The 56,496-nt window shown below is 64.5% G+C and carries 54 protein-coding genes (1 of these 54 only partly in view); 32 read left to right on the top strand and 22 right to left on the bottom strand.

Annotated elements, in window-relative coordinates; genetic code table 11:
* Window position 1: 1 nt before the first annotated feature.
* From ACPRTJ_RS04820 to edd, 4 genes are all read right to left on the bottom strand, one after another.
* Window positions 2-1,444: an ATP-binding protein gene (locus tag ACPRTJ_RS04820; protein WP_196933097.1), complete on the bottom strand. Its 1,443-nt coding sequence runs from the start codon at window positions 1,442-1,444 to the stop codon at window positions 2-4.
* A gap of 19 nt (window positions 1,445-1,463) precedes the next feature.
* On the bottom strand, window positions 1,464-2,219 hold the full coding sequence (locus ACPRTJ_RS04825; protein ID WP_054915080.1) for a response regulator: 756 nt from the start codon (window positions 2,217-2,219) through the stop codon (window positions 1,464-1,466).
* 88 nt (window positions 2,220-2,307) lie between these two features.
* Window positions 2,308-3,273, bottom strand: coding sequence for a glucokinase (locus ACPRTJ_RS04830; RefSeq protein WP_088514582.1), 966 nt, complete (start codon window positions 3,271-3,273; stop codon window positions 2,308-2,310).
* On the bottom strand, window positions 3,270-5,096 hold the full coding sequence (gene edd / locus ACPRTJ_RS04835; protein WP_043860384.1) for a phosphogluconate dehydratase: 1,827 nt from the start codon (window positions 5,094-5,096) through the stop codon (window positions 3,270-3,272). Before edd ends, ACPRTJ_RS04830 begins: the two co-directional genes overlap by 4 nt.
* Before the next feature lie 252 nt (window positions 5,097-5,348).
* Here edd and gap point away from each other — a divergent pair, with 252 nt between their 5' ends.
* From gap to ACPRTJ_RS04870, 7 genes are all read left to right on the top strand, one after another.
* Window positions 5,349-6,350 (top strand): type I glyceraldehyde-3-phosphate dehydrogenase, encoded by a 1,002-nt coding sequence (gene gap, locus ACPRTJ_RS04840; RefSeq protein WP_100633041.1) that lies wholly within the window; start codon window positions 5,349-5,351, stop codon window positions 6,348-6,350.
* A gap of 156 nt (window positions 6,351-6,506) precedes the next feature.
* Window positions 6,507-7,025: an RNA polymerase sigma factor gene (locus tag ACPRTJ_RS04845; protein WP_043860382.1), complete on the top strand. Its 519-nt coding sequence runs from the start codon at window positions 6,507-6,509 to the stop codon at window positions 7,023-7,025.
* 67 nt (window positions 7,026-7,092) lie between these two features.
* On the top strand, window positions 7,093-8,052 hold the full coding sequence (locus ACPRTJ_RS04850) for a FecR family protein (RefSeq protein WP_054915084.1): 960 nt from the start codon (window positions 7,093-7,095) through the stop codon (window positions 8,050-8,052).
* Window positions 8,053-8,171: 119 nt separating this feature from the next.
* Window positions 8,172-10,775 (top strand): TonB-dependent receptor, encoded by a 2,604-nt coding sequence (locus ACPRTJ_RS04855; RefSeq protein WP_100633039.1) that lies wholly within the window; start codon window positions 8,172-8,174, stop codon window positions 10,773-10,775.
* A gap of 141 nt (window positions 10,776-10,916) precedes the next feature.
* Complete coding sequence (locus ACPRTJ_RS04860; protein ID WP_043860379.1) at window positions 10,917-11,525, top strand: biliverdin-producing heme oxygenase; 609 nt, start codon at window positions 10,917-10,919, stop codon at window positions 11,523-11,525.
* A gap of 62 nt (window positions 11,526-11,587) precedes the next feature.
* Window positions 11,588-12,001, top strand: a complete 414-nt coding sequence (locus ACPRTJ_RS04865; protein WP_043860378.1) for a YbaN family protein — start codon at window positions 11,588-11,590, stop codon at window positions 11,999-12,001.
* 35 nt (window positions 12,002-12,036) lie between these two features.
* On the top strand, window positions 12,037-13,395 hold the full coding sequence (locus ACPRTJ_RS04870; RefSeq protein WP_043860377.1) for a CoA transferase: 1,359 nt from the start codon (window positions 12,037-12,039) through the stop codon (window positions 13,393-13,395).
* 94 nt (window positions 13,396-13,489) lie between these two features.
* On the opposite strand, the gene arcD (ACPRTJ_RS04875) is transcribed toward ACPRTJ_RS04870, so the two are convergent.
* Window positions 13,490-14,917: an arginine-ornithine antiporter gene (arcD, locus tag ACPRTJ_RS04875; RefSeq protein WP_054915087.1), complete on the bottom strand. Its 1,428-nt coding sequence runs from the start codon at window positions 14,915-14,917 to the stop codon at window positions 13,490-13,492.
* A 441-nt stretch (window positions 14,918-15,358) separates the two neighbouring features.
* Here arcD (ACPRTJ_RS04875) and arcD (ACPRTJ_RS04880) point away from each other — a divergent pair, with 441 nt between their 5' ends.
* The 12 genes from arcD (ACPRTJ_RS04880) to ACPRTJ_RS04935 all read left to right on the top strand — a co-directional run bounded on the left by arcD (ACPRTJ_RS04880) (window position 15,359) and on the right by ACPRTJ_RS04935 (window position 29,494).
* The gene (arcD, locus tag ACPRTJ_RS04880; RefSeq protein WP_054915088.1) at window positions 15,359-16,786 is read left to right on the top strand and encodes an arginine-ornithine antiporter; all 1,428 of its coding nucleotides are present in this window, start codon (window positions 15,359-15,361) and stop codon (window positions 16,784-16,786) included.
* A gap of 33 nt (window positions 16,787-16,819) precedes the next feature.
* Window positions 16,820-18,076: an arginine deiminase gene (arcA, locus tag ACPRTJ_RS04885; protein WP_043862423.1), complete on the top strand. Its 1,257-nt coding sequence runs from the start codon at window positions 16,820-16,822 to the stop codon at window positions 18,074-18,076.
* A gap of 82 nt (window positions 18,077-18,158) precedes the next feature.
* Window positions 18,159-19,169, top strand: a complete 1,011-nt coding sequence (locus ACPRTJ_RS04890; protein WP_043862424.1) for an ornithine carbamoyltransferase — start codon at window positions 18,159-18,161, stop codon at window positions 19,167-19,169.
* 52 nt (window positions 19,170-19,221) lie between these two features.
* The gene (arcC, locus tag ACPRTJ_RS04895; RefSeq protein WP_043862425.1) at window positions 19,222-20,151 is read left to right on the top strand and encodes a carbamate kinase; all 930 of its coding nucleotides are present in this window, start codon (window positions 19,222-19,224) and stop codon (window positions 20,149-20,151) included.
* Window positions 20,152-20,205: 54 nt separating this feature from the next.
* Complete coding sequence (locus tag ACPRTJ_RS04900) at window positions 20,206-20,565, top strand: DUF5064 family protein (RefSeq protein ID WP_043862426.1); 360 nt, start codon at window positions 20,206-20,208, stop codon at window positions 20,563-20,565.
* A 137-nt stretch (window positions 20,566-20,702) separates the two neighbouring features.
* Complete coding sequence (locus tag ACPRTJ_RS04905) at window positions 20,703-22,220, top strand: sigma-54-dependent transcriptional regulator (RefSeq protein ID WP_100633036.1); 1,518 nt, start codon at window positions 20,703-20,705, stop codon at window positions 22,218-22,220.
* Between the two features lie 254 nt (window positions 22,221-22,474).
* The gene (gene gcvH, locus ACPRTJ_RS04910; protein ID WP_043862428.1) at window positions 22,475-22,858 is read left to right on the top strand and encodes a glycine cleavage system protein GcvH; all 384 of its coding nucleotides are present in this window, start codon (window positions 22,475-22,477) and stop codon (window positions 22,856-22,858) included.
* Window positions 22,859-22,868: 10 nt separating this feature from the next.
* Window positions 22,869-25,724, top strand: a complete 2,856-nt coding sequence (gene gcvP, locus ACPRTJ_RS04915) for an aminomethyl-transferring glycine dehydrogenase (protein ID WP_426428260.1) — start codon at window positions 22,869-22,871, stop codon at window positions 25,722-25,724.
* 100 nt (window positions 25,725-25,824) lie between these two features.
* A complete protein-coding gene (locus tag ACPRTJ_RS04920) occupies window positions 25,825-27,201 on the top strand; it encodes an L-serine ammonia-lyase (RefSeq protein ID WP_196933084.1) in 1,377 nt (458 codons plus the stop codon).
* 29 nt (window positions 27,202-27,230) lie between these two features.
* Complete coding sequence (gene gcvT / locus ACPRTJ_RS04925) at window positions 27,231-28,355, top strand: glycine cleavage system aminomethyltransferase GcvT (protein ID WP_058541434.1); 1,125 nt, start codon at window positions 27,231-27,233, stop codon at window positions 28,353-28,355.
* A 340-nt stretch (window positions 28,356-28,695) separates the two neighbouring features.
* Window positions 28,696-28,908, top strand: a complete 213-nt coding sequence (locus tag ACPRTJ_RS04930) for a cold-shock protein (protein WP_003175786.1) — start codon at window positions 28,696-28,698, stop codon at window positions 28,906-28,908.
* Window positions 28,909-29,005: 97 nt separating this feature from the next.
* Window positions 29,006-29,494, top strand: coding sequence for an RDD family protein (locus tag ACPRTJ_RS04935; RefSeq protein ID WP_043862432.1), 489 nt, complete (start codon window positions 29,006-29,008; stop codon window positions 29,492-29,494).
* Between the two features lie 83 nt (window positions 29,495-29,577).
* On the opposite strand, the gene lptG is transcribed toward ACPRTJ_RS04935, so the two are convergent.
* Both lptG and lptF read right to left on the bottom strand, forming a co-directional pair.
* Window positions 29,578-30,639 (bottom strand): LPS export ABC transporter permease LptG, encoded by a 1,062-nt coding sequence (lptG, locus tag ACPRTJ_RS04940; RefSeq protein WP_043862433.1) that lies wholly within the window; start codon window positions 30,637-30,639, stop codon window positions 29,578-29,580.
* Window positions 30,632-31,747, bottom strand: a complete 1,116-nt coding sequence (gene lptF / locus ACPRTJ_RS04945; protein WP_043862434.1) for an LPS export ABC transporter permease LptF — start codon at window positions 31,745-31,747, stop codon at window positions 30,632-30,634. Before lptF ends, lptG begins: the two co-directional genes overlap by 8 nt.
* A 287-nt stretch (window positions 31,748-32,034) precedes the next feature.
* Between lptF and ACPRTJ_RS04950 the strand changes: the two genes are divergently transcribed.
* From ACPRTJ_RS04950 to rlmF, 5 genes are all read left to right on the top strand, one after another.
* Window positions 32,035-33,528, top strand: coding sequence for a leucyl aminopeptidase (locus ACPRTJ_RS04950; protein ID WP_054916377.1), 1,494 nt, complete (start codon window positions 32,035-32,037; stop codon window positions 33,526-33,528).
* A gap of 51 nt (window positions 33,529-33,579) precedes the next feature.
* Window positions 33,580-34,008: a DNA polymerase III subunit chi gene (locus ACPRTJ_RS04955; RefSeq protein WP_043862523.1), complete on the top strand. Its 429-nt coding sequence runs from the start codon at window positions 33,580-33,582 to the stop codon at window positions 34,006-34,008.
* A gap of 2 nt (window positions 34,009-34,010) precedes the next feature.
* Window positions 34,011-34,376, top strand: a complete 366-nt coding sequence (locus ACPRTJ_RS04960) for a hypothetical protein (protein ID WP_043862436.1) — start codon at window positions 34,011-34,013, stop codon at window positions 34,374-34,376.
* Window positions 34,377-34,545: 169 nt separating this feature from the next.
* Window positions 34,546-37,392 (top strand): valine--tRNA ligase, encoded by a 2,847-nt coding sequence (locus ACPRTJ_RS04965; RefSeq protein WP_426428265.1) that lies wholly within the window; start codon window positions 34,546-34,548, stop codon window positions 37,390-37,392.
* A gap of 113 nt (window positions 37,393-37,505) precedes the next feature.
* Window positions 37,506-38,468, top strand: coding sequence for a 23S rRNA (adenine(1618)-N(6))-methyltransferase RlmF (rlmF, locus tag ACPRTJ_RS04970; protein ID WP_043862438.1), 963 nt, complete (start codon window positions 37,506-37,508; stop codon window positions 38,466-38,468).
* A 72-nt stretch (window positions 38,469-38,540) separates the two neighbouring features.
* On the opposite strand, the gene ACPRTJ_RS04975 is transcribed toward rlmF, so the two are convergent.
* On the bottom strand, window positions 38,541-38,822 hold the full coding sequence (locus tag ACPRTJ_RS04975; protein ID WP_009398256.1) for an HU family DNA-binding protein: 282 nt from the start codon (window positions 38,820-38,822) through the stop codon (window positions 38,541-38,543).
* Between the two features lie 408 nt (window positions 38,823-39,230).
* Between ACPRTJ_RS04975 and yejK the strand changes: the two genes are divergently transcribed.
* On the top strand, window positions 39,231-40,238 hold the full coding sequence (yejK, locus tag ACPRTJ_RS04980; RefSeq protein WP_043862439.1) for a nucleoid-associated protein YejK: 1,008 nt from the start codon (window positions 39,231-39,233) through the stop codon (window positions 40,236-40,238).
* Here the strand turns inward: yejK and ACPRTJ_RS04985 are convergent.
* The 14 genes from ACPRTJ_RS04985 to ACPRTJ_RS05050 all read right to left on the bottom strand — a co-directional run bounded on the left by ACPRTJ_RS04985 (window position 40,219) and on the right by ACPRTJ_RS05050 (window position 51,145).
* A complete protein-coding gene (locus ACPRTJ_RS04985) occupies window positions 40,219-40,512 on the bottom strand; it encodes a GIY-YIG nuclease family protein (RefSeq protein WP_229589547.1) in 294 nt (97 codons plus the stop codon). The genes yejK and ACPRTJ_RS04985 overlap by 20 nt on opposite strands.
* Before the next feature lie 40 nt (window positions 40,513-40,552).
* Window positions 40,553-41,023: a nuclear transport factor 2 family protein gene (locus ACPRTJ_RS04990; RefSeq protein WP_043862441.1), complete on the bottom strand. Its 471-nt coding sequence runs from the start codon at window positions 41,021-41,023 to the stop codon at window positions 40,553-40,555.
* A 152-nt stretch (window positions 41,024-41,175) separates the two neighbouring features.
* Window positions 41,176-42,453, bottom strand: coding sequence for a CynX/NimT family MFS transporter (locus ACPRTJ_RS04995; RefSeq protein ID WP_100633030.1), 1,278 nt, complete (start codon window positions 42,451-42,453; stop codon window positions 41,176-41,178).
* Window positions 42,443-43,090, bottom strand: a complete 648-nt coding sequence (locus ACPRTJ_RS05000) for a FadR/GntR family transcriptional regulator (RefSeq protein WP_426428267.1) — start codon at window positions 43,088-43,090, stop codon at window positions 42,443-42,445. The genes ACPRTJ_RS04995 and ACPRTJ_RS05000 overlap by 11 nt, the downstream gene beginning before the upstream one ends.
* Window positions 43,091-43,219: 129 nt before the next feature.
* Window positions 43,220-44,266, bottom strand: coding sequence for a histidinol-phosphate transaminase (gene hisC, locus ACPRTJ_RS05005; protein ID WP_426428268.1), 1,047 nt, complete (start codon window positions 44,264-44,266; stop codon window positions 43,220-43,222).
* 2 nt (window positions 44,267-44,268) lie between these two features.
* A complete protein-coding gene (gene hisD, locus ACPRTJ_RS05010; protein ID WP_088515332.1) occupies window positions 44,269-45,609 on the bottom strand; it encodes a histidinol dehydrogenase in 1,341 nt (446 codons plus the stop codon).
* Between the two features lie 126 nt (window positions 45,610-45,735).
* The gene (gene hisG, locus ACPRTJ_RS05015) at window positions 45,736-46,371 is read right to left on the bottom strand and encodes an ATP phosphoribosyltransferase (protein ID WP_043862446.1); all 636 of its coding nucleotides are present in this window, start codon (window positions 46,369-46,371) and stop codon (window positions 45,736-45,738) included.
* Between the two features lie 97 nt (window positions 46,372-46,468).
* A complete protein-coding gene (gene murA / locus ACPRTJ_RS05020) occupies window positions 46,469-47,734 on the bottom strand; it encodes a UDP-N-acetylglucosamine 1-carboxyvinyltransferase (protein ID WP_043862447.1) in 1,266 nt (421 codons plus the stop codon).
* 23 nt (window positions 47,735-47,757) lie between these two features.
* Window positions 47,758-47,997, bottom strand: coding sequence for a BolA family protein (locus ACPRTJ_RS05025; protein ID WP_010223373.1), 240 nt, complete (start codon window positions 47,995-47,997; stop codon window positions 47,758-47,760).
* 115 nt (window positions 47,998-48,112) lie between these two features.
* A complete protein-coding gene (locus tag ACPRTJ_RS05030; protein ID WP_054916378.1) occupies window positions 48,113-48,415 on the bottom strand; it encodes an STAS domain-containing protein in 303 nt (100 codons plus the stop codon).
* On the bottom strand, window positions 48,412-49,062 hold the full coding sequence (locus ACPRTJ_RS05035; protein ID WP_043862449.1) for an MlaC/ttg2D family ABC transporter substrate-binding protein: 651 nt from the start codon (window positions 49,060-49,062) through the stop codon (window positions 48,412-48,414). Before ACPRTJ_RS05035 ends, ACPRTJ_RS05030 begins: the two co-directional genes overlap by 4 nt.
* 9 nt (window positions 49,063-49,071) lie before the next feature.
* The gene (gene mlaD, locus ACPRTJ_RS05040; protein WP_043862450.1) at window positions 49,072-49,539 is read right to left on the bottom strand and encodes an outer membrane lipid asymmetry maintenance protein MlaD; all 468 of its coding nucleotides are present in this window, start codon (window positions 49,537-49,539) and stop codon (window positions 49,072-49,074) included.
* Entirely contained in the window at window positions 49,539-50,336 is a 798-nt protein-coding gene (gene mlaE, locus ACPRTJ_RS05045; RefSeq protein ID WP_043862451.1) for a lipid asymmetry maintenance ABC transporter permease subunit MlaE, read from the bottom strand. The genes mlaD and mlaE overlap by 1 nt, the downstream gene beginning before the upstream one ends.
* Window positions 50,336-51,145 carry an ATP-binding cassette domain-containing protein gene (locus tag ACPRTJ_RS05050; protein WP_043862452.1) on the bottom strand — a complete coding sequence of 270 codons (810 nt, stop codon included), beginning with the start codon at window positions 51,143-51,145 and terminating at the stop codon, window positions 50,336-50,338. Before ACPRTJ_RS05050 ends, mlaE begins: the two co-directional genes overlap by 1 nt.
* 256 nt (window positions 51,146-51,401) lie before the next feature.
* Here ACPRTJ_RS05050 and ACPRTJ_RS05055 point away from each other — a divergent pair, with 256 nt between their 5' ends.
* The 7 genes from ACPRTJ_RS05055 to hpf form a co-directional block, all read left to right on the top strand.
* Window positions 51,402-52,376, top strand: coding sequence for a KpsF/GutQ family sugar-phosphate isomerase (locus ACPRTJ_RS05055; RefSeq protein WP_043862453.1), 975 nt, complete (start codon window positions 51,402-51,404; stop codon window positions 52,374-52,376).
* The gene (locus ACPRTJ_RS05060) at window positions 52,377-52,901 is read left to right on the top strand and encodes a KdsC family phosphatase (protein ID WP_043862454.1); all 525 of its coding nucleotides are present in this window, start codon (window positions 52,377-52,379) and stop codon (window positions 52,899-52,901) included.
* 8 nt (window positions 52,902-52,909) lie between these two features.
* Window positions 52,910-53,482, top strand: a complete 573-nt coding sequence (gene lptC / locus ACPRTJ_RS05065; protein ID WP_043862455.1) for an LPS export ABC transporter periplasmic protein LptC — start codon at window positions 52,910-52,912, stop codon at window positions 53,480-53,482.
* Window positions 53,469-53,993 (top strand): lipopolysaccharide transport periplasmic protein LptA, encoded by a 525-nt coding sequence (gene lptA / locus ACPRTJ_RS05070; protein WP_054916380.1) that lies wholly within the window; start codon window positions 53,469-53,471, stop codon window positions 53,991-53,993. Before lptC ends, lptA begins: the two co-directional genes overlap by 14 nt.
* On the top strand, window positions 53,994-54,719 hold the full coding sequence (gene lptB, locus ACPRTJ_RS05075) for an LPS export ABC transporter ATP-binding protein (protein WP_043862457.1): 726 nt from the start codon (window positions 53,994-53,996) through the stop codon (window positions 54,717-54,719).
* A gap of 188 nt (window positions 54,720-54,907) precedes the next feature.
* Window positions 54,908-56,401 carry an RNA polymerase factor sigma-54 gene (locus ACPRTJ_RS05080; RefSeq protein ID WP_426428274.1) on the top strand — a complete coding sequence of 498 codons (1,494 nt, stop codon included), beginning with the start codon at window positions 54,908-54,910 and terminating at the stop codon, window positions 56,399-56,401.
* Window positions 56,402-56,483: 82 nt separating this feature from the next.
* Window positions 56,484-56,496, top strand: the start of a protein-coding gene (gene hpf, locus ACPRTJ_RS05085; RefSeq protein WP_043862459.1) for a ribosome hibernation-promoting factor, HPF/YfiA family. It continues 296 nt past the right edge of the window; the window shows 13 of its 309 coding nt (coding positions 1-13); its start codon is at window positions 56,484-56,486; its stop codon lies off the right edge, out of view.

Below are 56,496 nucleotides of genomic sequence, written 5' to 3' on the forward strand. Positions count from 1 at the left end.
GTCACCGACCTGTGACATTCACCCGCTGGCCCGCACTGCGCGGCAGGCTCAGGGTGACCCGCAGGCCGCCTTCGCGCAGGTTGCGCAGGCTCACCTCGCCGCCGTGGCTGTGGGCGATATTGCGCGCGATGCCCAGCCCCAGCCCGTAGCCCTGCTGCTGGCCGGCCAGGCGCACATGTGGCTCGAACACCTGTTCCTGACGCTGCTCCGGCACGCCGGGGCCCTCGTCGTCCACCTGCAGCACGAAGCCGGTGGCACTGTCGATGATGCGCAGGTGCGCACGCTCGCCGTACTTGAGCGCGTTGTCGATCAGGTTGCCGATGCAGCGCTTGAGCGCCAGCGGCTTGCCCGGATACGCCGCCAGCGCCCTGCCCTGCACGGTGACGCGCGCACTGGCCAGGTAGGGCTCCACCAGGCAGTCGAGCACCTGGTTGAGGTCGATGGGTTCGATGTTCTCGTGGATGTCGGTGTCCTTCACGCACTGCAGGGCGCCCTTGACCAGCAGCTCCAGCTCGTCCAGGTCACGGCCGAACTTGTGTTGCAGCTGTTCATCCTCCAGCAGCTCGACGCGCAGGCGCAGGCGCGTGATCGGCGTGCGCAGGTCGTGGGAGATCGCGCTGAACAGTTGGCTGCGCTCGGTCAGGTAGCGGCTGATGCGTTCGCGCATGGCATTGAAGGCGCGCCCCACCTCCACCACTTCGCTGCCGCCGCCCTCTACCTCCGGCGGCGCGTCGGCGCCCAGCGACAGCTCCCGCGCCGCGCGTGCCAGGCGCTTGAGCGGACGGGTCTGCCAATGCACCAGCAGGCCGATGAACAGCAGCAGAAAGAAACTGGTCAGTGCGATGAACCCCACCTGCTGGCGCGGCAGGCCCTCGGCCTCGAGGCTGGTGTAGGGCTCGGGCAGCAGCGAGGCGATGTACAGCCATTCGCCCTCGCCCAGGCGGATCTGGGTCACCAGCACCGGCGGGTTGACCGGCTCCAGGGTCAGCGAGTAGTGCGCCCAGGAGCGCGGCAGTTCATCGAGCTTGAGCCCGCTGTTGAACAGACGCAGTTGCTCGGGGCCGACGAACTCCACCGAGATTTCCATCTGCTCGCCCAGGCGCTCGTGCAGTACCTGCTCGAACGCCTCGATCACCGCCTGCTTGCGCGGGGTCACCGGCAGCACCTGCATGTCCAGCGGCCGGTCATTGAGCGACACCACGAAGCGCGTGCCCCCCATGCTGCGCAGCTGGTCCAGCACCAGCGGCCGGTAGGCCAGCGGCAGCGAACGAAAGTAACTGACGCTGGCGGTCATCGAATGCGCCAGGCTGCGCGCGCTGGCCAGCAGCCCTTCGAGCTGGCTGGCGCGCAACTGCGACACCCAGATCACGCTGGACAACCCCTGGGCCGCCGTCACCACCAGCAGGGTCAGCAGCAGCATGCGCCCCAGCAGCGAGCGTGGCAGCGGCAGGCGCCAGCGCCGCTCAGTGCGCGGGCGCAACACTGGCCGCCAGCAGGTAGCCGCTGCCGCGCACGGTGCGGATCAGTCGCGGAGGTTTTTCGGTATCGCGCAGGCGCTGGCGCAGGCGGCTGACCGCCATGTCGACGATACGGTCCAGCGGCATCGGCTCGCGACCACGGGTGGCATTGCCGATGGTGTCGCGGTCGAGGATCTGTTGCGGGTGGTCGAGGAACAGCTTGAGCAGGGCGAAATCGGCGCCAGACAGGATCACCTCTTCGCCGTCGCGGTGGAACAGGCGGTGGCTGACCGTATCCAGGCGCCACTCGTCGAAGGTCAGCACGTCACCGCCGGGGCGTTCATGCATGAAGCCGGCGCGGCGCAGCAGGGCCTTGATGCGGGCTTGCAGCTCGCGGGGGCTGAAGGGTTTGCCCAGGTAATCGTCGGCGCCCAGTTCCAGGCCGATGACGCGATCGGTTTCGTCGGAACTGGCGGTGAGCATGATGATCGGCACCCGCGCCTGACGCGGATGCTGTCGCACCCAGCGGCACAGGCTGAAACCGTCTTCGTCGGGCAGCATCACATCGAGGATCACCAGGTCGGCGCCGTGTGTGTCCAGAGCCTGGCGAAAACCCTGGCCATCGGCCTGGGCCTGCACCTGGAAGCCGCATTTGCTCAGGTAGGCCTGCAGCAGTTCACGGATGTCCTGGTCGTCATCGACCAGCAGAATCGACTTGGTCACGGTTGTTGTCCTTGTCAGTGCATTCCTTGGCGGCCCCATCGCGGGTCAAGCCCGCTCCCACAGGTACGGCATCGAACCTGGTGGGAGCGGGCTTGACCCGCGACAGGGACCGGCCAGTCACTCCAACTCAGGCGTGCTGGGCCAGTGCCTGCTGCAACGCCACTCCCGCCCCTTCCAACCCGGAATACTCCGCCGTCACCAGCCACACCGGCACCCCTTCAAGGTAGGCGCTCATGCAGCCCTTGTCGGCAAAACTCGCGGCAAAGCCGCTGCGCAGGAACAACTCGGCAAAGCGCGGAATCACCCCGCCCACGATGAACACCCCGCCACGCCCGCCCAGGGTCAGCACATTGTTGCCGGCCACCCGCCCCAGAAAACGGCAGAACTGCTCGATCACCTCCAGCGCCACCGGGTCGTCGTGCAACGCCGCGTCGGTGATCTGGGCCGGCGTGCCCAGCGTGGGGGCATGCCCGTCCAGTGCACAGATGGCGTGGTACAGGCGCAGCAGCCCGCCGCCACTGAGCACGGTTTCGGCGCTGACGTGGCCGGTGTCCAACGCGATCGCCTGGCGAATCGCCGCCTCGCGCGCACTGCCCACCGGCAGGTCGACATGCCCGCCCTCACCCGGCAGCGCCAGCCAGCGCTGCTCGCCAAGGCCAAGCAAGGTCCCGACACCCAGCCCGGTACCCGGCCCGATCACCACCGCCGGACGGGTGGTGTCCGGGGTGCCGGCGCACACATTGCGCACTTCATCCGGCTGCAGGCGGGTCATGCCCAGCGCCATGGCGGTGAAGTCGTTGATCAGCAGCAGGTGCTCGACCTGCAGGTTGGCGCAAAATGCCTTGCGGCTCAGGCGCCAATGGCTGTTGGTAAAACGAAATTCATCGCCGCTGACCGGCCCGGCCACCGCCAGGCACACCGCCGCCACCTCGCCCTTGGCCAGGCCCTGCGCGGCCAGGTACACGCCGATGGCCTGCTCGGGGCTGGTGTAGTCAGCCGTGGGGAACACCTGCACCGCGTGCAGCGCGTTGTCGCGCCACAACGCGAAGCGGGCATTGGTGCCGCCTATGTCACCGACCAGTGCGACCTTCATTTGAAGTTCTCCAGGGCCGAGGTGAAGGCGCTGGCGCCCTGCTCGGCCGAGCTCAGCGCCACGCGCAGGAAGCCGAACAGCTCGCGCCCGCAGCCCAGGTCATTGCCCAGCGGCGCTGCCGGCAGCTCGCGAGCGGCCAGTTCGGCCGGCTCGACGCGCACCTGCAAGGTGCCGGCCACGCCGTCCACGCGCACGATGTCGCCATCGCGCACCCGCGCCAGCGGGCCGCCATCGAACGCTTCCGGGCACACATGAATGGCCGCCGGAATCTTGCCCGAAGCTCCCGACATGCGCCCGTCGGTCACCAACGCGACCTTGAAGCCGCGGTCCTGCAGCACACCCAGGAACGGGGTCATCTTGTGCAGTTCGGGCATGCCGTTGCAGCGCGGGCCCTGGAAGCGCACCACGGCGACGAAATCGCGCTCCAGCTCGCCGGCCTTGAACGCATCGGCCAGTTCCTGCTGATCGTGGAACACCCGCGCCGGGGCTTCGACCACCTGGTGCTCGGCCGCCACCGCAGACACCTTCATCACCCCACGGCCAAGGTTGCCTTGCATCACCCGCAGGCCGCCCTCGGCGGAGAACGGGTTGGCCACCGGACGCAGGATGCTTTCGTCAAGGCTGGCCTCGGGGCCTTCGCGCCATACCAGCCTGCCGTTGTCCAGGAACGGCTCCTGGGTATAACGGCGCAGGCCGGGGCCGGCCACGGTGTTCACGTCCTCGTGCAGCAACCCGGCATCGAGCAGCTCGCGGATCAGGAAGGCCATGCCGCCCGCCGCCTGGAAGTGGTTGATGTCGGCCTTGCCGTTGGGGTACACGTGCGACAGCGTTGGCACCACCTCGGACAGGTCGGCCATGTCCTGCCAGGTCAGCTGGATGCCGGCCGCCTGGGCAATCGCCGGCATGTGCAGGGTATGGTTGGTGGAGCCGCCGGTGGCGTGCAGCGCGACGATGGAGTTGACCAGCGACTTCTCGTCGACGATCTCGCCCAGCGGCATGAAGTTGCCACTGGCCCTGGTCAGGCGCGTGACCTGCTGCGCGGCCTCTACGGTGAGCGCATCGCGCAGCGGCGTGTACGGGTTGACGAACGAGGCACCGGGCAGGTGCAGGCCCATCACTTCCATCAGCAACTGGTTGGTATTGGCCGTGCCGTAGAAGGTGCAGGTGCCGGGGCTGTGGTAGGACTTCATTTCCGACTCCAGCAGCTCTTCGCGACTGGCCTTGCCCTCGGCGTAGCGCTGGCGCACGTCGGCCTTTTCCTTGTTGGAGATACCCGAGGGCATCGGCCCGCCCGGCACGAACAGCTGGGGCAGATGGCCAAAGCGCAGCGCCCCCATCAACAGGCCCGGCACGATCTTGTCGCAGATACCCAGCAGCAGCGCCGCGTCGAACATGTTGTGCGACAGCGCAATCGCGGTAGACATGGCGATCACTTCACGGCTGGCGATGCCCAGCTCCATGCCCGGTTCACCCTGGGTGACGCCGTCGCACATGGCCGGCACCCCGCCGGCAAACTGGCCCACCGAGCCGATTTCGCGCAGCGCCTGCTTGATCTGCTGGGGGAAGTGCTCGTAGGGCTGGTGCGCCGAGAGCATGTCGTTGTAGGCCGAGACGATGGCGACGTTGGCCGCGTTCATCATGCGCAGGCTGTGCTTGTCGTCGCTGCCGCAGCCGGCCACGCCATGGGCGAAGTTGGCGCATTGCAGCTTGGCGCGCATCGGGCCGTCGCTGGCCGCCCCGCGAATCAACTGAAGGTAGCGCTCGCGGGTAGGACGGCTACGGGCGATCAGCCGTTCGGTGACCTCAAGAATGCGCGGATGCATGTACTGGACTCCAGGCTAAGGGGCAGCAACCTCTGCGGCGGTTTCCCTTACAAACGATTGCGACCTAGGCTCAAGGCAGGGGCGCGAATGTCGATGGGTAACGGCTTGGCCGGTCACTCGTTGTAGATTGAACAAAATACTGCCAGCAAAAAGGCTTGTTTTCTATTTTTTTACGAATAATCTTGTAATTCCAACAACAAAATCAGATTCAGGCTCTTTCCGGGGCTCAGACAGTCTGCCAGAGGTAGCTCCATGACATTACGTATCGCAATCAATGGTTTTGGCCGCATCGGCCGCAACATTCTTCGCGCACTGTATACCCAAGGCTACCGTCAGGACCTGCAGGTCGTCGCCATCAACGACCTGGGCGACAGCTCGATCAATGCGCACCTGCTCAAGTACGACAGCGTGCACGGGGCATTCGATGCACAGGTTCACAGCGATGGCGAGAGCATCACGGTCAACGGCGACCGAATTGCCGTCAGCGCGATTCGCAACCCTGCCGAGCTGCCGTGGCAGGCGCTGGGTGTGGACGTGGTGTTCGAATGCACGGGCCTGTTCACCGAGCGCACCCGGGCCGCGGCCCATCTTACTGCCGGGGCACGCAAAGTCATCATCTCGGCCCCCGGCAAGGGCGTGGACGCAACGGTGGTGTACGGGGTCAACCACGACATCCTGCGCCCCTCGCACCAGATCATCTCCAGTGCTTCGTGCACCACCAACTGCCTGGCGCCGGTGGCGCAGGTACTGCACCGCGAACTGGGCATCGAACAGGGCCTGATGACCACCATCCATGCCTACACCAACGACCAGAGCCTGACCGACGTGTACCACAGCGACCCGTACCGGGCGCGGGCGGCCACCCAGTCGATGATCCCGAGCAAGACCGGCGCAGCCGAGGCCGTGGGCCTGGTGTTGCCGGAACTGGCCGGCAAGCTGACCGGCATGGCGGTGCGGGTGCCGGTGATCAACGTGTCGCTGGTGGATCTGACCCTGAACGTGACACGCGAGGCCAGCGTGGAAGAGGTCAATGCGCTGATTAAAGAGGCCAGCCAGCACTCGAAGATCCTCGGTTACAACACCCTGCCGCTGGTGTCGTGCGACTTCAACCACAACCCGCTTTCGTCGATCTTCGACGCCAATCACACCAAGGTTGCCGGCAAGATGCTCAAGGTGATGGCCTGGTACGACAACGAATGGGGCTTTTCCAACCGCATGCTGGACAACTGCCTGGCGCTATGGGAGGCGCAATAGTCTCAACCCGCAAGCTTCAGGCGGCAGGCAAGCAGGGGGCAAGCCTGCTTTTCCTCCTGCCGCCTGGCGCTAAAAGCTTGCCGCTGCTTTTCCCCCTTGACCAACAGCATTGATGATAAGCATTATCATTCGCTGAAATCCCGGTCAGGTATCGCTGTGAGTCAGTCCCACTTCAACGCCGTCTTCCTCGCCCAGCGGGTCACCCTGCTACGCACCCTGCAGCGCATGGTCGACAACCCCAGCACCGCCGAAGACCTGCTTCAGGAAACCTACCTGCGCGTCACCCGCGCCCTGGGCGAACGCCCCATCGAGCACCTCGAACCCTTCGTGTTCCAGACCGCCCGCAACCTCGCCCTGGACCACCTGCGCGCCCGCCGCGTGCAAGCCCGCACCCTGCTCGACGATGTGCCCGAGGCGGTGCTGCACAACGTGGCCGCCAGCCACGGCAGCGCCGAGGACGCCACCCACGCGGAGCAGTTGCTGCGCCGCCTGAGCACCTCGCTGGGCGAGCTAAGCGCCCGCCAGCAGCGCATCTTCATCCTCAGCCGATTGCACGGCGCCAGCTATCTGGAAATCGCCGAACAACTGAAGGTGTCCGCCAGCACGGTTCAGAAGGAACTGAAACTGATCATGGCCATCTGTGTAGGCGTAGCCGATCGTCTCAATCGCGATTGAGCCTGCTTGCCTCACATGCCGATACACTTGATCATTACCTGATACACAAGCATGCCAAGGACCCTCCGTGACCGACAGTGCCCCTGACCGCCCTGCGCCGCCAGACCCGGCTGCCTGCGACAGCGCCATGGACCAGGCGCTGGACTGGCTGATACGCCTGCAATGCGCCACGCCCGAAGACACCCGGGCCTTCGAGGCCTGGCTCGAGGCCGACCCGGCCAATGCCCCGGCCTACGTGCAGGCCGAAGCCCTGTGGCACGGCGACAGCGTGCGCGCCGCCGCGCTGCAGCTGCAGCAACGTCAGCGCCCCTCACGCCTGGCCCGCCTGCGCCCGCACTGGAAGCCGCTGGCCACCGCCGCGGTGCTGCTGGTGGGTGTGTTCACGGTCGGCAACCTGCCCATGCGCCTGCAGGCCGATCACCTGACCGTGGTCGGCGAGCGCCAGCGCCTGGAACTGCAGGACGGCTCCAAGGTACTGCTCAATACCAATTCGGCGTTCTCCAGCAACATCAACGACCGCCAGCGCATCGCCCGGCTGTACCAGGGCGAAGCCTACTTCCAGGTCCCCGGCGGGCAGCAGCCCTTCGAGCTGCGCGCCGGGCCGTTGCGCGCCAGCGTGCGCGACACCGATTTCGCCGTGCGCTACCTCGACGGCCAGGCACAGGTGCGGGTGCAGCGCGGCGACGTCGACCTGCTGGGCAACAGCGACCAGCGCATCCGCCTGTCGGCCGGCGACAGCATCAGCCTCGGCCCCAACGGTTTCAGCCAGCGCGAGCGCCTGGACGGGCAAAAGGACCTGGCCTGGATCGAGGGCCGGCTGGTGTTCGAGAACTGCCCCCTGAGCCAGGTGCTGGCCGAGTTGGGGCGCTACTACCCGGGCTGGATCATCAACACCAGCGAGCGCCTGCAGAACGTCGCCGTCACCGGCAACTACCGCCTCGACCAACCCCTCGAAGCGGTGCGCTCGCTGGCCCACATCACCTCCGCACGCCTGCAGGAGTACCCGGCGCTGGTGATTCTGAACTGAATCGGAATCTTTTTTTACGCGATGCCCCGTGGTCACACGTCTCGTTATAGCCAATGCAACTGATTCTTATTTTTGAATCGGCCGCACCTATAACATTCGCGCGACAGGGAGCGCTTTCGATGTCCAGAGGTTTCACTCGCCGGTCTACCGTCTCCACCCGCACAGCGGGCCTGCAACGTTGCACGCTGTCGCTGCTGACCCTGGCCATGCTGGCCGGCGGCGTCTGCAGCCTGCCGGCGCTGGCCGCCGAGCCCGCCCAGGCAGCCAACCCGCGCATGGGTGACTACCGCTTCGCCATTGCCCAGCAGCCGCTGGTGTCGGCGCTCAACGCGTTTACCGCCGTCACCGGCTGGCAGGTGGGGTTGTCCGCCGAGCTGGCCGAAGGTGTCGCCTCGCCAGGCGTGCGCGGCTCGATGCCGCCCGAGCAGGCCCTGCGCCAGATGCTCGCCGGCACCCAGCTGAACTACCGCAAGCTCAGTGCCGGCAATGTGGTGATCGAGCGCGCCGCCTCCAACGCCATCACCCTGCAGCAGGTGACCGTCAGCGCCACCCGTACCGCGCAGGACGTGAACCAGGTGCCAAGCACGGTGAGCGTGCAGACCCGCGAGCAGCTGGACCGCAGCAACGTCAACACCATCAAGGACCTGGTGCGCTACGAGCCAGGTGTCTCGGTCAGCGGCGTCGGCCAGCGCAGCGGCCTCAACGGCTACAACATCCGCGGCATCGATGGCGAGCGCGTACTGACCCAGATCGATGGCGTGTCGATCCCCGACAGCTACTTCTACGGCCCCTACGCCCAGACCCAGCGCAACTACGTCGACCCCGAGATCGTCAAGCGCGTGGAGATCCTGCGCGGCCCGGCCTCGGTGCTGTACGGCAGCAACGCCATCGGCGGCGCGGTCAGCTACTTCACCCTCGACCCGGACGACATCATCAAGCCGGGCAAGGACGTGGGTGCACGCCTCAAGGCCGGCTACAGCTCGGCCGACGAGAGCTGGCTGACCTCGGCCACCGTGGCCGGGCGCGAGGGCGATTTCGACGGCCTGCTGCACCTGAGCCAGCGCAACGGCCACGAGACCGAGTCCTACGGCAGCCACAGCGGCGATGGCCTGGCGCGCACCGAGGCCAACCCGCAGGATGCGCGCACCACAAACGTGCTGGCCAAGCTGGGCTGGAACTACGCCGACGACGCGCGGCTGGGCCTGACCTACGAGCGCTACAAGGATGATCGCGATACCAACCAACTGAGCGCAGTGGGTGGGCCGTTCATTCCCGGCTTTGGTGCCTCCAACTCCTACCGCGTACGTACCGGCAACGACACCGTCACCCGCGAGCGATTTGCCATCAACCACGAATTTGCCCTGGGCAGCCTACTGGCCGACAACATGAAGTGGAGCCTGAACTACCAGATCGGCAAGACCGACCAGCGCACCGAAGAGGTGTATGCGGCCAGAGGGCGCGAGGTGTTCCGTGATCGCCAGACCCTCTACCAGGACCGTCAGTGGGTACTCGACGCCCAGCTCGACAAAGCCTTCAGCCTTGGCGATACCGAACACCTGCTGACCTACGGCACCACGCTCAAGCAGCAGAAGGTCACCGGTTCGCGCAGCGGCACGGCAACCTGTCTGAATGTGGGCGGTACCTGCCGCGCCGTTGGCGATGCCAGCCCTGTGGACGCCCAGGTCAAGGTCAGCGACTTCCCGGACCCGACCATCAACACATACAGCCTGTTCGCCCAGGACGAGATCCGCTGGAACGACTGGACTTTCCTGCCGGGTGCACGCTATGACTACACCCGCCTCAAGCCCGACATGACCGACGAGTACCTCGGTGCACTGGGCAGCGCCAACAGCGTCAATGACGCCGAGAAGAAATGGCACCGCGTCTCGCCCAAGCTGGGTGTGACCTACGCCTTCAACGACAACTACACCTGGTACGGGCAATACGCTGAAGGCTTCCGCACGCCGACGGCCAAGTCGCTGTATGGTCGCTTCGTGAACCTGGCAGGCGGGTATACCGTGGAGCCGAACCCGAACCTGGAGCCGGAAAAGAGCAAAAGCTACGAAACCGGCCTGCGCGGCAACTTCGATGCGGGGCACTTCGATGTGGCGGTGTTCTATAACAAGTACCGCGACTTCATCAACGAAGACGCCGTGCAGTCGTCCGACCTGGGCAACACCTTCGCCGCCAACAACATCAAGCACGCGACCATCAAGGGCGTCGAGTTCAAGGGCCGCCTGAGCCTGGCGCCTTTTGGCGCGCCAGAGGGCCTGTATGCTCAGACCTCCCTGGCCTATGCCAATGGCCGCAACGACGACACCGGCCAACCGCTCAACAGCGTCAACCCGCTGACCGGGGTGTTCGGCCTGGGCTACGAACAACGCGACTACGGCACCCTGCTCAGTTGGACCGTGGTCAAGCGCAAGAACCGCGTCGATGACACCAACTTCTTCGCCCCCGACGGCAGCAGCGGCCGCTTCCGCACCCCGGGCTACGGCACGCTGGATCTGAGCGGGTTCTACAAGGTTACAGACGACATCACCATCAATGCCGGGGTGTACAACCTTGCCGACAAGAAGTACTGGCAATGGGATGACGTGCGCAGCTACGCCACCGTGGGCAAGGATGGCCTGGGTGAAGCGGCGGTTACCCAGCCGGCCAATCTGGACCGCCTGACCGCACCGGGGCGCAACTTCGCCATCAACCTGGTGTGGGATATCTAGACGCTACGCCGGCAAGGCCGGCTCCCACAGGGAGCTGGCCTGCCGGCGAATGGCCCGCAACCTTTTTTACTATTTCCACGCCCCTCATTCGTCTAGTTACTAACGTCTAGTCACCCGCTCACCATTTCCCAAGGATGCCCCATGACCGCAACCGCCGAACGCCCTGCCCTGCGCTCGCAGCGCCTCAACCAGCTCACCCATGCGCCGCACAGCGAGCTCGATGCGCTGGTCAAGTCCCATGCCCCCTTCGACACCCGCGAAAGCTTCGCCCGTTTCGTGGTCGCCCAGTACCTGTTCCAGTCCGAACTCCAGGCGCTGTACAACGACCCGCAACTGATCGCCATCGTGCCCGACCTGGCCGAGCGCTGCCGCGCCGAACAGGCCCGCCTCGACCTCGCCGACCTCGACACCGCAGTACCGGCCGCCTTCCCCGGCGCCGTGCACAACCCGAGCCTGGGCGCCGCCATGGGCTGGATATTCGTCTCCGAAGGCTCCAAACTCGGCGCCGCGTTCCTGATCAAGCGCGCCGTCGGCCTGGGCCTGTCGGACAGCTTCGGTGCCCGTCACCTGGGCGAGCCGGCCGGTGGTCGCGCCGAGGGCTGGAAGCAGTTCACCCGCATCCTCGATGGCCTGGAGCTCAGCGCCGAAGAAGAAGCGGCCGCTGAACAAGGCGCCGTGGCTGCGTTCGAACGTTTTACCGAGTTGCTCAAACACGCCTACGCCACCGCGCCCAAGGCCGAGCTGGCCTGATGCGTGCCGGGCCGGCCAGCCGCGCTGGCAGCCGGCCCTCACCTGTGCAGTCAATGGACCCCATGACCCGCCCATCCACCTCCAAGCTGTCCCGCGTGCTGTTCGGCCTGCTTGCCTATGTAAGCCTGGGCATCGGCCTGGTGGCCATCGTGATCCCCGGCCTGCCGACCACCGAGTTCATCCTGCTCGCGGCCTGGGCTGCCACGCGCAGCTCGCCGCGCCTGAGCGCCTGGTTGGAAAACCACCGGTTGTTCGGGCCGATCCTGCACAACTGGCGCAACGGCAAGGTGATTCAGCGCCGGGCCAAGGTCAGCGCCACGCTCAGCATGCTGCTGTGCGCCGGCCTGATGCTGGTGTTCATCGGCCTGCGCTGGCCGGTAGGGCTCGCCATCGGCGGCATGGCCCTGGGCAACCTGTGGATCTGGTCGCGCCCCGAGCGCGTGCCTGCCGCCCCGCATTTGACCAATCAGCCCTGATGGTCTGCAATGGCCCACCAACGGGAGGGCCAACCATGAGTCATGTTCTCAACAGCATCGTCAGCGCCCTGGGGTTAGCCCAGGATGCGCTTGAGCACCTGCACCTGCACACTGCAGGAGCCCTGCCATCGACCTTCGAAGTCACCGAACTGGCCAGTGCCAGCATTGCCGCCACGGGCCTGGCCATCGCCGACCTGCTCGCCGGCCAGACCGGCACGCGCCCCGGGGTGCAGGTGGACCGACGTCTGAGCTCCCTGTGGTTCGCCACCAGCATTCGCCCCCAGGGCTGGAGCCTGCCGCCGCTGTGGGACGCCGTGGCAGGCGATTACCCGACCCGCGATGGCTGGATCCGCCTGCACACCAATGCCGCGCATCACCGCGCCGCTGCCGAACGGGTGCTGGGAGCGGTACACGACCGCGATCAGATGGCCCGGCGGGTTGTCGAGTGGGAGGCAGAGGCGCTGGAAACTGCCGTGGTGGCTGCGGGCGGATGTGCCGCGCAGATGCGCAGCTGGCAGCAATGGTCGGCGCACCCGCAGGGCATGGCGGTCAATGCCGAGCCGCTGATCGATCGCAAGGCTGGGCCGGCTGGCGAACTCAAGGGCTGGACCGGCACCGCGGCGCAGCCGCTCAAGGGGGTACGCGTGCTGGACCTGACGCGCATTCTTGCCGGGCCCGTTGCCAGCCGCCTGCTGGCGGGGTTCGGTGCCGACGTGTTGCGCATCGATCCGCCGGGCTGGGAGGAGCCCTCGGTGGTGGCCGAGGTGACCTTGGGCAAGCGCTGCGCGCGCCTGGACCTGCATGCTGCAGAGGACCGCGCGGTGTTCGAAGGCCTGCTGGCAGGTGCCGATATCCTCCTGCACGGCTACCGCGCCGACGCGCTGGAGCGCCTCGGCTATGGCGCCGAACAACGGCGCAGGCTCAACCCCGGGCTGATCGATGTCAGCCTCAATGCCTATGGCTGGAGCGGCCCGTGGCAGCATCGTCGCGGCTTCGACAGCCTGGTGCAGATGAGCAGCGGGATCGCTCGCGAGGGCATGCGCTGGCGTCAGGGCGAGCGGCCGGTGCCGTTGCCGGTGCAGGCCCTGGACCATGCCACCGGCTACCTGATGGCGGCTGCCGCGATCCGTGCACTGGATGAGCGGCTGCGCAGCGGCTGTGGCGGCTCGGCGCGTCTGTCGCTGGCGCGCACGGCCAAGCTGCTGGTGGACCAGGGCACGGTGATCGAGGACTTGCCGTTGGCCGGCGAAACCGAGGCAGACCTGGCCCCGGCCGTGGAGCAGACGCCGTGGGGGCCGGCCAGGCGCCTGCAGGCGCCGTTGCAGGTGCAAGGCGCGCCGCTGGTATGGGCGCGGGGGGCTTGCGAGCTGGGGTCGGCCGAGCCTCGCTGGTGACCGCCAGAGGCTCTTCGCCGGCAAGGCCGGCTCCTACAGAAGGTCGCACCAACCTGTAGGAGCCGGCCTTGCCGGCGAACACCTCGGCACCGCTCTAAAGCGTCAACCACCCCGCATACAACGCATACGCCGCCACCCCCGCCCCCACCAGCACCGCCGCGAAAATCAGCTTCTCCCACCCGGTGAACAGCGGCTGCCCCTGCTCGTGCTTGGCGCGGTAGAACAGGATCACCCCCGGCGCGTACAGCAGCGCCGACAGCAGCAGGTACTTCAGCCCCCCGGCGTAAAGCAGCCAGATTGCATACACCAGCGCCACCCCGGCCACCAGCAGGTCCTTGCGCCGCGCCCCGGGGTGGCGCTCATAGGTTTCCCCGCGCAGTGCCAGCAGAAACGCATAGGCCGCCGACCACAGGTACGGCACCAGGATCATCGATGACGCCAGGTAGATCAGGCTGGTGTAGGTGCCCGCAGAGAACAGCGTGATCAGCAGGAACAGCTGGATCATGCAGTTGGTCATCCACAGCGCATTGACCGGCACATGGTTGGCATTCTCACGGGTCAGAAACCGCGGCATGGTCTTGTCGCGGGCGGTGGCGAACAGGATCTCGGCACACAGCAACGCCCACGACAGCAGCGCCCCCAGCAGCGACACCGCCAGCCCCAGGCTGATCAGCAGCCCGCCCCAGGGCCCGACGATATGCTCCATCACCGAGGCCAGTGACGGGTTCTGCAAGCCGGCAAGCTCCGGCTGGGTCATCACCCCCAGCGACAGCACGTTGACCAGCACCAGCAGCGCCAGCACCCCGAGAAAGCCGATCACCGTGGCCTTGCCCACGTCCGAACGCCTTTCGGCACGGGCCGAATACACGCTGGCGCCCTCGATGCCGATGAACACGAACACGGTCACCAGCATCATGTTGCGCACCTGGTCCAGCACCCCGCCGAACTTGGGGTTGCTCAGCCCCCAGATGTCGCGGGTGAAGATATCGGCACGAAACGCCACCGCCGCGATCACGATGAACATCACCAGCGGCACCACCTTGGCCACGGTGGTCACCAGGTTGATGAACGCCGCCTCCTTGATGCCGCGCAGTACCAGAAAGTGCACCGCCCACAGCAATAGCGAAGCGCAGGCGATGGCGATCGGCGTGTTGCCCTCCCCGAACACCGGAAAGTAGAAGCCCAGGGTGCTGAACAGCAGCACGAAGTAGCCCACGTTGCCCAGCCAGGCGCTGATCCAGTAGCCCCAGGCCGACGAAAAGCCCATGTACTCGCCAAACCCGGCCTTGGCATAGGCATATACACCCGAATCGAGCTCGGGCTTGCGGTTGGCCAGGGTCTGGAACACGAACGCCAGCGCCAGCATGCCCACGGCGGTGATGCCCCAGCCGATCAGCACGGCGCCGACGTCGGCCCGCGCGGCCATGTTCTGCGGCAGCGAGAAGATACCGCCACCGATCATCGAGCCCACCACCAGCGCGACGAGCGCACCCAAGCGCAGTTTCTGTCCTGGTTCGGACATGCAGTTCCCCTTTTCGTCCCGCGTTGTCATGGTGCTGTTACACACTAGGCCTAAATATAAGCACAGCCCTGACGTTTATAGTGGATTGTCTTCAAAACTATAACCTTCATAACTAGTACGTCTATGCCGAGGCGAACTAAACAGTGAGTTTTGCGTACCCCATCTACTTCATCAAGCAAACAAGATCTTTTCTCGTCAAAAATTTGCTAAACCCGTAAAAGCGACTAGCTTCAAATCTCGCAGCCATTCAGAGCGAATGCTCTAGAAAAAGGCTGGAGGTGCCATTGCACAAGGCTTGCGGGGTGTCGGCGAGGCGCCGGCTGCAGCGCTTCAAGTCCTTCAACAACAATGGAATGTATCAATGAACTGACCTGAATCAGCTCTCGTCACGCTTGCTGGATTTATTCTGGCATCTCTCTTCTCCTGGAATGGAGTTATCCAATGTCAGACACTCCCGGAAAACTACGACTGGGTGCGTTAGTCGCACTTGTAGTGGGTTCCATGATCGGCGGCGGCATCTTCTCGCTGCCGCAGAACATGGCCGCCAGCGCCGATGTCGGCGCCGTGCTGATCGGCTGGGGCATCACCGCCATCGGCATGCTGACCCTGGCCTTCGTGTTCCAGACCCTGGCCAATCGCAAACCTGACCTGGACGGCGGCGTATACGCCTACGCCAAGGCCGGCTTTGGCGACTACATGGGCTTTTCGTCCGCCTGGGGCTACTGGATCAGTGCCTGGCTGGGCAACGTGGGCTACTTCGTGCTGCTGTTCAGCACCCTGGGCTACTTCTTCCCGATCTTCGGCGAAGGCAACACCCCGGCGGCGATCATCGGTGCCTCGATCCTGCTGTGGGCAGTGCACTTTCTGGTGCTGCGCGGCATCAAGGAAGCAGCGTTCATCAACCTGGTCACCACCGTGGCCAAGGTCGTGCCACTGGCGCTGTTCATCCTGATTGCCCTGTTCGCGTTCAAGCTGGACATCTTCACCGCCGACATCTGGGGCACGATGAACCCGGACCTGGGCAGCGTGATGAACCAGGTGCGCAACATGATGCTGGTCACCGTGTGGGTGTTCATCGGCATCGAGGGCGCCAGCATCTTCTCGGCCCGCGCCGAAAAACGCTCCGACGTGGGCAAGGCCACCGTGATCGGCTTCATCACCGTGCTGTTGTTCCTGGTACTGGTGAACGTGCTGTCGCTGGGCATCATGACCCAACCGGAACTGGCCAAGCTGCAGAACCCGTCGATGGCCGCCGTGCTCGAGCACGTGGTCGGTCACTGGGGCGCGGTGCTGATCAGCGTCGGCCTGATCGTCTCGCTGCTGGGGGCCCTGCTGTCGTGGGTACTGCTGTGCGCCGAGATCATGTTCGCCGCAGCCAAGGACCACACCATGCCGGAGTTCCTGCGCCGCGAGAACGCCAACCACGTGCCGGCCAACGCCCTGTGGCTGACCAACGCCATGGTGCAGATCTTCCTGGTCATCACGCTGTTCTCGGCCAGTACCTACCTGTCGCTGATCTACCTCGCCACCTCGATGATCCTGGTGCCCTACCTGTGGTCGGCGGCCTATGCGTTCCTGCTGGCACTGCGCAGCGAAACCTATGAACAGGCCCTGGCCGAACGCAAGAAAGACCTGATCATCGGCGGTATCGCACTGCTCTATGCCATCTGGCTGCTGTACGCCGGTGGCGTCAAGTACCTGCTGCTCTCGGCCCTGCTGTATGCCCCTGGCGTGGTGCTGTTCGCCAAGGCCAAGCGCGAGGTGGGCCAACCGATCTTTACCAACGTGGAGAAGCTGATCTTCGCCGCCGTAGTCATTGGCGCCCTGGTGGCGGCCTATGGCCTGTACGACGGCTTCCTGACTCTGTAACCCCCCGTATTCGCAACTTGGAGGAAATGAACCATGTCCACGGAAAAAGCTAAGTACGGCGTACATTCCGAAGCCGGCAAACTGCGCAAAGTGATGGTTTGCTCCCCAGGCCTGGCCCACCAGCGCCTGACCCCGAACAACTGCGACGAACTGCTGTTCGACGACGTACTCTGGGTCGCCCAGGCCAAGCGCGACCACTTCGACTTCGTGACCAAGATGCGCGAGCGCGGCATCGAAGTGCTGGAAATGCACAACCTGCTGACCGACATTGTCGCGATGCCCGAAGCACTGGACTGGATTCTGGAGCGCAAGGTCACCGCCGACTCGGTGGGCCTGGGCCTGATCAACGAAGTGAAATCCTGGCTGCGCAGCCTGGAGCCGCGACACATCGCCGAGTACCTGATCGGCGGCGTCTCGGCCGATGACCTGCCCGACAGCTTCGGTGGCAAGACCATCCAGATGTTCCGCGACTTCCTGGGCCACTCCAGCTTCATCCTGCCGCCGCTGCCCAACACCCAGTTCACCCGCGACACCACCTGCTGGATCTACGGCGGCGTGACGCTGAACCCGATGTACTGGCCGGCGCGTCGCCAGGAGACCCTGCTGACCACCGCCATCTACAAGTTCCACCCGCAGTTCACCAACGCCGATTTCGAGATCTGGTACGGCGACCCGGACAAGGACCACGGCAACTCCACCCTCGAAGGCGGCGACGTGATGCCTATCGGCAACGGCGTGGTACTGATCGGCATGGGCGAACGCACGTCGCGTCAGGCCATCGGCCAACTGGCGCTGAACCTGTTCAAGAACAAGGCCGTGGAACGCGTGATCGTGGCCGGGCTGCCGAAGTCCCGCGCTGCGATGCACCTGGACACCGTGTTCAGCTTCTGCGACCGCGACCTGGTCACGATCTTCCCCGAAGTGGTGAACCAGATCGTCGCCTTCACCCTGCAACCCGACGAAAGCAAGCAGGGCGGCATCGACATCCGCCGCGAAGAAGCCAGCTTCCTCGATGTGGTGGCCAAGGCCCTCAAGCTGCCCAAGCTGCGCGTGGTTGAAACCGGTGGCAACAGCTTCGCCGCCGAACGCGAGCAGTGGGACGACGGCAACAACGTGGTGGCCGTGGAGCCGGGCGTGGTCATCGGCTACGACCGCAACACCTACACCAACACCCTGCTGCGCAAGGCCGGTGTCGAGGTCATCACCATCAGTGCCGGCGAACTGGGCCGCGGACGTGGGGGCGGCCACTGCATGACCTGCCCGATCGTGCGCGACCCAATCGACTACTAAAACGACCATCGTCCGGCCGCGCCCACAAGGCGCCGGCCGGGCCGATCAGCCCTTTGCGTTCTAAAAGAACAGGAGCAACATCATGGCGTTCAACATCCACAACCGCAGCCTGCTGAGCCTGGAACACCACACCCCGCGCGAGCTGCGCTACCTGCTGGACCTGTCCCGTGACCTCAAGCGTGCCAAGTACACCGGCACCGAGCAGCAGCACCTCAAGGGCAACAACATTGCGCTGATTTTCGAGAAGACCTCGACCCGCACCCGTTGCGCCTTCGAAGTGGCCGCCTATGACCAGGGCGCCAACGTCACCTACATCGACCCCAACTCCTCGCAGATCGGCCACAAGGAGAGCATGAAGGACACCGCCCGCGTGCTCGGGCGCATGTACGATGCCATCGAGTACCGTGGCTTCAAGCAGGAAGTGGTCGAGGAACTGGCCAAGTTCGCCGGCGTACCGGTGTTCAACGGCCTCACCGACGAATACCACCCCACCCAGATGATCGCCGACGTGCTGACCATGCGCGAGCATGCCGACAAGCCGATCCACGACATCAGCTACGCCTACCTGGGCGATGCGCGCAACAACATGGGCAACTCGCTGCTGCTGGTCGGCTCCAAGCTGGGCATGGACGTGCGTATCTGTGCGCCCAAGGCCCTGTGGCCGCATGACGACCTGGTGGCACGCTGCAAACAGTACGCAGAGGAAAGCGGTGCCCGCATCACCCTCACCGAAGACCCGAAAGCTGCGGTCAAGGGCGTGGACTTCATCCACACCGACGTGTGGGTATCGATGGGCGAGCCGGTCGAAGCCTGGGGCGAACGCATCAAGCAACTGCTGCCATACCAAGTCAACGCCGAGCTGATGAAGGCCACCGGCAACCCACGCACCAAGTTCATGCACTGCCTGCCGGCGTTCCACAACTCCGACACCAAGGTCGGCAAGCAGATCGCCGAGCAGTACCCGCACCTGGCCAACGGCATCGAAGTGACCGATGACGTGTTCGAGTCGCCGGCCTGCATCGCCTTCGAGCAGGCGGAAAACCGCATGCACACGATCAAGGCGATCCTGGTGTCGACCCTGGCCGACCTGTAACCCCGCCAGGAGCCGGCGCTGCCGGCTCCTGCACCCTAGAAAGGACATCATCATGCGTATCGTTGTTGCATTGGGCGGCAACGCCCTGCTGCGCCGCGGCGAGCCCCTGACCGCCGACAATCAGCGCGCCAACATCCGTATCGCCGCCGAACAGATCGCCAAGATCCACCCCGGCAACGAACTGGTCATCGCCCACGGCAACGGCCCGCAGGTCGGCCTGCTGTCGCTGCAGGCGCAATCCTACAAACCCGACGAAGCCTACCCGCTGGACGTGCTCGGTGCCGAAACCGAAGGCATGATCGGCTACATCATCGAACAGGAGCTGGGCAACCTGCTGGATTTCGAGGTGCCCTTCGCCACCCTGCTGACCCAGGTGGAAGTGGACGCCAACGACCCTGCCTTCAAGGACCCGACCAAGTTCATCGGCCCGGTCTACGGCAAGGAAGAAGCCGAGCGCCTGGCCAAGGAAAAAGGCTGGGTGGTCAAGGCCGACGGCGACAAGTTCCGCCGCGTGGTGGCCAGCCCCAAACCCAAGCGCATCTTCGAGATCCGCCCGATCAAGTGGCTGCTGGAAAAGAGCAGTATCGTGATCTGTGCCGGGGGTGGCGGCATCCCCACCATGTATGGTGAGAACGGCAAGCTGCAGGGCATCGAGGCGGTGATCGACAAGGACCTGTGCTCGTCGCTGCTGGCCGAACAGCTGGACGCCGACCTGCTGGTGATTGCCACGGACGTGAACGCGGCGTATGTCGACTTCAACAAGCCGACCCAGAAAGCCATCGCCCAGGCCCACCCGGACGAACTGGAGCGCCTGGGCTTTGCCGCAGGCTCCATGGGGCCGAAGGTGCAGGCCGCTTGCGACTTTGCCCGGCACACCGGCAAAGTAGCGGTTATCGGCTCGCTGGCCGATATCGAAGACATCGTCAAGGGCACTGCCGGCACTCGGGTGAGTACGTCCAAGCCGGGTATCGACTACCGTTGATGCAGTTGGGCGGATCTGCAGGTCCGCCCGTTTCAACCTTCCAGAGGAGCCGCCATGGCCATATTCGAACCCGGTCATCTGCACATCGAGCGCCATGCGCTGAACAAGGCCGATTACAGCTACAACCTGTGCATCGACTACAAGGTTGAGCAGGATCCCAAGGAAGGCAAAGGCATGAGTTTTCGCATGCATGGCACCATCGAGGACAAGCCGATGGACGAAACCTTCTTCATGCCCAAGGACCAGGCCTTCGACTTCGCGCGGCAGGCCTCGATCATCGCGCAGAAGTACGGCATGCCCAAAACCGCCAGCATCAGCTCGCTGCACAAGATCTACGACATGATGTTCGAGGATGTGCGCGCACAGCTCGATGTGAAATCGGGCGACCCGGTCAAGCCCGAGCACCTGGGCTAGCCCACCACGACCTCATCGCGGGTCAAGCCCGCTCCCACAAAAATCACCTGCGCCTGTGGGAGCGGGCTTGACCCGCGATTCGACCGCGCAGCGGTCGCAGGGCATACTTGCCATCCCGGCAAGCCAGAACATCCCCCATGCGTATCCACGTCAGCTTCATCGACCGCGTCGGCATCACCCAGGAAGTGCTGGCCCTGCTCGGTGCCCGCCACCTCAACCTGGACGCCGTGGAGATGGTGCCGCCCAACGTCTACATCGACGCCCCGACCCTGAGCCCCGACGTGCTCGAAGAGCTGCATGACGCGCTGTTCAACGTGCACGGCGTGCAAAGCGTGAAAGTGGTCGACATCCTCCCCGGCCAGCGCCGCCACCTGCAGCTCGATGCCCTGCTCGCCGCCATGAGCGACCCGGTCCTGGCCCTGGACAGCGCCGGCCATGTGCTGCTGGCCAACCCCGCATTGATCGCCCTGTGCGGCCAGGACCCGGAGGGCCGCTCGGTGGGTGAGCTGTTCGGCGACCCGCAACTGCTCGATGCGCTGATCGAACAGGGTTTCCACCTGCCCCTGCGCGAAGTCACCCTCAACGGCCAGACCCTGCTGCTCGACGCCACCCCGATCACCAACGCCGGCGCCCTGCTGACGCTGTACCAGGCCAACCGCATCGGCGAACGCCTGTCGGCCCTGCACCACGACCATGCCGAAGGCTTCGACGCGCTGCTCGGCGACTCGCCGCCCATCCGTACCCTCAAGGCCCGCGCCCTGCGTGTGGCGGCGCTGGATGCGCCGCTGCTGATCCACGGCGAGACCGGCACCGGCAAGGAACTTGTAGCCCGTGCCTGCCACGCCATCAGCAGCCGCCACAACGCACCCTTCCTGGCACTGAACTGTGCGGCGCTGCCGGAGAACCTGGCCGAGAGCGAGCTGTTCGGCTACGCCCCCGGTGCCTTCACCGGCGCGCAACGCGGCGGCAAGCCGGGGCTGATGGAGCTGGCCAACCAGGGCACCGTGTTTCTCGATGAAATCGGCGAGATGTCGCCTTACCTTCAGGCCAAGCTGCTGCGGTTTCTGAGCGATGGCAGCTTTCGCCGCGTGGGCGGTGATCGCGAGGTCAAGGTCAACGTGCGCATCCTCAGCGCCACCCACCGCGACCTGGAAAAGATGGTTGCCGAAGGCAGTTTTCGCGAAGACCTGTTCTACCGCCTGAACGTGCTCAATCTGGAAGTGCCGCCGCTGCGCGAGCGTGGCCAGGACATCCTGATGCTGGCGCGTGCCTTCATGCGCCAGGCCTGCACGCAGATCCAGCGTCCGCTGTGCCGGCTGGCGCCGGGCACCTACCCGGCGTTGCTGGGCAACCGCTGGCCGGGCAACGTGCGCCAGTTGCAGAACGTGATCTTTCGCGCTGCGGCCATCTGCGAGAGCAGCCTGGTGGATATTGGTGACCTGGACATTGCCGGCACCTCGGTGGCGCGCCAAAGCGATGGTGAAGTGGCCAGCCTGGAGCAGGCCGTGGAGAACTTCGAGCGTGGCCTGCTGGAAAAGCTCTACGTCACCTACCCCTCCACCCGCCAGTTGGCCAGTCGCTTGCAGACTTCGCACACGGCTATTGCGCATCGGCTGCGCAAGTATGGCATTCCCGGAAAGGAAACCCTTCCGTAGCGAATTCGATACACCGTATCGATTTCGCTACATCGCCCGTTTGCCACTGTAATGCAAGGTTTTGATCCCTCTGCGCTTTTTCAATACTCGACAGGTGTAGCGATTTCGCTACGACCTGCATAACGAGCAGCGCCGACAAATACATAACTAATTGATTTGTAAGCATTTTTTATAAATGGCCACGAACTTGCTAAGGAGATGTCAGTTCCGGGCTGGCCTGATGGTGAGCCCTACCGCACCCCTGAGGAGTTCCCATGAGCGAGTTGCGTTTTACCGAAGATCACGAATGGCTGCGCGCCGAAGCCGACGGCAGCGTCACGGTCGGGATCACCGCCTTTGCCCAGAACGCGCTGGGTGACGTGGTCTATGTGCAACTGCCGGAACTGCAAACCTACGAAGCCGGGGCCGAAGCCTCCACCGTCGAATCGGTCAAAGCCGCCAGCGGCGTGTACATGCCGCTGACCGGTGAAGTGGTGGCAGTCAACGAACAGCTGCAGGACAGCCCCGAGCTGGTCAACGAAGACCCGCTGGGCGAAGGCTGGTTCTTCCGCTTCATCCCGGCCGATGCCGGCGCCGTCGCGCAACTGCTCGACCAGGACGCCTACGACCGTCTGATCAAAGCCAACGCCGACGCCTGAGGAAATCACCATGACCATCAACCTCGGCACCGCCAATCAGTTCATCGCCCGTCATATCGGCCCGCGCGACACCGACGAGCAGGCCATGCTCGCCACCCTGGGCTTCGACTCGCTGGAGGCCATGAGCGCCGCCGTGATCCCCGACAGCATCAAAGGCACCAGCGTGCTCGAGCTCGGTGACGGGCAGAGCGAAGCCGATGCCCTGGCCTCGCTCAAGGCCATCGCCAGCAAGAACCAGCTGTTCAAGAGCTTCATAGGCCAGGGCTACTACAACACCCACACCCCGGCACCGATCCTGCGCAACCTGCTGGAAAACCCGGCCTGGTACACCGCCTATACCCCCTATCAGCCCGAGATTTCCCAGGGCCGCCTGGAAGCGCTGTTGAACTTCCAGACCCTGATCAGCGACCTCACCGGCTTGCCGATCGCCAACGCCTCCCTGCTCGACGAAGCCACGGCCGCCGCCGAAGCCATGACCTTCTGCAAGCGCCTGAGCAAGAACAAGGGCAGCCACGCCTTCTTCGCCTCGGTGCATTGCCACCCGCAGACCCTCGACGTGCTGCGCACCCGTGCCGAGCCGCTGGGCATCGAGGTGGTGGTGGGCGACGAGCGCGAGCTGGGCGACGTGAGCGCCTTCTTCGGCGCCCTGCTGCAGTACCCGGCCAGCAACGGCGAGGTGTTCGACTACCGCGAACTGGTGGAGCGCCTGCACGCCGCCAACGCGCTGGTGGCGGTAGCCGCCGACCTGCTGGCGCTGACCCTGCTGACCCCGCCGGGTGAGTTCGGCGCCGACGTGGCCATCGGCAGCGCCCAGCGCTTCGGCGTGCCGCTGGGCTTCGGCGGCCCGCATGCGGCGTACTTCTCCACCCGCGATGCGTTCAAGCGCGACATGCCAGGGCGCCTGGTCGGCGTGTCCATCGACCGCTTCGGCAAGACCGCCCTGCGCCTGGCCATGCAGACCCGCGAGCAGCACATCCGCCGCGAGAAGGCCACCAGCAACATCTGCACCGCCCAGGTACTGCTGGCCAACATCGCCAGCATGTACGCCGTGTACCACGGCCCGCAGGGCCTCAAGCAGATCGCCCAGCGCACCCACCAGCTGACCGCGATCCTGGCCAGCGGCCTCAAGGCACTGGGCGTGAACGTTCAGAACGCCGCGTTCTTCGACACCCTGACCCTGGCCACCGGCGGCGCGACTGCCGCGCTGCATGAACAGGCGCGCGCCCGCCAGCTCAACCTGCGCCAGATCGATGCCGACCACCTGGGCCTGTCGCTGGACGAAACCAGCACCCAGGCCGATGTCGAGGCCCTGTGGCAGCTGTTCGCCAATGGCCAGGCCGTACCGGACTTCGCCGCGCTGGCCGCTGCCACGCCAGCACGACTGCCGGCCGCCCTGCTGCGCCAGTCGGCCATCCTCGAACACCCGGTGTTCAACCGCTACCACAGCGAAACCGAACTGATGCGCTACCTGCGCAAGCTGGCCGACAAGGACCTGGCGCTGGACCGCACCATGATCCCGCTGGGCTCGTGCACCATGAAGCTCAACGCCGCCAGCGAAATGATCCCGGTGACCTGGGCCGAGTTCGGCAACCTGCACCCCTTTGCCCCCGCCGAGCAGAGCCAGGGCTACCAGCAACTGACCGACGAGCTGGAGGCCATGCTGTGCGCCGCCACTGGCTATGACGCCGTGTCGTTGCAGCCCAACGCCGGTTCGCAGGGCGAGTACGCCGGCCTGCTGGCGATCCGCGCCTACCACCAGAGCCGGGGCGATGCCCGCCGCGATATCTGCCTGATTCCCTCGTCGGCCCACGGCACCAACCCGGCCACCGCACACATGGCCGGCATGCGCGTGGTGGTCACTGCGTGCGATGCCCGTGGCAACGTCGACATCGACGACCTGCGCGCCAAGGCCATCGAGCACCGCGACCAGTTGGCCGCGCTGATGATCACCTACCCGTCCACCCACGGTGTGTTCGAGGAGGCCATCGGCGAGATCTGCGCGATCATCCACGACAACGGCGGCCAGGTGTACATCGACGGCGCCAACATGAACGCGATGGTCGGCCTGTGCGCCCCGGGCAAGTTCGGCGGCGACGTGTCCCACCTGAACCTGCACAAGACCTTCTGCATCCCCCACGGCGGTGGCGGCCCGGGCGTCGGCCCGATCGGCGTCAAGGCGCACCTGGCGCCGTTCCTGCCGGGCCATGCGCACCTGCACAACCCCCAGGGCGCGGTATGCGCAGCGCCGTTCGGCAGTGCCAGCATCCTGCCGATCACCTGGATGTACATCCGCATGATGGGCGGCGCCGGGCTCAAGCGTGCGTCGCAGATGGCGATCCTGAATGCCAACTACATCGCCCGCCGCCTGGAAGAGCACTATCCTGTGTTGTACACCGGCGGCAATGGCCTGGTGGCGCACGAGTGCATCCTGGACCTGCGCCCGCTCAAGGACAGCAGCGGCATCAGCGTCGACGACGTGGCCAAGCGCCTGATCGACTTCGGCTTCCATGCCCCGACCATGTCGTTCCCGGTGGCCGGCACGTTGATGATCGAGCCGACCGAGAGCGAGGCCAAGGAGGAACTGGACCGCTTCTGCAACGCCATGATCTGTATTCGCGAAGAGATTCGCGCAGTGGAGAACGGCAGCCTGGACAAGGACGACAACCCGCTGAAGAACGCCCCGCACACCGCGGCCGAGCTGGCCGGCGAATGGCCCCACGGCTATAGCCGCCAGCAGGCGGTGTACCCGCTGCCATCGCTGGAGGAGGCCAAGTACTGGCCACCCGTGGGGCGTGTCGACAACGTGTTCGGCGACCGCAACCTGATCTGCGCCTGCCCGTCGATCGAAAGCTATCAGGACGCCTGAGGGCCTCTTCGCCGGCAAGGCCGGCTCCTGCAGAGCCCGCGCGCATCTGTAGGGGCCGGCCTTGCCGGCGAAGCTTTTCAACCTGCACGAGGGTACGACCATGTCACTCAGCGTCTTCGACCTGTTCAAGATCGGCATCGGCCCCTCCAGCTCCCATACCGTCGGGCCGATGCGCGCAGCCGCGCGTTTTGCCGAGGGCCTGCGCCGCGACGACCTGCTGGCCAGTACCGCCAGCGTCAAGGTCGAGCTGTACGGCTCGCTCGGCGCCACCGGCAAAGGCCACGGCAGCGACAAGGCGGTGCTGCTGGGGCTTGAGGGCGAACACCCCGACAGCGTCGACACCGACACCATCGCAGCGCGCCTGCAGGCGATCCGCAGCAGCGGGCAGCTCTACCTGCTGGGCGAGCACGCCATCGAATTCAACGAAAAACAGCACCTGGCGATGATCCGCAAGCCGCTGGCCTTTCACCCCAACGGCATGATCTTTCGTGCCTTCGACGCCGCCGGCCTGCAGGTACGCAGCCGCGAGTACTACTCGGTGGGCGGTGGTTTCGTGGTCGACGAAGGCGCTGCGGGGGCCGATCGTATCGTCGAGGACAGCACCACACTGCCCTACCCGTTCAAGACGGCCCGGGAACTGCTTGACCACTGCACCACGCATCACCTGAGCATCAGCCAGGTGATGCTGGCCAACGAATCGGCCTGGCGCCCCGAGGCCGAGACCCGCAGCGGCCTGCTGCACATCTGGCAAGTGATGCAGGGCTGCGTGGCCGCCGGCTGTCGCAACGAGGGCATTCTGCCCGGCGGGCTCAAGGTCAAGCGCCGCGCTGCTGCCCTGCACCGCCAGCTGTGCGCCAACCCCGAGGCGAGCCTGCGCGATGCGCTGTCGGTACTCGACTGGGTCAACCTCTATGCCCTGGCGGTCAACGAAGAAAACGCCTCCGGCGGTCGAGTGGTCACCGCACCCACCAATGGCGCTGCCGGCATCGTGCCGGCGGTGCTGCACTACTACATGCGCTTCATCGGGGGTGCCAGCGAAGACGGCGTGGTGCGCTTTCTGCTCACCGCCGCTGCCATCGGCATCCTGTACAAGGAAAACGCCTCGATCTCGGGGGCCGAAGTGGGCTGCCAGGGTGAGGTCGGGGTGGCCTGTTCGATGGCAGCCGGGGCCCTGTGCGAGGTGCTGGGCGGCAGCGTGCAACAGGTCGAGAACGCCGCCGAAATCGGCATGGAACACAACCTGGGCCTGACCTGCGACCCGATTGGCGGGCTGGTCCAGGTGCCCTGCATCGAACGCAATGCCATGGGCTCGGTCAAGGCGATCAACGCAGTGCGCATGGCCTTGCGCGGCGACGGGCAGCACTTCGTCTCGCTCGACAAGGTGATCCGCACCATGCGCCAGACCGGCGCCGACATGAAAAGCAAATACAAGGAGACCGCCCGCGGCGGTCTGGCCGTCAACATCATCGAGTGCTGACAACCTCAAGCCTCTAGAAGGAGTCATCAATGTCCACCGACACACTGCTGCAAACACCGCTTCATGCCCTGCATCTGGAACTGGGCGCGCGCATGGTGCCGTTCGCCGGCTACGACATGCCCGTGCAGTACCCGCTGGGGGTGCTCAAGGAGCACCTGCACACCCGCGAACAGGCCGGCCTGTTCGACGTGTCGCACATGGGCCAGATCCGCCTGGTGGGCGCCGATGCCGCCAAGGCCCTGGAAACCCTGGTGCCGGTCGACATCATCGATTTGCCGGTGGGCATGCAGCGCTACGCGATGTTCACCAACGAACAGGGCGGCATCCTCGATGACCTGATGGTGGCCAACCTGGGCAACGACGAACTGTTCCTGGTGGTCAACGCCGCCTGCAAGGACCAGGACCTGGCCCACCTGCGCCAGCACATCGGCACGCTGTGCCAGGTGCAGCCGCTGTTCGAAGAGCGCGCCCTGCTGGCCCTGCAGGGCCCGGCGGCAGTCAAGGTACTGCAGCGCCTGGCCCCCGAGGTGGCGGACATGACCTTCATGCAGTTCAAGCCCGTGGTGTTGCTGGGCGTGGACTGCTACGTGAGCCGTTCGGGCTACACCGGCGAAGACGGCTTCGAGATCAGTGTGCCCAGCGCCAGCGCCGAGGCCCTGGCCCGCCACCTGCTGGCCGAGCCGGAAGTGGCCGCCATCGGCCTGGGCGCGCGCGACTCGCTGCGCCTGGAAGCCGGCCTGTGCCTGTACGGGCATGACATGAATGCCGACACCACGCCGATCGAGGCAAGCCTGCTGTGGGCCATCTCCAAGGTACGCCGTGCCGATGGCTCGCGGGCGGGAGGCTTCCCCGGCGCTGCTGCGATCTTCGCCCAGCAGCACAGCGGCGTGGCGCGCAAGCGCGTCGGCCTGCTGCCGCAGGAGCGTACCCCGGTGCGCGAAGGGGCCGAGATCGTCGATGAGGCCGGCACGGTGGTCGGCAGCATCTGCAGCGGAGGCTTCGGGCCCACGCTGGGCGCGCCAGTGGCGATGGGATATGTGGACCAGGCCCATGCAGCGCTCGATACACCGCTGTGGGCCATCGTGCGCGGCAAACGGGTGGCGATGAAAGTCAGCAAGATGCCGTTCGTTGCCCAGCGCTACTATCGCGGCTGATACAGCGCAATTGAAACAAGGTGTCATGGCGCGTTCGGGATATTCGTTTTCGAACGCGTTTTACAACTTTCGAACACGCCCGACAACGGCCCGCAAACAGCCCCGGAAATTTCCCGCCAGGCCCCGTGGTGCGGCGCTCTGCGGGACTTGTTTTTGCAATCGAAATGAGTGTAGATTCACTGCACTGTGTTTGCATGGGTCGCTATGGTTCGTGACCTGGGCAGTAGCGCCGAGTTTTGCTACAACCCGTTCGACGTCTCTTACTTTCCTGCAACCCAGCCCAGTACTCTTTCAATGAAAGAAACTGTTACTAATTCTAAGTTTCAAAGGAAATAAGACAATGTCCCAACGTCAGAGCGGTACCGTCAAGTGGTTTAACGACGAGAAAGGTTTTGGTTTCATCACTCCAGAAAGCGGTCCGGATCTGTTCGTACACTTCCGCGCTATTCAGGGCAACGGCTTCAAGAGCCTGAAAGAAGGCCAGAAAGTGACCTTCGTTGCTGTGCAGGGCCAAAAAGGCATGCAAGCCGACGAAGTTCAAGCCGAAGCCTGATCTTCATCAACGAAAGAGCCCCTGCTGGCAACAGCAGGGGCTTTTTTGTGCGCGCAATTCCGTAGAATGGGCGCTTTGTCACCCGGAGCCTGAGCGCATGCCCAAGCAACTTCTTCAACCACAGGGCGAGTTCCCCGTGGTCGGCCTGGGCCGTCGCCTGGCCGCGATGTTCTATGACTTCCTGTTGTGCACCGCCCTGCTGATGGTAACCACGCTGGTGTACAAGATGGTGCAGATGGCGATCATCGGCGAGACGCGCATGCGCGCCCTGACCGAGGCGGGGGCGCTGGATGGCGATCCCTTGCTGTCGACCGTTCTGCTGTTCATGCTGTTCGGCTTCTTCGCCAAGTTCTGGACCCACGGCGGCCAGACCCTTGGCATGCAGGTATGGGGCATCCGCGTGCAGAATGCCGACGGCAGTGCCATCAGCCTGTGGCAGGCACTGCTGCGCTTTGTAGTGTCGATTGCGTCGTGGCTGTGCCTGGGCCTGGGGTTTCTGTGGTCGCTGGTGGACAAGAAAAAACGCGCCTGGCATGACATGTACTCGGAAACCCAGCTGGTGCGGATTCCCAAGCGCAAGAAGTAGAACCGCAGCGCACCGTTCGCCGGCATAGGCAACCAATGAAAAAGCCGACCCTGAGGTCGGCTTTTTGTTGGCCAGGGTAATCGCTACCCCGCCCTGCGTAGCAACCACACCCCCGCCAGCGCACAGATTGCCGCCGGGATCACCACCGCCAGCAGCGGCGGGAAGCCGAACACCTGGCTCGAAGGGCCCAGCAGGTCCTGGGCGATGCGGAACACGAAGCCCACCAGCACCCCGGTGAACACCCGCTGGCCCAGCGTCACCGAACGCAGCGGGCCGAAGATGAACGACACCGCCATCAGTACCAGCGCCGCCGTGACCACCGGTTGCAGCACCTTGGTCCAGAACGCCAGCCAGTAGCGCGCGTTGTTCAGGCCCTGGTCGGAGAGGTAGTGAATGTAGTCCCACAGCCCGCTGATCGACAGCGACTCGGGCGCCAGTACCACGGTGCTGAGCAGCTCGGGGGTCAGGGCGACGTCCCAGCGCTCCTCGGCATTGTGGATGACTTCGGTGTGGTCCCCACGGAAGTGCGTGGTGGTCACGTCGGTCAGTTCCCAGTGGCCCTGGGTGTATTGCGCCCTGCGCGCAAAGCTGGAGGTCTGCATGTGACGCTCGTTGTCGAAGCGATAACGCGTCACGCCCAGCAACAGCCCATTGGGCTGCACGGTGTTGATGTGCACGAACTCCTCGCCCTGGCGGTGCCACAGGCCGCGCTTGGAGCTTTGCGCCTCACCGCCACCCTGCGCCAGCGAACGGTCGGCCTGGGCCTTGTTCTCGGTCACGGGTGCCAGGTACTCGCCCATCAGCACGCCGATCAGCATCAGTACCAGCATCGGCTTCATGACCGCCCACACGATGCGCCCGATGGACACGCCGGCAGCGCGCATGATGGTCAGTTCGCTGCTGCTGGCCAGGCTGCCCAGGCCGATCAGGCAGCCGATCAGCGCGGCCATCGGCAGCATGTCGTACAAGCGCCGTGGCGCGGTCAGCAGCACGTAGTTGCCCGCGTCCCACAAGGTGTAGGTATCGCTGATGTCGCCCATCTCGTCGATGAAGGCGAACAGCGACGCCAGGCCGAGGATGATCCCCAGCACGGCGAGGATGGCCATGAACACGCTCTGGCCGATGTAGCGATCGAGTTTAGCCACGGGCCACCTCCGCACGACGGCTGGCGCGCTTGAGGCGCAGCGGTTCCCAGAACATCAGGCCCAGGCCGATCAGCAGGAACAGCCCATGCACCGGCCACAGCCCCAGGCCGATCGGCAACTTGCCTTTCTCCAGGGCGCCGCGGGCGGCAATCAGAATCGTCAGGTAAGCCATATACAGAAGGATCGCCGGCAGCAGCTTGAGGAAACGGCCCTGGCGCGGGTTGACCCGCGACAGCGGCACCGCCATCAGGGTCACGATGAACACCAGCAGCGGCAGCGACAGGCGCCACTGCAGTTCGGCACGCTCGCGCAGCCCGGTACTGCCGATCAGTTCGGACGTCGGGATGGCCTCGCGCTCGGTGACTTCCTGGCTGACCTCCGGCTTGGGCAGCAGCACACCGTAGGTGTCGTACTTGATGGCGCGGTAATCGGCCTGGCCCGGGTTGCCGTCGTAGCGGTAGCCGTTTTCAAGGATCAGGTAGCGGTTGCCGTCGGCCTGCACTTCCTGACGGCCCTTTTCGGCCACCAGCACGGAGATGCCACGGTCCTTGCTCTTGTCCTGGGACAGTCGCTTTTCCGAAATGAACACGCCGGCCAGCTTTGAACGGTCATCCGACAGCTGCTCGGTGTAGGTGACCCGCGAACCGTCGCGCAGGTTCTGGAAGCGGCCCGGCACCAGGGTGTCGAACTCGGTCAGCGCATCCTGCTGGTTGATGATCTGCGATACCTGGGTCACGCCCTGGGGCGCCAGGCTCAGGCTCAGCCAGGCTACCAGCACCGCGATCAGTGCAGCCGGCATCAGGGTCATGCCCAGCAGGCGCTGCTGGCTCATGCCGGTTGCCGAGAGCACGGTCATCTCGCTTTCCAGGTACAGCCGGCCGTAGGCCAGCAGGATGCCCAGAAACAGGCCCAGCGGCAGGATCAGTTGCAGAAAGCCCGGCAGGCGGTAGCCCATGATCAGGAACAGTACGCCCGGATCGAGCATGCCCTGGGCCGCCTGGGCCAGGTATTTGATGAAGCGCCCGCTCATGATGATGACCAGCAGCACAGCGCTGACGGCACTCAAGGTCACCAGGACCTCGCGGGACAGATAACGGAAGACGATCAAACCAGACACTCCTGGGTTGTCAGGCTCGGACAGCCGAACAAGGGAAAACGTTGCAACCAAGATAGTCGCCCGCCCGCCAAAGGCGAACCCGGACAAAAGTGCGCGCATTATCCTGTGAATGGCCGTGCCTGTCACTTGGCGCCGTGCAAAGCTTCATCTCGGGGTTGTCAGCGCGCCCGCCGCAGGCTCAAACTGGGCGCTTTCTGACTGGCCCGCCACGGCGCGCCAGGCCGCTTCGAGCGCCTGCACCGCCAGCGCGCACTGACAGTTCATTCGGGGACCCTGACATGGAATTGGTTGTAAAAAGCGTAGCCGCAGCATCCTTGAAAACCGCCACCCTGGTACTGAGCGTGGGTGAAGGCCGCACACTGGGCGCTACCGCCAAGGCCGTGGACGACGCCAGCAACGGCGCCCTGAGCGCAGTGCTCAAGCGCGGCGACCTGGCCGGCAAGGTCGGCCAGACCCTGCTGCTGCAAGGCCTGGCCGGGGTCAAGGCCGAGCGCGTATTGCTGGTGGGGACCGGCAAGGACGCCCTTGCCGACCGCGCCTGGCGCAAGCTGGCGGGCAGCGTGCTCAACGTGCTCAAGGGCCTGGCTGGCAGCGATGCGGTGCTGGCACTGGACGACGTTGCCGTGACCGGCCGCGATGCCAACTACGGCAAGGTACGCCTGCTGGCCGAGAGCCTGCTCGATGGTCAATATGTATTCGATCATTACAAGAGCAAGAAGGCCGAGCCGATCGCCCTGAAGAAGATCACCCTGCTCAGCGACAAGGCCGGCCTGGCCGAGGTGGAGCGCGCCGTCAAGCACGCCACCGCGATCGCCAACGGCATGGGCTTCACCCGCGACCTGGGCAACCTGCCGCCGAACATCTGCCACCCAAGCTATCTGGCCGAACAGGCCAAGGCGCTGGGCAAGGAGTTCAAGGGCCTCAAGGTCGAGGTGCTGGACGAGAAGAAGATCAAGGACCTGGGCATGGGCGCGTTCTACGCCGTGGGCCAGGGCAGCGATCAGCCGCCACGCCTGATCGTGCTCAGCTACCAGGGCGCCGCCAAGAAGAGCGAGAAGCCTTACGTACTGGTGGGCAAGGGCATCACCTTCGACACCGGCGGCATCAGCCTCAAGCCCGGTGCCGGCATGGATGAAATGAAGTACGACATGGGCGGTGCAGCCAGCGTGTTCGGCACCCTGCGTGCCGTGCTCGAACTCAAGCTGCCGATCAACCTGGTGTGTGTACTGGCCTGTGCCGAGAACATGCCCAGCGGTGGCGCCAGCCGTCCGGGCGACATCGTCACCACCATGAGCGGGCAGACCGTCGAAATCCTCAACACCGACGCCGAAGGCCGCCTGGTGCTGTGCGACGCACTGACCTATGTGGAGCGCTTCAAGCCGCAGGCGGTGATCGACATCGCCACCCTGACCGGCGCCTGCATCGTCGCCCTGGGCAGCCATACCTCGGGCCTGATGGGCAACGACGACGAACTGATCGGCCAACTGCTGGACGCCGGCAAGCGTGCCGACGACCGCGCCTGGCAACTGCCGCTGTTCGACGAATACCAGGAGCAGCTCGACAGCCCGTTCGCCGACATCGCCAACATCGGCGGCCCGAAGGCGGGCAGCATCACCGCCGGCTGCTTCCTGTCGCGCTTTGCCAAGGCCTACCACTGGGCCCACCTGGACATCGCCGGCACGGCCTGGACCAGCGGCGGCAAGGACAAGGGCGCCACTGGCCGCCCGGTACCGCTGCTGACCCAATACCTGCTCGACCGCGCCAACGCCTGAGGCGCCGTCCACCGGCCGCGCTGCAAGGCGTAGCCGGTGGGCCACCCCACCATGAGCAAAGTCGACTTCTATATCCTGCCCAGCCCCGCGCCTGCCGCGCGGCTGGATTTCGCCTGCAAGCTGTGCGAAAAGGCCTGGCGCCTTGGGCACCGCGTGTACCTCAACTGCAGCGATGCGGCCCAGCGCGACGAGCTGGATGCGCGGCTGTGGGCGTTCAAGGGCGAGGCCTTCGTACCCCACAGCGCGCTCGAAGACGACCCGCACGGCGCGGTGGCGCTGGGGGTCGGTGACGACCCGGGCGATCATCAGGACCTGCTGGTCAATCTCGACCTGAAGGTACCCGGTTTTGCCGCACGCTTTGCCCGCATTGCCGAGATCGTGGTGGAGGAGCCGGCCATTCGTGCGGCGGCGCGGGAGAGTTTCCGTTTCTACCGTGAACAGGGCTATGCTCTGCAAGACCACCGTTTACAGCGACTCTGATGATGGACAAACCTGCCCCCATGCCAAAACCTGCGCATTTGCTGGACGATCTGGAGTCGATTCGCCAGTTGCTGGGTGACGATGCCCTGGAACCGCCACTGCTGACCGAGACCGTCGAGGAGCAGATACCGTTGCTGCTCGAGCCGGCCGAACCGGCAGCGCGGGCCCCGGTGGCTGCCGAGCCGGCTGCCGAGCCCGACCCGCAGGCGCGCCGCCAGGACACCCTGCTGCACCTGGACAGCGAACTGCGCGCGGCGGCGCAGTTGATCATGCAGGATGTGATCAAGGACTTTACCCCGCATATCGAGAACGAGATCAAGCGGCGCCTGGATGCCCGCCTGGAGCGGTTGTTGAACTCACGCTCGTAATCAAAAACGGGGGCGAGCCTTTGGCTCGCTTCGCCGGCAAGGCCGGCTCCTACGCGAAGAATTCCCCACAGTTTTTTGCCCCACTCCCGCACCTCACGCTACGCCCCGGCCCTTATCCCCGCTATACTTCTCGGCTTTCCTGAATAAATGCCATAGGGTCCCGCCGCGCATGGATAAGACCTACCAGCCGCACGCCATTGAAAGTTCCTGGTACAACACCTGGGAGTCAGAGAATTATTTCGCCCCGCAAGGCGCGGGCGATTCGTACACCATCATGATCCCGCCGCCGAACGTGACCGGCAGCCTGCACATGGGTCACGGCTTCAACAACGCGATCATGGACGCCCTGATCCGTTTTCGCCGCATGCAGGGTCGCAACACCCTGTGGCAACCAGGCACCGACCACGCCGGCATCGCCACGCAGATGCTGGTGGAGCGTCAACTGGAGGCCAAGGGCCAGAATCGTCACGACCTGGGCCGCGACAAATTCCTCGAGAAAGTCTGGGAATGGAAGGATCAGTCCGGTGGCAACATCAGCCGCCAGATCCGCCGCCTGGGCTCGTCGGTAGACTGGAGCCGCGAGCGCTTCACCATGGACGACGGCCTGTCCGAAGCGGTCAAGGAAGCCTTCGTGCGCCTGCATGAAGACGGCCTGATCTACCGCGGCAAGCGCCTGGTCAACTGGGACACCAAGCTGCACACGGCAATCTCCGACCTCGAAGTGGAAAGCCACGACGAGAAAGGCCATCTGTGGAACCTGCGCTACCCGCTGGCCGACGGTGCCACCACGGCCGACGGCAAGGACCACCTGGTGGTCGCCACCACCCGTCCGGAAACCCTGCTCGGCGACGCCGCCGTGGCCGTCAACCCGAACGACGAGCGCTACCAGGCGCTGATCGGCAAGTTCGTCAAGCTGCCGCTGGTCGGTCGCCTGATCCCGATCATCGCCGATGACTACTGCGACCCCGAATTCGGCACCGGCTGCGTGAAGATCACCCCGGCCCACGACTTCAACGACTACGAAGTCGGCAAGCGCCACAACCTGCCGCTGCTCAACATCTTCGACAAGAACGCTGCGGTGCTGCCGGCAGCCCAGGTGTTCAACCTCGACGGCAGCCTGAACGAAAGCCTGGACGCCAGCCTGCCTGCCGCCTACGCCGGCCTCGACCGCTTCGTGGCGCGCAAGCAGATCGTTGCCGACCTGGATGCCGCAGGCCTGCTGGTCAGCGTCGACGACCACGCCTTGAAAGTGCCCAAGGGCGACCGCTCCGGCACCATCATCGAGCCATGGCTGACCGACCAGTGGTACGTGTCGACCAAGCCGCTGGCCGAGCCTGCGATCGCCGCTGTCGAAGACGGCCGCATCCAGTTCGTGCCCAAGCAGTACGAGAACATGTATTTCTCTTGGATGCGCGACATCCAGGACTGGTGCATCAGCCGCCAGCTGTGGTGGGGCCACCGCATTCCGGCCTGGTACGACGTGTCGGGCAAGGTCTATGTGGGGCGCAGCGAAGAAGAAGTGCGCGCCAAGCACCGGCTGGGCGACGACGTGGTCCTGAACCAGGACAACGACGTGCTCGACACCTGGTTCAGCTCGGGCCTGTGGACCTTCTCCACCCTGGGCTGGCCGCAGCAGACCGAATTCCTCAAGACCTTCCACTCCACCGACGTGCTGGTGACCGGTTTCGACATCATCTTCTTCTGGGTTGCCCGGATGATCATGTTGACCATGCATCTGGTGAAGAACGAGGACGGTACCCCGCAAGTGCCGTTCAAGACCGTGTACGTGCATGGCCTGGTTCGTGATGGCCAGGGCCAGAAGATGTCCAAGTCCAAGGGCAACGTGCTCGACCCGCTGGACATCGTCGACGGCATCACCCTGGACGCGCTGCTGGAGAAACGCACCAGCGGCCTGATGCAGCCCAAGCTGGCCGACAAGATCGCCAAGCAGACCAAGGCCGAGTTCCCCGAAGGCATCGCCAGCTACGGCACCGATGCCCTGCGCTTCACCTTCTGCTCGCTGGCGTCCACCGGTCGCGACATCAAGTTCGACATGGGCCGCGTCGAAGGCTATCGCAACTTCTGCAACAAGATCTGGAACGCCGCGCGCTACGTGCTGGACAAGGGCGAGGACTGCGGCCAGAACGGCGAGGCCTACGAGCTGTCGCTGGCCGACCGCTGGATCATCTCGCAGCTGCAGCGCACCGAAGCCGAAGTGACCCGCCAGCTGGACCAGTTCCGCTTCGACCTGGCCGCCCAGGCGCTGTACGAGTTCATCTGGAACCAGTACTGCGACTGGTACCTGGAGCTGTCCAAACCGGTACTGTGGGACGAGAACGCACCGGTCGAACGCCAGCGCGGCACCCGCCGCACCCTGGTCCGCGTGCTGGAAGTGGCGCTGCGCCTGGCGCACCCGTTCATGCCGTTCATCACCGAGGAAATCTGGCAGCGCCTGGCGCCGCTGGCCGGTATCGAAGGCAAGACCATCATGCTGCAGCCGTGGCCGGTGGCCAACGAAAGCCGCATCGATGAAGCCGCCGAAGGCGATATCGAGTGGCTCAAGGAACTGATGCTGGGCGTGCGCAACATCCGTGGCGAAATGAACATCGGCCCGGGCAAGCCATTGCAGCTGTTCCTCAAGAACGCCAGTGCCGAAGACGTGCGTCGCCTGCAGGAAAACGAGGCACTGCTCAAGAAGCTGGCCAAGATCGAATCCTTCACCGTGCTGGGCGAGCAGGACGAGGCGCCGCTGAGCGCCACCGCCCTGGTCGGTGACCTGCAGGTGCTGGTGCCGATGGCCGGGCTGATCGACAAGGATGCCGAGCTGGCGCGTCTGAACAAGGAAATCCAGCGCCTGCAAGGCGAAGTGCAGCGGGTGGGCGGCAAGCTGTCCAACCCGGCGTTCGTCGACAAGGCGCCGCCTGCGGTGATCGACAAGGAGCGCGCCAAGCTGGCCGAGGCCGAACAGGCCCTGGCCAACTTCACCGAGCAGCATGCGCGGATTGCCGCCTTGTAATAGCGCTGATCACAGCGACGCCATCGCGGGTCAAGCCCGCTCCCACAAGGAACTGTGCATGCAGCCCCTGTGGGAGCGGGCTTGACCCGCGATGCTTTTCACCGGACACAAACATGACCACACCCAACAAACCCACCCTGCACCCGCGCAACCGCCACCAGGGTCGCTACGACTTCCCGCAACTGATCAAGAGCAGCCCGGAGCTGGGCCGCTTCATGATCACCAACCCCCACGGCAAGCCGAGCATCGATTTCGCCGACCCCGAGGCAGTGCGCGTGTTCAACCGCGCCCTGCTCAAGGCCCAGTACGGCATCCAGCACTGGGACATCCCGGCCGACTACCTGTGCCCGCCCATACCCGGCCGCGCCGACTACCTGCATGGCCTGGCCGACCTGCTGGCCACCGACAACGGTGGCGAGATTCCGCGGGGTGCGATGATCCAGGCACTGGATGTGGGGGTCGGGGCCAACTGCATCTATCCGCTGCTGGGTCACGTCGACTACCGCTGGCGCTTCCTGGGCTCGGACATCGACCCGGTGGCCCTGGGCGCCGCCAAGGCCATCGTGCAGGCCAACGGGCTGGGCAAGGTCATCAGCCTGCGCCAGCAGGGCAATGCGCGGCAGATCCTCGCCGGCCTGCTCAAGAGCGACGAACGCTTCGACGTCACCCTGTGCAACCCGCCCTTCCACGCCTCGCGTGACGAAGCCACCCGTGGCAGCCAGCGCAAATGGCGGGCGCTGGGCAAGGCCGACCCCAAGCGCAAGCTGCCGGTACTGAACTTTGGGGGGCAGAACAACGAGCTGTGGTGCGAAGGCGGTGAAATCCGCTTTGTCAGCCAGCTGGTGAATGAAAGCGTGGCCCTGGGCCAACAGGTGCTGTGGTTCAGCAGCCTGGTGTCGAAGGCATCGAACCTGCCGGGTATCGAGGCGGCCCTGAACAAGGCCGGCGCAGTAGAGCACCGCGTACTGGAGATGGGCCAGGGGCAGAAGCAGAGCCGCCTGGTGGCCTGGACCTTCCAGACACCTCAGGCGCGCGCTGCGTGGCGCCAGCTGCGCTGGACGAAACCCGCCCCCTAGGGGCATGCGCAGCACCCACAAAAAAACCGCGCCTGGCTCGCACCGGACGCGGTTTTCAGAAGCTGTTTACAATTACTTGTTTACAGCGTCGGTCAGCACTTTGGCTGGAACGAACTTGACGACTTTCTTGGCAGCGATTTCGATGGCAGCGCCAGTCGAAGGGTTACGACCGGTACGGGCAGGACGCTCGGTGATCTTCAGCTTGCCGATACCCGGCAGGGTGATTTCGCTGCCATTTTCCAGTTGATCAGCAACGATCTGGCCCAGTTGCTCCAGAGCGTTACGCGCGGTGGTTTTCGGCGCGTCGATAGCTTCGGCGATATCGGCGATCAGTTGGTCTTTGGTCAATGCCATGGTGGTGTTCCTTCCCTATCAAATTCAGTTGGTTTGCAGAGTGCAGCGTCAGCCATCGGCCCAGACCCGCGAGTCTTCGGCGGTCCGGGGTATATCCATTGCCAATCGCGTATGTAGATACACAAAAATGCGTTTGGTTCGACGTGACATCAGCGGTCTGCCAGCAATGCGCCACACGCGGTGCGCAAGACCGGGCAAAACTACCACACGAAGCGATAAATATCCGCCTCCCACAGGCCAAATGTTCTGGTTTTTCGGGGGTTTGCAGCAAATTTCGCAAAAAATCGCACAAAAAATGAACAACCCTTACGTCGACACACATCCATACCCTGCTCAAGCCCCCGGCTGGGTTACACTTGGCCGCTTTGCAGCGCCGTATGTCGCGCCCTATTTTCAGCCGAGAATCCCATGCCGATCCGTCATTGCATCGTCCACCTGATCGACAAGAAACCCGATGGCAGCCCTGCCGTGCTGCACGCACGCGACTCGGAACTGGCCGAGTCGACCGCCATCGAGAACCTGCTGGCCGACCTCAACGACAGCTACAACGCCAAACAGGGCAAAGCCTGGGGCCTGTTCCACGCCGAGTCCGGCGCCCATCCGTTCAGCGGCTGGCTGAAGGAATACCTGGATGAAGGCAAGACCTTCACCGCCTTCAGCCGCGTGGCCGTCGAGCACCTGCAGAAGCTGATGGAAGAGTCGAACCTGTCCACCGGTGGCCACGTACTGTTCGCCCACTACCAGCAAGGCATGACCGACTACCTGGCCATTGCCCTGCTGCACCACAGCGAAGGTGTGGCGGTGAACGCCGACCTGGACGTGACCCCCTCGCGCCACCTGGACCTGGGCCAGCTGCACCTGGCTGCTCGCATCAACATCTCCGAGTGGCAGAACAACAAGCAGTCCAAGCAGTACATCTCGTTCATCAAGGGCAAGAACGGCAAGAAGGTCTCGGAGTACTTCCGCGACTTCATCGGCTGCCAGGAAGGCGTCGACGGCCCGGGAGAGACCCGCACCCTGCTCAAGGCCTTCAGCGACTTCGTCGAGAGCGAGGACCTGCCCGAGGAAGCCGCCCGCGAAAAGACCCAGACCCTGGTCGAGTACGCCACCAGCCAGACCAAGGCAGGCGAGCCGGTGACCCTGAGCGAGCTGTCGGAACTGATCGACGAGGACCGCCCACGGGCCTTCTATGACCATATCCGCAACAAGGACTACGGCCTGTCGCCGGAGATCCCGGCCGACAAGCGCACCCTGAACCAGTTCCGCCGCTTCACCGGCCGCGCCGAGGGCCTGTCGATCAGCTTCGAGGCACACCTGCTGGGCTCGAAGATCGAGTACGACGAAGAGGCCGGCACCCTGATCATCAAGGGCCTGCCCACCCAGCTCACCGATCAGCTCAAGCGTCGCAAGGACTGAGCCCCGTCCAGGAGGCCACCAGTGCCTCCTTGGCCGACTTGCGCAGCTTCTTCACCAGGCGTTCCTGGCGCAGCGCCTCGGCCTTGTCCGGCCAGGCTTCCACATACACCAGCGCCACTGCCGGGCTGGTGCTGAAGTAACGCGCACCGCGGCCGCTCTGATGGGCATTGAAACGGCGCTCGGGGTTGTCACTGATGCCGCAGTACAACGAACCGTTGGCGGTGCGTACCAGATAGACATACCAGGGTTTGCGAGAGGTGGGGGTTTCGGTCACGGGCATCTGCGTACAGGGGTGAAGGCGACAGCTTACCCCGTCAACGCCCGGCCTGAAATGCGCGCAGGCCTTTTGCCGCCTGTTGGCGAATCTTGCCCTGTACCAGCGGTGTCCAGCCCAGCAGCAGGCCCTTGGTACCCAGCGCCTGGCGGGCCCAGCGCCACAGGTCGAAATGATCGTGATGCTCGACGATCAACCCGTCGCGGATCACGAAACGTGCCTGAATGTCGTTGACCACCACGCGACCGGTCTGGCTGAACAGGTAGGTGGCCACCCAGTGCGCAGTGGCGCTGCGCTCGTCGGCGCGCACGCTGTCGAAGGTCAGGGAGAAATCCTTGGCGCGACTGGCGAGCATGCGCCACATGTCGGCGGCGTCCTTGCCACGCAGGGTACCGAAGGCCGGGTCGCTGAACACCACCTCGGGGCTGTAGCAGGCGACCATGGCCTCGGCGTCGAGGCGCTGGAAGGCCTGGTAGAAACGTGTGATCAGCGCGATGTTGGCGTCGCTCATGGGCGCGGTCCATTACAGGGGAACGGACGTGAACGATAGGCCGAGTGATGGCTGAAAGCTACGGGTATATACGGTGCGAATGATGTGCCCCATCGCAGGTCAGGCCCGCTCCCACAGGTGCAGTGCAGACCCGCGATGGCAGCCACGCGAAGTCAGACCCGTTCGCTGACCACACCCACCTGCAACGCCCGCCCGGCCTTGAGCCCGAAACCGATCGCACCCACGCCCAGCACCGCGAAGATCCAGCCCACCGCGTCCCAGCCACCGGTCACGTCATGCACCAGGCCTACCGCGAACGGCCCCATCGAGGCCAGGGTATAGCCGATGCCCTGGGCCATGCTCGACAGGTTGGCCGCCACATGCGAGTCCTTCGACCGCAACACGATCAGGGTCAGCGCCAGGGCAAAGGTGCCGCCCTGCCCGATACCCAGTACCACCGCCCAGCCCCACAGCCCGCCTAACGGGGCATACAGGCAGCCGAACAGGCCGGCCAGGGTCAGCAGCATCACCAGCACGATGGCCAGGCGCTGGTCCTTGCCACGGGTGGCCAGCCACGGCGCGGTCAGGGCACTGGCCAGTTGCACGATCACCGAACCGGACAGCACCAGCCCGGCCTCGGTCGGGCTCAGGCCACGGCCGATCAGAATCGAGGGCAGCCAGCCGAACACGATGTACGCCAGCGACGACTGCAGGCCCATGTACAGGGTCACCTGCCAGGCCAGCGGATCGCGCAGCAGCCCCCTCACCCGATAAGCCACCGCATGCTTGCCATGCCCGTGGCGCGCCTGGGGCAGCCAGAACAGCGCCGCCACCACCGCCGGAATCAGCCAGACACCCAGGCCCAGCGCCCAACTGTCGTCGAAGTGCTGGCTCAACGGCACGGTGGCGCCGGCCGCCAGGGCCGCGCCCAGGCACAGGGCCATGGTGTACACGCCGGTCAGGGCGCCGGCATGCTTGGGGAAGTCGCGCTTGACGATGCCCGGCAGCAGCACGCCAATCACGCCGATGCTGGCCCCGGCCAGGATGCTGCCGGCAAACAGCCCCACACTGCCCAGCGAGCTGCGCAGCAAGATGCCGCACGCCAGCGTGAGCAGAATGCCCAGCACCACCCGCTCGCTGCCGAAGCGACGCGCCAGGATCGGTGCCAGCGGCGCGAACAGGCCCAGGCACAGTACCGGCAGCGTGGTCAGCAGGCCGGCCTGCGAAGCACTCAGCCCCAGGCTGTCGGACACCTGCCCGAGCAACGGCGCCATGCTCGACAGCGCCGGGCGCAGGTTCAGTGCCACCAGTACCAGCCCCAGCAGCAACAGCCACGGGCGCTGCAGCACGGCGGGCGGTTGCAGCTGGGCGTCGTCGGCTTCGGCGTCGATCAGGAGTTCTTCGAGCGGCGGGTTGGGTTTGGGCATGGCTGTCTCTGCGTCAGGCTTCATTGATAAGGGTTCTGCTCAGGGCCTTGGCCCGTTCCGGGTCGCGTTGCTCGACCGCCCGCAGGATGTCGCGGTGCAGGTCGAACACGTCCTGGCAACGCGATTCGCGCATGTTGTGGTGCACGGCGCACGCCACCACGGCGGAGAAGTAGCGGTACAGCTCGCTCAATGCCGGGTTGTGTGCGGCGTCCACCAGGCGCTGGTGAAACACCAGGTCGCAGGCCACGTAGCTGTCGAGGTCGTCGTGAAAGTGCTCGGCGCTGTGCTGCAGGGCTTCATGCAGCCCCTTGAGGTCGTCGTCGGTGCGGCGCAGCGCCGCCAGCCCGATGGCCTCGGCTTCGAGGATGTGCCGGGTTTCGCGGGCCTGCTCGAGGCTGCAACGCGACAGCACCTGCACGGTGGCCAGCGGGTCGACATTGGCGCGCAGGTAGGTGCCGTCGCCCTGGCGCACTTCGACCAGGCCGCTGAAGGCGAGCACGCGCATCGCTTCACGCACGGTATTGCGGCTGATGCCCAGTTCCAGGGCCAGTTCGGGCTCGGTGGGCAGGCGCTGGCCGACGGCCCAGGCGCCATCGGCGACGCGCTGGCGCAGTTGTTCGACGGCCTGCTCGACAAGGGAGCGTTTGATGAGTTGAGTCATTGACGTGCTTACATCCAATCATCGGACGAATCTGAGGAGCGGAGAATAGCCTGTCGGGCCACGTCGATGCAATCGCCAGCTAGGCCGGCTCCCGCAGGAGCCCGCCTAGCTGGCGATTGCAAGGCGCGATCAGTTCAAGGCGTCAAGCAGCGCCTGGTTCTGCTCGGGCGTACCGATGCTGATACGCAGGAACTGCACGATGCGCTGCTGCTTGAAGTGGCGCACGATCACGCCCTGCTCGCGCAACTTGGCCGCCAGCGCAGCGGCATCCTGCTCGGGGTGACGGGCAAAGATGAAGTTGGCCGCCGACGGCAGCACCTGGAAACCGCGGTCGGTCAACTGCGCCACCAACTGCTCCCGGCTGTCGATCACCTGACGGCAGGTCTGTTCGAAATACGCCTGGTCCTCGAACGCCGCCGCCGCGCCGACGATGGCCAGGCGATCCAGCGGATAGGAGTTGAAGCTGTTCTTGATGCGCTCCAGCGCCTCGATCAGGTCCGGGTGGCCGACCGCCAGCCCGACCCGCAGGCCGGCCAGGGAACGCGACTTGGACAAGGTCTGGGTCACCAGCAGGTTCGGGTAGCGGTCCACCAGGCTGATGGCGGTCTGGCCGCCGAAGTCGATGTAGGCTTCGTCGACCACCACCACCGAATCAGGGTTGGCCTGCAGCATCTGCTCGACTGCCTCCAGCGCCAGCAGGCAGCCAGTGGGTGCGTTCGGGTTGGGGAAGATGATGCCGCCGTTGGCGCGCTGGTAATCCTCGACACGAATCTGGAACTGCTCGTCCAGCGCTACCGCCTCATACGGGATGCCGTACAGGCCGCAGTACACCGGGTAGAAGCTGTAGCTGATGTCGGGGAACAGCAGCGGCGCATCGTGCTGGAACAGGCCGTGGAAAATGTGCGCGAGCACTTCGTCCGAACCGTTGCCCAGGAACACCTGGCTGGCCTGCACGCCGTAGTAGCTGGCCACCGCCTGCTTGAGCCGGTCGCCATTGGGGTCCGGGTACAGGCGCAGGTTGTCGTTGAGCTCGCCGCGCATGGCCTCCAGCGCCTTTGGCGAAGGGCCATAGGGGTTTTCGTTGGTGTTGAGCTTGACCAGCTTGCTCAGCTTGGGCTGCTCGCCCGGCACGTAAGGCACCAGGTCCTTGACGAAGGGGCTCCAGAATTTGCTCATGCTCAGTTGCCCTCTTTATCGACAGGGGTGTGATCGCCAAGGATGCGGTACTCGGCGCTGCGTGCGTGCGCGCTCAGGGATTCGCCACGGGCCAGCACCGACGCGGTGCGACCCAGGTCCGAAGCGCCCTGCTCGGAACAGAAGATGATCGAGGAACGCTTCTGGAAGTCGTACACCCCCAGCGGCGAGGAGAACCGTGCGGTGCCGGAGGTAGGCAGCACGTGGTTGGGGCCAGCGCAGTAGTCGCCCAGCGCTTCGCTGGTGTGGCGGCCCATGAAGATCGCACCGGCATGGCGGATCTGCGGCAACCAGGCCTGCGGGTCGGCCACCGACAACTCCAGGTGCTCGGGGGCGATGCGGTTGGCCACCTCGATGGCCTGCTGCATGTCGCGCACGTGGATCAGTGCGCCACGGCCATTGATGGAGGTCTGGATGATCTCGGCGCGGTCCATGCCCGGCAGCAGCTTGTCGATGCTTGCGGCCACGCGGTCGAGGAAGTCGGCGTCGGGGCTGACCAGAATCGCCTGGGCGTCTTCGTCATGCTCGGCCTGGGAGAACAGGTCCATGGCGATCCAGTCCGGGTCGGTCTGGCCGTCGCACACCACGAGGATCTCCGACGGGCCGGCAATCATGTCGATGCCCACCTGGCCGAACACATGGCGCTTGGCGGTGGCCACGTAGATGTTGCCCGGGCCGACCACCTTGTCTACCTGCGGCACGCTCTCGGTGCCGTAGGCCAGTGCGGCAACCGCCTGGGCGCCACCGATGGTGAACACCCGATCGACCCCGGCGATGCACGCCGCAGCCAGCACCAGCTCGTTGATTTCACCACGCGGGGTGGGTACCACCATGACCACTTCGGACACCCCGGCAACCTTGGCCGGAATCGCGTTCATCAGTACCGACGAGGGGTACGACGCCTTGCCACCCGGTACGTACAGCCCGGCGCGGTCCAGCGGCGTGACCTTCTGGCCCAGCACGGTGCCGTCGGCCTCGGTGTAGGTCCAGGAGTCCTGCTTCTGCCTTTCGTGGTAGCTGCGCACCCGGCGGGCGGCGGTTTCCAGCGCCTCGCGCTGCGCCGGGGTAATGCGGCTCAGGGCCAGCTCCAGGCGCTCGCGCCCCAGGATCAGGTCATCGATGGAGGTGGCCTGGACGCCGTCGAAACGCTGGGTGAATTCCACCAGCGCCGCGTCGCCGCGCTCGCGCACGGCCTTGATGATGTCCAGCACCCGCTGGTTGACCGCATCGTCAGACACGCTTTCCCAGCTCAGCAGATGATCCAGATGTCGGGCGAAATCCGGGTCAGCAGCGTTGAGTCGGCGAATTGCAGTGGACGTGGTCATGGCTAAGGCCTCGGTAAATGGCGGATGCTCAGGCGCCCTAAGCTACCAGTCCATCCGCGCGGGCACCCGAGAAAATTGGCTATGACGCGGATAGACGGGCGCGACAGCGAAGGTCGCGCGCAGGGGTCAGCCGCGGTGTCGCGATTCCACGGCCAGACGCAAGGCGTCGATCAGGCTCTGGATGCGTGCGTGCTGCATCTTCATCGAGGCCTTGTTGACCACCAGCCGGGAGCTGATGGTGGCGATCAGTTCCTGGGGTTCCAGGCCGTTGGCACGCAGGGTGTTGCCGGTGTCGACCACGTCGATGATCTTGTCGGCCAGGTTGATCAGCGGTGCCAGCTCCATCGAGCCGTACAGCTTGATGATGTCGACCTGACGGCCCTGCTCGGCGTAGTAGCGCTTGGCGACGTTGACGAACTTGGTGGCCACGCGCAGGCGCCCCTTGGGTTCGGCAGCGCCGATGGCACCGGCGGTCATCAGCTTGCATTGGGCAATCTGCAGGTCCAGCGGCTCGTACAGGCCCTGGCCGCCGTACTCCATCAGCACGTCCTTGCCGGCCACGCCCAGGTCGGCGGCGCCATGCTCGACGTAGGTCGGCACGTCGGTGGCACGCACGATCAGCAGGCGTACATCGTCCTGGGTGGTCGGGATGATCAGCTTGCGGCTTTTGTCCGGATTCTCGGTAGGCACGATGCCCGCCTCTGCCAGCAATGGCAGGGTGTCGTCGAGAATGCGGCCCTTGGACAGCGCGATGGTCAACATGGGAAACGTCAATCCTTAAGCGGCTTTAGCCGCCGGACCCGTGCAGGCGCCCGACGGCAATCGATTCTTGTGGCGCGTCCCTGCGCCGAGTGCAGGGCTAGCCCGGTACGCGACGGATCTTCGCGCCCAGCATCTGCAGTTTCTCTTCGATGCACTCGTAGCCACGGTCTATGTGGTAGATGCGATCGATCAGGGTGTCGCCCTCGGCGACCAGCGCCGAAATGACCAGGCTGGCCGAAGCCCGCAGGTCGGTGGCCATGACCGGAGCGCCCTTGAGGGTCTTGGTGCCGGTGACGATGGCCGTGTTGCCTTCGACCTGGATCTGCGCGCCCATGCGGTGCATCTCGTACACGTGCATGAAGCGGTTTTCGAAGATCGTCTCGATCACCGCGCCGGTGCCTTCGGCAATGGCGTTGAGGGAGATGAACTGCGCCTGCATGTCGGTAGGGAACGCCGGGTACGGGGCGGTGCGCAGGTTCACGGCTTTCGGCCGCTTGCCGTGCATGTCCAGCTCGATCCAGTCTTCACCGGTGGTGATTTCGGCACCGGCTTCCTTGAGCTTCTCCAGTACCGCCTCGAGGATGGTCGGATCGGTGTCCTTGACCTTGACGCGACCGCCGGTCACGGCAGCGGCTACCAGGTAGGTGCCGGTCTCGATACGGTCGGGCATCACGCGGTATACCGCCGAACCCAGGCGCTCGACGCCGTCGATGGTGATGGTGTCGGTACCGGCACCCTGCACCTTGGCGCCCATGGCGTTGAGGAAGTTGGCCAGGTCGACCACTTCCGGCTCGCGCGCGGCGTTCTGCAGCACGCTGCGGCCCTTGGCCAGGGCAGCGGCCATCATGATGTTCTCGGTACCGGTCACGCTGACGGTGTCGAAGAAGAAGTGCGCACCGCGCAGGCCGCCTTCAGGCGCCTTGGCCTTGATGTAGCCGCCTTCGACTTCGATCTTCGCGCCCATCGCCTCGAGGCCGCGGATGTGCAGGTCGACCGGGCGCGAGCCAATGGCGCAACCGCCAGGCAGGGCCACTTCGGCCTCGCCGAAACGGGCGACCATCGGGCCCAGCACCAGGATCGAGGCGCGCATGGTCTTCACCAGCTCATACGGCGCGACCAGGGTCTTGATGGTGCGTGGGTCGATCTCCACCGCGAGCTTCTCGTCGATCACAGGCTCGATGCCCATGCGACCGAACAGCTCGATCATGGTGGTGATGTCGTGCAGGTGCGGCAGGTTGCCGACGGTGACCGGGCCGTCGCACAGCAGGGTGGCCGCCAGAATCGGCAGCGCTGCGTTCTTTGCGCCGGAAATGCGGATTTCGCCATCGAGACGAACGCCGCCAGTGATAATCAGTTTGTCCATTGGAATCTCGCCGCCAAGTTGGCTCAGGTGCGCTCAGCCCAGGCTGCGCTGCTGAAAAATTTCATGGTTACCGCATGGATGCTGCCATCGGTGATCCACGGGTTCAGGTGAGCATAGATCTGCTGCTGACGTTTGACCGGGCTCAGGGCCGCCAATTCGTCACTGATTACGTTCAGCTGGAAGTTGCAGCCTTCGCCTTCAACTTCGACCCGGGTTCCCGGCAACTTTTCTTCAAGGAAGTTCTTAACTTCTACGGCCTGCATGCTCAACCTCAATCGGCGCCCTGTGCGCGCGGGTCGGCCATCATACAAAAAAGCCCCTCGCCTGCGAACCCCGTAAACGAGGACTCTGACAGAGGGGCCCGTCGCGCACCCGTATTTATTGACCGGCCAGCAGCTCGCCGAGCCCGTACACCTGAGCGATTTCGTGCATGCCATGGGGCATGCCGCGCACCTCGATGGTTTTGCCCGCCGCCTGCCCGTCACGGGTGAAGGCCAGCAGCAGGGACAGACCCACGCTGCTGGAAAGCTCCACCGCCGAACAGTCCAGCACCAGCGAAGGCTCGCGACTGGCAGCAATCAGGGCCCTGCCCTGCTTGCGCAGCACCGGGCCGGTGCGGTAATCCAGCACACCGGACAGGCTCAGCACGCCGGGTGCGGCAAGGGTGACTGCCGCACTCATTGGGCCTGCTTCTCGGCCGCTTGCTCGGTGGTTTCCTTGGCCTTGGCCACTTCGCCGGCCCAGCCGTCGATGGTCTTGTCCAGGTCGTTACCGTTGCGCTGCATGGCGTCGGCGAACTGGTCACGGAACAGCTTGCCGATGTTGATGCCGTTGACGATGACGTTACGCACCTTCCACTCGCCATTGAGCTTGGTCAGGGTGTAGGAAACCGGGTAGACGGCGCCGTTGTTGCCCTTGACCGTCATGTCGACGCTGGCACGGTCGTCGCCGTCCTTCTTCTCGGCGCCCACGGTGATGCCCTGGTTGTTGTATTCCAGCAGGGCGTTGCCATAGAACTGCATCAGGCTGCGCTTGAAGTTTTCCTGGAAGCGCTGCATCTGGGCCGGGGTAGCCTTGCGCGAGTACTTGACCGTCATGATGCTGCGGGAGATGCCATCGGCATCCACCACCGGTCCCAGGTTGGCGTTGAGCGCATCGTAGAACGCGCTGGGGTTGGCCTTGTACTGCTCCTTGTTCGCCTTGAGGTCGGACAGCAGTTGCGTGGTGGTGGTCTGGATCACTTCTTTGGGCGATTGCGTGGCCGCAACGGCCATCAACGGCAGGCTCGCCAGCAATACCAACAGGCCGCGTCGCAGGATGGAAATCATGGAAACTCCTTATTTAGCTTCTTTGCCAACGGTATTGAGCAAAAACTTGCCAATCAGATCTTCCAGTACCAGCGCCGACTGGGTGTCATGGATGGTTCCACCTTCCTTGAGCACCGCCTCCTCACCGCCCACGCTGATGCCGATGTACTTCTCGCCGAGCAACCCGGCGGTCAGGATCGAGGCGGTGGAATCGGTCGGCAGGTTGTCGACGCGTTTTTCCAGCTGCAACGTCACCCGACCGGTATAGGTATCGCGGTCCAGATCGATGGCCGTGACCTTGCCGATGGTTACACCGGCCATGGTCACTTTAGCTCTGACAGTCAAACCGGCGATATTGTCGAAGTAGGCGTAAAGTTTATAGGTATCGCTGCTCGGGCTGGCGGACAGGCCGCTGACGCGCAGGGCCAGCAGAAGCAGTGCCAGGATCCCGGCCAGGAGGAACAGGCCGACACCGATTTCCAGGGTGCGGTTTTGCATCAGAAATCTCCAAACATCAAGGCGGTCAGAATAAAGTCCAGACCCAGGACTGCCAGCGAGGCATAGACCACGGTCTTGGTAGTGGCACGGCTGATCCCCTCTGAAGTGGGCTCACAGTCATAGCCTTGGAATACGGCAATCCAGGTGACGACGAAGGCAAACACGAGGCTCTTGAGCACCCCGTTGAGTACATCGTCGACGAACGAAACGCTGTTCTGCATGTTCGACCAGAAGGAACCTTCATAGACTCCCAGCCAGTCCACCGCCACCCAGGACCCGCCCCAGATGCCGACCACGCTGAAGATCATCGCCAGCAGCGGCAGCGAGATGAAGCCGGCCCACAGGCGCGGTGCAACGATGTACTTGAGCGGGTCGACGCCGATCATCTCCAGGCTCGACAGCTGCTCGGTGGATTTCATGTTGCCGATTTCGGCCGTCAGCGCCGACCCGGCCCGCCCGGCGAACAGCAGCGCGGTCACCACCGGGCCCAGTTCACGCAGCAGGGTCAGGGCAACCATCTGCCCCACCGCCTGTTCCGAACCGTACTTGGTGAGGATGCTGAAGCCCTGCAGGGCCAGCACCATGCCGATGAACACGCCGGACACGACGATGATGGCCAGCGACATCACGCCGACCGAGTACAGCTGCTTGACCAGCAACTGGAACCCGCCGCCAATCCCGCCGCGCCCCACCAGGGCATGCAGCAGGAACAGGCAGGAGCGCCCCAGCACGGCCACCACGTCGATCGCGGAGCGACCAAACAGACGAATACGTTCGAGCAATGACTTTCTGCGCATCAACGCTTCCCCAACAGATCGGCGCGGTAATCAGGCGCAGGAAAATGAAAGGGCACCGGGCCATCCGGATCGCCTTTCATGAATTGGCGGATACGCGGGTTGTCCGACTCCATCAGCTCCTGCGGCGTACCCTGGCCCAGTACCTGGCCGTCCCCCACCACATACAGGTAGTCGGCAATGCTCGCGGTTTCTGCAAGATCGTGCGAAACCACGATGCTGGTGATGCCCAGCGCATCGTTGAGCAGGCGGATCAGGCGTACCAGCACGCCCATGGCGATCGGGTCCTGGCCGACGAAAGGTTCGTCGTACATGAGGATCTGCGGGTCCAGGGCAATCGCCCGGGCCAGCGCCACACGGCGCTTCATGCCGCCGGACAGTTCGTCGGGCATCAGTTCGATGGCACCGCGCAAGCCCACGGCCTGCAGCTTCATCAGCACGATGTCGCGGATCATTTCCTCGGGCAGCTGGGTATGCACCCGCAGCGGGAAGGCGACGTTCTCGAACACGTCGAGGTCGGTGAACAGTGCACCGCTCTGGAACAGCACGCCCATGTGCTTGCGCGCGTCGAACAGGTCGCTGCGCGACAGGGTCGGCAGGTTTTGCCCGGCCACCCACACCTCGCCGCTGGCAGGGCGCAGTTGCGCGCCCATCAGACGCAGCAGCGTGGTCTTGCCGCACCCGGAAGGCCCCATGATGCCGGTAACCTTGCCGCGGGGAATGCGTATGTCGACATTATTGAAGATGCTGCGCGCGCCGCGCTTGAAGGTCACGCCCTTCAATTCGACCGCGTAGGCGTTATCAACGCTCATCTAAACTCCTTGCGATGCAGCCTTTTCACTCAGACGCCAACCTCCTTCATGGAGGCACGCACGCTCCGAGCGGGCCGAACAGGCGGCGAACTATAGCACCGCTGATAGAGCCACCCCAAGGCCATCACCGAGGCTGTTCAGCTCAAGTTAAGGCTCACTTAAGGTTTCTGGCAGAGCATCCTTGCAATCACAGGTGAGGCTTTGGCGCATTACCGCTATAATCCCCGCCTTTTCATCAGGCAATCCGATCTACGACATGAGCCAATCCACCGACCTGATCCAATCCGCACAGCGCACCATCCGTCTCGAGATTGAAGCGGTAGAGGGCCTGCTGGCCCATATCGACGCCGATTTCGTCAAGGCCTGCGAGCTGATCCTGGCCAGCAAGGGCCGGGTCGTGGTGGTGGGCATGGGCAAATCCGGGCACATCGGCAACAAGATTGCCGCCACCCTGGCCAGCACCGGCACCACGTCGTTCTTCGTTCATCCCGCCGAGGCCAGCCACGGCGACATGGGCATGATCACCCGGGACGACATCATCCTGGCACTGTCCAACTCGGGCACCACCAACGAAATCGTGACCCTGCTGCCACTGATCAAGCGCCTGGGCATCAAGCTCATCAGCCTCACCGGCAACCCCGACTCGCCGCTGGCCAAGGCCGCCGAGGTCAACCTGGACGCCCGCGTGGGCCAGGAGGCCTGCCCGCTGAACCTGGCCCCGACGTCCTCCACCACCGCTGCGCTGGTACTCGGCGACGCCCTGGCCATCGCCCTGCTCGAGGCGCGCGGCTTCACCGCCGAAGACTTCGCCTTCTCGCACCCGGGCGGTGCCTTGGGCCGACGCCTGCTGCTCAAGGTCGAGAACGTGATGCACGGCGGTGACGAACTGCCCCAGGTTCAGCGCGGCACGCTACTCAAGGACGCCCTGCTTGAAATGTCTCGCAAAGGTTTGGGCATGACCGTGGTGCGCGAAAGCGACGGCCGCCTGGCCGGGGTGTTCACCGACGGCGACCTGCGCCGCAGCCTGGATCGCAACATCGACGTGCACACCACGCTGATCGACGAAGTGATGACCGTACACGGCAAGACCGCCCGCGCCGAGATGCTCGCGGCCGAGGCCCTGAAGATCATGGAAGACCACAAGATCAGCGCGCTGGTGGTGGTGGACACGCTCGACCAGCCGGTCGGCGCCCTGAACATGCACGACCTGCTGCGCGCCGGAGTGATGTAAATGAACGACGATCTGCTGCAACGCGGCAAGGCCATCAAGCTGGCGGTATTCGATGTGGACGGCGTGCTGACCGACGGTCGCCTGTACTTTCTCGAGGACGGCAGCGAATTCAAGACCTTCAACACCCTCGACGGCCAGGGCATCAAGATGCTCATGAACTCGGGCGTGACCACCGCGATCATCAGCGGGCGCAAGACGCCGGTGGTCGAACGTCGTGCGAAAAACCTCGGCATCCCGCACCTGTACCAGGGCCGCGAAGATAAACTGGTGGTGCTCGACGACCTTCTTGGTCAACTGGGCCTAAGCTATGAACAGGTTGCCTACCTGGGCGACGACCTGCCAGACCTGCCGGTGATTCGCCGGGTCGGCCTGGGCATGGCCGTAGCCAGTGCCGCTCCGTTCGTGCGCCAGCACGCCCATGGCGTGACCCTTGCGCGCGGTGGCGAAGGCGCAGCCCGCGAGTTCTGCGAACTGATCCTGCAAGCCCAGGGCAACCTGGACGCGGCGAATGCCAACTACCTGTAGAGCGATCCATGTTCAGTAAAAAGATCCGCAATATCGCGCTGTTCAGTGTGATCGCTGCCTTGTTTGCAGCGGTCGGCTACTGGAACATCAGCCCCGAGACGTTCCTCGACGAGCCCGCAGCGCAGGTCGACGAAAGCGCCATCGACTACTACGCCATCAATGCCCACAGCGTGCAGTTTCTGCCCGATGGCAAGCTGCAGTACGAGATGACCGCCGACAAGGTCGAACACCTCAAGGCCAGCGAAGTGACGCTGCTGACCACGCCGGACCTCAACATGTACCGCGGTACCGCCTACCCGTGGCACGTGCAGAGCACCCGCGGCGAGGTCAACCCGGACGGCACCGAAGTGGAACTGATCGACAACGTGCGGGTTGCCCGCACCGACGACCAGAACCGCGAAACCATCATTACCACCACCCGCATGACAGTCTTCCCGCAGAAGCAATATGCGCAGACCGAGCAAGCCGTTAGAATCGACGGCGCCGGTGGCACAACTACGGGCAAGGGAATGAAAGCGTATCTGAAAGACGGCAGGATGAACCTGCTGTCCAACGTAAGAGGACAGTATGAGGCTCGTTAAAACCCTCCCCTTTTTGCTCAGCCTGAGCGCAGCACTGGGAAGCGCGAGCGCCTGGGCCCTGCCGAACGACCGTGATCAGCCTATCCGTATCCAGGCTGACCAGGCTCAACTGGATGACAAGAAAGGCGTTGCCACCTATACCGGTGACGTGATCATCACCCAGGGCTCGATGATGATCAAAGGCAACACCGTGACCATCACCCGCACTGCCTCCGGCGATATCGACGTCGTGACCTCGGTGGGCAACCTGGCCTACTTCGAGCAGCAGCAGAGCGCAGCCAAGCCGGACAAGATGCAGGGCTACGGCAAGACCATTCAGTACAATGCGCCACAGAACCGCATCGTGCTGATCGACCGCGCCAAGGTCATTAATGAAGGCAACACCACCGAAGGCGAGAAAATCGTCTACGACACGGTGAAGCAGATCGCTACCGCTGGTCGCGGTGGCAAAGTCACCGAGTCGCGTCCGCGCATCGACATGGTGATCCAGCCGAAGAAGAAGGCCGAGTAGATGGCAACCCTCAAAGCCCAGCACCTGGCCAAGGCCTACAAAAGCCGGCAAGTCGTGCGTGATGTCAGCCTGTCCATCGACAGCGGCCAGATCGTCGGCCTGCTCGGCCCCAACGGCGCCGGCAAGACCACCTGCTTCTACATGATCGTCGGCCTGGTACAGGCCGACCAGGGCCGCGTGCTGATCGACGACCTGGACGTCAGCCACCAGCCCATGCATGGTCGCGCACGTGCCGGCATCGGCTACCTGCCGCAGGAAGCCTCGATCTTTCGCAAGCTGTCGGTGGCCGACAACATCATGGCGATCCTCGAGACCCGCAAGGAGCTCGACCGCGATGGTCGCCGCAAGGAGCTTGAAAGCCTGCTGCAGGAATTTCACATCAGCCACATCCGCGACAACCTGGGCATGAGCCTGTCCGGTGGTGAGCGGCGCAGGGTGGAGATTGCCCGGGCACTGGCCACCGCGCCCAAGTTCATCCTGCTCGACGAACCTTTCGCCGGTGTCGACCCGATCTCCGTGGGCGACATCAAGCAGATCATCCACCACCTCAAGGCCAAGGGCATCGGCGTGCTGATCACCGACCACAACGTCCGTGAAACCCTGGATATCTGCGAGACCGCCTACATCGTCAACGATGGCCAGTTGATCGCCGAAGGCGATGCACAGACCATCCTGGCCAACGACCTGGTGAAAGAGGTGTACCTCGGCCACGAGTTCCGCCTGTAAGCTGCGGCACATGGCTGAACATGGCGCTGCCTGGGCGCTGGCAAATGGCTCCACCCGGGGTTAATTGTTCCAGCGCTCTAGGCAAACGCTTTGATTTCAGGCATATAATTTGCTTAAAGTTGGCGCCTCTCGCGCCCTTGTAGTAGATGGCGCCTGTGCGCCGGCGAATAAGGTGTTAAGCCCCAGCCATGAAACCATCGCTCGTCCTAAGAATGGGCCAGCAACTGACGATGACTCCTCAGTTGCAACAGGCTATCCGACTGCTCCAGCTCTCCACCCTGGACCTGCAACAGGAAATCCAGGAGGCGCTGGAGTCCAACCCGATGCTCGAACGCCAGGAAGAAGGCGAGGATTTCGACAACAGCGACCCGATGGCCGACAACGCCGAGACCAAGCCGGTTGCCGAACCTCAGGAGAGCAGCTTCCAGGAGTCCGCCCCCACGGTGGACAACCTCGAAGAAGGCGAATGGAACGAGCGCATCCCCAACGAACTGCCGGTCGACACGGCCTGGGAAGACATCTACCAGACCAGCGCCAGCAGCCTGCCCAGCAATGACGATGACGAGTGGGACTTCACCACCCGCACCTCTGCCGGCGAGAGCCTGCAGAGCCACCTGCTGTGGCAGCTCAACCTGGCACCGATGTCCGACACCGACCGGCTGATTGCCGTGACGCTGATCGACTGCATCAACAACCAGGGCTATCTCGAGGAAACCCTCGAAGAGGTGTGCGAGTCGTTCGACCCGGAACTGGACATCGAACTCGACGAAGTCGAGGCCGTGCTGCACCGTATCCAGCAGTTCGAGCCCGCCGGCATCGGTGCCCGCAACCTCAGCGAATGCCTGCTGCTGCAACTGCGCCAGCTGCCGCCGCGTACGCAGTGGATGGCCGAGGCGCAGCGCCTGGTCAGCGACTACATCGACCTGCTCGGCAGCCGCGACTACAGCCAGCTGATGCGTCGCATGAAGCTCAAGGAAGACGAACTGCGCCAGGTCATCGAACTGGTACAGAGCCTCAACCCGCGCCCCGGCTCGCAGATCGAGTCCAGCGAAGCCGAATACGTGGTGCCCGATGTCATCGTGCGCAAGGATTCCGACCGCTGGCTGGTCGAGCTGAACCAGGAAGCCGTGCCGCGCCTGCGGGTCAACCCGCAATACGCCGGCTTCGTGCGTCGCGCCGACACCAGCGCCGACAACACCTTCATGCGCAACCAGTTGCAGGAGGCGCGCTGGTTCATCAAGAGCCTGCAGAGCCGCAACGAGACGCTGATGAAGGTGGCCACGCAGATCGTCGAGCACCAGCGCGGCTTTCTCGACCACGGCGACGAGGCGATGAAACCGCTGGTACTGCACGATATCGCCGAGGCGGTGGGCATGCACGAGTCGACCATTTCGCGGGTGACCACGCAGAAATACATGCACACCCCGCGCGGCATCTACGAACTGAAATACTTTTTCTCGAGCCACGTGAGCACCTCCGAGGGCGGCGAATGCTCGTCCACGGCGATCCGCGCGATCATCAAGAAACTGGTCGCGGCTGAAAATCAGAAAAAGCCATTGAGTGACAGCAAGATCGCTGGTTTACTGGAGGCACAAGGCATCCAGGTAGCCCGTCGCACCGTCGCCAAGTACCGCGAGTCCCTTGGCATTGCACCGTCGAGCGAACGCAAGCGATTGATGTGACATCCCCTGAGATGTGCCACCGCAATTCAGTGGCAGGCGCAACACCTGCCTCTTATGCACCGGCAACAAAAGGAGAAGCTGTATGCAAGTCAATA

Origin of the sequence: Pseudomonas palmensis (assembly GCF_049942755.1) — a bacterium.
Taxonomy (GTDB): Bacteria; Pseudomonadota; Gammaproteobacteria; order Pseudomonadales; family Pseudomonadaceae; genus Aquipseudomonas; species Aquipseudomonas palmensis.

Coding starts and splice junctions, on each gene's coding strand:
- ACPRTJ_RS04865 (WP_043860378.1), top strand. CDS start 11,588: ATGACCCGCCCATCCACCTCCAAGCTGTCCCGCGTGCTGTTCGGCCTG.
- lptA (WP_054916380.1), top strand. CDS start 53,469: ATGAGGCTCGTTAAAACCCTCCCCTTTTTGCTCAGCCTGAGCGCAGCA.
- rlmF (WP_043862438.1), top strand. CDS start 37,506: ATGACCACACCCAACAAACCCACCCTGCACCCGCGCAACCGCCACCAG.
- ACPRTJ_RS04955 (WP_043862523.1), top strand. CDS start 33,580: ATGAGCAAAGTCGACTTCTATATCCTGCCCAGCCCCGCGCCTGCCGCG.
- gcvT (WP_058541434.1), top strand. CDS start 27,231: ATGTCCACCGACACACTGCTGCAAACACCGCTTCATGCCCTGCATCTG.
- lptC (WP_043862455.1), top strand. CDS start 52,910: ATGTTCAGTAAAAAGATCCGCAATATCGCGCTGTTCAGTGTGATCGCT.
- ACPRTJ_RS04960 (WP_043862436.1), top strand. CDS start 34,011: ATGGACAAACCTGCCCCCATGCCAAAACCTGCGCATTTGCTGGACGAT.
- ACPRTJ_RS04990 (WP_043862441.1), bottom strand. CDS start 41,023: ATGAGCGACGCCAACATCGCGCTGATCACACGTTTCTACCAGGCCTTC.
- ACPRTJ_RS04975 (WP_009398256.1), bottom strand. CDS start 38,822: ATGGCATTGACCAAAGACCAACTGATCGCCGATATCGCCGAAGCTATC.
- ACPRTJ_RS04890 (WP_043862424.1), top strand. CDS start 18,159: ATGGCGTTCAACATCCACAACCGCAGCCTGCTGAGCCTGGAACACCAC.
- ACPRTJ_RS04905 (WP_100633036.1), top strand. CDS start 20,703: ATGCGTATCCACGTCAGCTTCATCGACCGCGTCGGCATCACCCAGGAA.
- ACPRTJ_RS04830 (WP_088514582.1), bottom strand. CDS start 3,273: ATGAAGGTCGCACTGGTCGGTGACATAGGCGGCACCAATGCCCGCTTC.
- ACPRTJ_RS05050 (WP_043862452.1), bottom strand. CDS start 51,145: ATGAGCGTTGATAACGCCTACGCGGTCGAATTGAAGGGCGTGACCTTC.
- yejK (WP_043862439.1), top strand. CDS start 39,231: ATGCCGATCCGTCATTGCATCGTCCACCTGATCGACAAGAAACCCGAT.
- ACPRTJ_RS05080 (WP_426428274.1), top strand. CDS start 54,908: ATGAAACCATCGCTCGTCCTAAGAATGGGCCAGCAACTGACGATGACT.
- gap (WP_100633041.1), top strand. CDS start 5,349: ATGACATTACGTATCGCAATCAATGGTTTTGGCCGCATCGGCCGCAAC.
- arcD (WP_054915087.1), bottom strand. CDS start 14,917: ATGTCCGAACCAGGACAGAAACTGCGCTTGGGTGCGCTCGTCGCGCTG.
- ACPRTJ_RS04995 (WP_100633030.1), bottom strand. CDS start 42,453: ATGAAGCCTGACGCAGAGACAGCCATGCCCAAACCCAACCCGCCGCTC.
- ACPRTJ_RS04935 (WP_043862432.1), top strand. CDS start 29,006: ATGCCCAAGCAACTTCTTCAACCACAGGGCGAGTTCCCCGTGGTCGGC.
- ACPRTJ_RS04860 (WP_043860379.1), top strand. CDS start 10,917: ATGACCGCAACCGCCGAACGCCCTGCCCTGCGCTCGCAGCGCCTCAAC.
- hisD (WP_088515332.1), bottom strand. CDS start 45,609: ATGACCACGTCCACTGCAATTCGCCGACTCAACGCTGCTGACCCGGAT.
- ACPRTJ_RS04930 (WP_003175786.1), top strand. CDS start 28,696: ATGTCCCAACGTCAGAGCGGTACCGTCAAGTGGTTTAACGACGAGAAA.
- ACPRTJ_RS04870 (WP_043860377.1), top strand. CDS start 12,037: ATGAGTCATGTTCTCAACAGCATCGTCAGCGCCCTGGGGTTAGCCCAG.
- ACPRTJ_RS05030 (WP_054916378.1), bottom strand. CDS start 48,415: ATGAGTGCGGCAGTCACCCTTGCCGCACCCGGCGTGCTGAGCCTGTCC.
- edd (WP_043860384.1), bottom strand. CDS start 5,096: ATGCATCCGCGCATTCTTGAGGTCACCGAACGGCTGATCGCCCGTAGC.
- ACPRTJ_RS04920 (WP_196933084.1), top strand. CDS start 25,825: ATGTCACTCAGCGTCTTCGACCTGTTCAAGATCGGCATCGGCCCCTCC.
- ACPRTJ_RS04965 (WP_426428265.1), top strand. CDS start 34,546: ATGGATAAGACCTACCAGCCGCACGCCATTGAAAGTTCCTGGTACAAC.
- arcA (WP_043862423.1), top strand. CDS start 16,820: ATGTCCACGGAAAAAGCTAAGTACGGCGTACATTCCGAAGCCGGCAAA.
- murA (WP_043862447.1), bottom strand. CDS start 47,734: ATGGACAAACTGATTATCACTGGCGGCGTTCGTCTCGATGGCGAAATC.
- ACPRTJ_RS04825 (WP_054915080.1), bottom strand. CDS start 2,219: ATGGGGCCGCCAAGGAATGCACTGACAAGGACAACAACCGTGACCAAG.
- ACPRTJ_RS05000 (WP_426428267.1), bottom strand. CDS start 43,090: ATGACTCAACTCATCAAACGCTCCCTTGTCGAGCAGGCCGTCGAACAA.
- arcD (WP_054915088.1), top strand. CDS start 15,359: ATGTCAGACACTCCCGGAAAACTACGACTGGGTGCGTTAGTCGCACTT.
- ACPRTJ_RS05035 (WP_043862449.1), bottom strand. CDS start 49,062: ATGATTTCCATCCTGCGACGCGGCCTGTTGGTATTGCTGGCGAGCCTG.
- gcvP (WP_426428260.1), top strand. CDS start 22,869: ATGACCATCAACCTCGGCACCGCCAATCAGTTCATCGCCCGTCATATC.
- gcvH (WP_043862428.1), top strand. CDS start 22,475: ATGAGCGAGTTGCGTTTTACCGAAGATCACGAATGGCTGCGCGCCGAA.
- hisC (WP_426428268.1), bottom strand. CDS start 44,266: ATGAGCAAATTCTGGAGCCCCTTCGTCAAGGACCTGGTGCCTTACGTG.
- mlaE (WP_043862451.1), bottom strand. CDS start 50,336: ATGCGCAGAAAGTCATTGCTCGAACGTATTCGTCTGTTTGGTCGCTCC.
- ACPRTJ_RS04855 (WP_100633039.1), top strand. CDS start 8,172: ATGTCCAGAGGTTTCACTCGCCGGTCTACCGTCTCCACCCGCACAGCG.
- ACPRTJ_RS05025 (WP_010223373.1), bottom strand. CDS start 47,997: ATGCAGGCCGTAGAAGTTAAGAACTTCCTTGAAGAAAAGTTGCCGGGA.
- arcC (WP_043862425.1), top strand. CDS start 19,222: ATGCGTATCGTTGTTGCATTGGGCGGCAACGCCCTGCTGCGCCGCGGC.
- ACPRTJ_RS04950 (WP_054916377.1), top strand. CDS start 32,035: ATGGAATTGGTTGTAAAAAGCGTAGCCGCAGCATCCTTGAAAACCGCC.
- ACPRTJ_RS05055 (WP_043862453.1), top strand. CDS start 51,402: ATGAGCCAATCCACCGACCTGATCCAATCCGCACAGCGCACCATCCGT.
- ACPRTJ_RS05060 (WP_043862454.1), top strand. CDS start 52,377: ATGAACGACGATCTGCTGCAACGCGGCAAGGCCATCAAGCTGGCGGTA.
- hisG (WP_043862446.1), bottom strand. CDS start 46,371: ATGTTGACCATCGCGCTGTCCAAGGGCCGCATTCTCGACGACACCCTG.
- lptB (WP_043862457.1), top strand. CDS start 53,994: ATGGCAACCCTCAAAGCCCAGCACCTGGCCAAGGCCTACAAAAGCCGG.
- mlaD (WP_043862450.1), bottom strand. CDS start 49,539: ATGCAAAACCGCACCCTGGAAATCGGTGTCGGCCTGTTCCTCCTGGCC.
- ACPRTJ_RS04900 (WP_043862426.1), top strand. CDS start 20,206: ATGGCCATATTCGAACCCGGTCATCTGCACATCGAGCGCCATGCGCTG.